Annotated in this window: 56 protein-coding genes (2 of these 56 only partly in view); 28 read left to right on the forward strand and 28 right to left on the reverse strand. The window is 69.7% G+C overall.

The features are described 5' to 3' along the window. Positions 1-360: the 5' portion of an NUDIX hydrolase gene (locus tag BLQ50_RS02035; protein WP_093181625.1), read on the reverse strand. The gene continues 249 nt to the left of window position 1, outside the view; 360 of the gene's 609 nt are visible here — the first part of the coding sequence; it begins with the start codon at positions 358-360; its stop codon lies beyond the left edge, outside the window. Positions 361-464: 104 nt separating this feature from the next. On the opposite strand from BLQ50_RS02035, the gene BLQ50_RS02040 reads away from it, so the two are divergent. Continuing rightward, entirely contained in the window at positions 465-1,925 is a 1,461-nt protein-coding gene (locus BLQ50_RS02040; RefSeq protein WP_093181627.1) for a CCA tRNA nucleotidyltransferase, read from the forward strand. A 95-nt stretch (positions 1,926-2,020) separates the two neighbouring features. Continuing rightward, a complete protein-coding gene (locus tag BLQ50_RS02045) occupies positions 2,021-2,326 on the forward strand; it encodes a rhodanese-like domain-containing protein (protein ID WP_093180817.1) in 306 nt (101 codons plus the stop codon). Between the two features lie 9 nt (positions 2,327-2,335). On the opposite strand, the gene BLQ50_RS02050 is transcribed toward BLQ50_RS02045, so the two are convergent. The 3 genes from BLQ50_RS02050 to BLQ50_RS02060 form a co-directional block, all read right to left on the reverse strand. Then, on the reverse strand, positions 2,336-3,637 hold the full coding sequence (locus BLQ50_RS02050) for an MFS transporter (protein WP_093180819.1): 1,302 nt from the start codon (positions 3,635-3,637) through the stop codon (positions 2,336-2,338). Between the two features lie 199 nt (positions 3,638-3,836). After that, positions 3,837-4,928, reverse strand: coding sequence for an inositol-3-phosphate synthase (locus BLQ50_RS02055; protein WP_093180821.1), 1,092 nt, complete (start codon positions 4,926-4,928; stop codon positions 3,837-3,839). After that, complete coding sequence (locus BLQ50_RS02060) at positions 4,925-5,608, reverse strand: PadR family transcriptional regulator (RefSeq protein ID WP_093180823.1); 684 nt, start codon at positions 5,606-5,608, stop codon at positions 4,925-4,927. Before BLQ50_RS02060 ends, BLQ50_RS02055 begins: the two co-directional genes overlap by 4 nt. A 336-nt stretch (positions 5,609-5,944) precedes the next feature. Between BLQ50_RS02060 and BLQ50_RS02065 the strand changes: the two genes are divergently transcribed. The 5 genes from BLQ50_RS02065 (at position 5,945) to rplI (ending at position 10,193) form a co-directional block, all read left to right on the forward strand. After that, complete coding sequence (locus BLQ50_RS02065) at positions 5,945-8,329, forward strand: penicillin-binding protein (protein WP_093180825.1); 2,385 nt, start codon at positions 5,945-5,947, stop codon at positions 8,327-8,329. A 171-nt stretch (positions 8,330-8,500) separates the two neighbouring features. Then, the gene (gene rpsF / locus BLQ50_RS02070; protein ID WP_093180826.1) at positions 8,501-8,851 is read left to right on the forward strand and encodes a 30S ribosomal protein S6; all 351 of its coding nucleotides are present in this window, start codon (positions 8,501-8,503) and stop codon (positions 8,849-8,851) included. Between the two features lie 65 nt (positions 8,852-8,916). Next, on the forward strand, positions 8,917-9,411 hold the full coding sequence (locus BLQ50_RS02075) for a single-stranded DNA-binding protein (RefSeq protein ID WP_093180828.1): 495 nt from the start codon (positions 8,917-8,919) through the stop codon (positions 9,409-9,411). Positions 9,412-9,490: 79 nt separating this feature from the next. Continuing rightward, positions 9,491-9,727: a 30S ribosomal protein S18 gene (gene rpsR, locus BLQ50_RS02080; RefSeq protein WP_093180829.1), complete on the forward strand. Its 237-nt coding sequence runs from the start codon at positions 9,491-9,493 to the stop codon at positions 9,725-9,727. A gap of 16 nt (positions 9,728-9,743) precedes the next feature. Beyond that, the gene (gene rplI, locus BLQ50_RS02085; RefSeq protein WP_093180831.1) at positions 9,744-10,193 is read left to right on the forward strand and encodes a 50S ribosomal protein L9; all 450 of its coding nucleotides are present in this window, start codon (positions 9,744-9,746) and stop codon (positions 10,191-10,193) included. Between the two features lie 238 nt (positions 10,194-10,431). Here the strand turns inward: rplI and BLQ50_RS02090 are convergent, their stop codons facing one another. After that, on the reverse strand, positions 10,432-11,793 hold the full coding sequence (locus BLQ50_RS02090; protein WP_245700834.1) for an MATE family efflux transporter: 1,362 nt from the start codon (positions 11,791-11,793) through the stop codon (positions 10,432-10,434). Positions 11,794-12,134: 341 nt separating this feature from the next. Between BLQ50_RS02090 and dnaB the strand changes: the two genes are divergently transcribed. Next, positions 12,135-14,732 (forward strand): replicative DNA helicase, encoded by a 2,598-nt coding sequence (gene dnaB, locus BLQ50_RS02095; protein ID WP_093180832.1) that lies wholly within the window; start codon positions 12,135-12,137, stop codon positions 14,730-14,732. A gap of 76 nt (positions 14,733-14,808) precedes the next feature. Here dnaB and BLQ50_RS02100 read toward each other — a convergent pair whose 3' ends face one another. Both BLQ50_RS02100 and BLQ50_RS02105 read right to left on the reverse strand, forming a co-directional pair. Continuing rightward, the gene (locus BLQ50_RS02100; RefSeq protein ID WP_093180834.1) at positions 14,809-16,587 is read right to left on the reverse strand and encodes an oleate hydratase; all 1,779 of its coding nucleotides are present in this window, start codon (positions 16,585-16,587) and stop codon (positions 14,809-14,811) included. A 62-nt stretch (positions 16,588-16,649) separates the two neighbouring features. Continuing rightward, positions 16,650-17,354 (reverse strand): TetR/AcrR family transcriptional regulator, encoded by a 705-nt coding sequence (locus tag BLQ50_RS02105; RefSeq protein ID WP_175558984.1) that lies wholly within the window; start codon positions 17,352-17,354, stop codon positions 16,650-16,652. Between the two features lie 370 nt (positions 17,355-17,724). Between BLQ50_RS02105 and BLQ50_RS02110 the strand changes: the two genes are divergently transcribed. Further along, positions 17,725-18,306 carry a hypothetical protein gene (locus BLQ50_RS02110; protein WP_093180837.1) on the forward strand — a complete coding sequence of 194 codons (582 nt, stop codon included), beginning with the start codon at positions 17,725-17,727 and terminating at the stop codon, positions 18,304-18,306. 74 nt (positions 18,307-18,380) lie between these two features. Here BLQ50_RS02110 and BLQ50_RS02115 read toward each other — a convergent pair whose 3' ends face one another. Beyond that, complete coding sequence (locus tag BLQ50_RS02115) at positions 18,381-18,761, reverse strand: DUF2255 family protein (RefSeq protein ID WP_093180838.1); 381 nt, start codon at positions 18,759-18,761, stop codon at positions 18,381-18,383. Between the two features lie 218 nt (positions 18,762-18,979). Then, complete coding sequence (gene phoA / locus BLQ50_RS02120; RefSeq protein ID WP_093180840.1) at positions 18,980-20,902, reverse strand: alkaline phosphatase; 1,923 nt, start codon at positions 20,900-20,902, stop codon at positions 18,980-18,982. Positions 20,903-21,117: 215 nt separating this feature from the next. Between phoA and BLQ50_RS02125 the strand changes: the two genes are divergently transcribed. Next, positions 21,118-21,513 carry a type II toxin-antitoxin system VapC family toxin gene (locus BLQ50_RS02125; protein ID WP_093180841.1) on the forward strand — a complete coding sequence of 132 codons (396 nt, stop codon included), beginning with the start codon at positions 21,118-21,120 and terminating at the stop codon, positions 21,511-21,513. A gap of 38 nt (positions 21,514-21,551) precedes the next feature. On the opposite strand, the gene BLQ50_RS02130 is transcribed toward BLQ50_RS02125, so the two are convergent. Both BLQ50_RS02130 and BLQ50_RS02135 read right to left on the reverse strand, forming a co-directional pair. Next, entirely contained in the window at positions 21,552-22,721 is a 1,170-nt protein-coding gene (locus BLQ50_RS02130) for an SGNH/GDSL hydrolase family protein (protein ID WP_093180843.1), read from the reverse strand. Beyond that, positions 22,718-23,347: a TetR/AcrR family transcriptional regulator gene (locus tag BLQ50_RS02135; RefSeq protein WP_093180844.1), complete on the reverse strand. Its 630-nt coding sequence runs from the start codon at positions 23,345-23,347 to the stop codon at positions 22,718-22,720. Before BLQ50_RS02135 ends, BLQ50_RS02130 begins: the two co-directional genes overlap by 4 nt. Before the next feature lie 30 nt (positions 23,348-23,377). Between BLQ50_RS02135 and BLQ50_RS02140 the strand changes: the two genes are divergently transcribed. Both BLQ50_RS02140 and BLQ50_RS02145 read left to right on the forward strand, forming a co-directional pair. Continuing rightward, on the forward strand, positions 23,378-23,563 hold the full coding sequence (locus BLQ50_RS02140) for a prevent-host-death family protein (RefSeq protein WP_093180846.1): 186 nt from the start codon (positions 23,378-23,380) through the stop codon (positions 23,561-23,563). Next, positions 23,560-23,817, forward strand: coding sequence for a type II toxin-antitoxin system RelE family toxin (locus tag BLQ50_RS02145; RefSeq protein WP_093180847.1), 258 nt, complete (start codon positions 23,560-23,562; stop codon positions 23,815-23,817). The genes BLQ50_RS02140 and BLQ50_RS02145 overlap by 4 nt, the downstream gene beginning before the upstream one ends. 81 nt (positions 23,818-23,898) lie before the next feature. Here BLQ50_RS02145 and BLQ50_RS02150 read toward each other — a convergent pair whose 3' ends face one another. The 3 genes from BLQ50_RS02150 to BLQ50_RS02160 form a co-directional block, all read right to left on the reverse strand. Continuing rightward, complete coding sequence (locus BLQ50_RS02150) at positions 23,899-25,146, reverse strand: MFS transporter (RefSeq protein ID WP_093180849.1); 1,248 nt, start codon at positions 25,144-25,146, stop codon at positions 23,899-23,901. A gap of 162 nt (positions 25,147-25,308) precedes the next feature. After that, positions 25,309-26,229: a phosphotransferase enzyme family protein gene (locus tag BLQ50_RS02155; protein ID WP_093180850.1), complete on the reverse strand. Its 921-nt coding sequence runs from the start codon at positions 26,227-26,229 to the stop codon at positions 25,309-25,311. An 81-nt stretch (positions 26,230-26,310) separates the two neighbouring features. Then, positions 26,311-26,718, reverse strand: a complete 408-nt coding sequence (locus BLQ50_RS02160) for a DUF1622 domain-containing protein (protein ID WP_093180852.1) — start codon at positions 26,716-26,718, stop codon at positions 26,311-26,313. Between the two features lie 166 nt (positions 26,719-26,884). On the opposite strand from BLQ50_RS02160, the gene BLQ50_RS02165 reads away from it, so the two are divergent. Then, a complete protein-coding gene (locus BLQ50_RS02165) occupies positions 26,885-28,228 on the forward strand; it encodes a M18 family aminopeptidase (protein WP_093180854.1) in 1,344 nt (447 codons plus the stop codon). Continuing rightward, on the forward strand, positions 28,225-29,052 hold the full coding sequence (gene pdxY, locus BLQ50_RS02170) for a pyridoxal kinase (protein WP_217629073.1): 828 nt from the start codon (positions 28,225-28,227) through the stop codon (positions 29,050-29,052). The genes BLQ50_RS02165 and pdxY overlap by 4 nt, the downstream gene beginning before the upstream one ends. Here pdxY and BLQ50_RS02175 read toward each other — a convergent pair. After that, complete coding sequence (locus tag BLQ50_RS02175; protein WP_093180857.1) at positions 28,992-29,867, reverse strand: putative protein N(5)-glutamine methyltransferase; 876 nt, start codon at positions 29,865-29,867, stop codon at positions 28,992-28,994. The genes pdxY and BLQ50_RS02175 overlap by 61 nt on opposite strands. A gap of 159 nt (positions 29,868-30,026) precedes the next feature. On the opposite strand from BLQ50_RS02175, the gene BLQ50_RS02180 reads away from it, so the two are divergent. Together BLQ50_RS02180 and BLQ50_RS02185 are read left to right on the forward strand one after the other, a co-directional pair. Then, positions 30,027-31,025: a tetratricopeptide repeat protein gene (locus tag BLQ50_RS02180; RefSeq protein WP_093180859.1), complete on the forward strand. Its 999-nt coding sequence runs from the start codon at positions 30,027-30,029 to the stop codon at positions 31,023-31,025. Positions 31,026-31,068: 43 nt separating this feature from the next. Then, positions 31,069-31,647: a 1-acyl-sn-glycerol-3-phosphate acyltransferase gene (locus BLQ50_RS02185; RefSeq protein WP_093180861.1), complete on the forward strand. Its 579-nt coding sequence runs from the start codon at positions 31,069-31,071 to the stop codon at positions 31,645-31,647. A 17-nt stretch (positions 31,648-31,664) separates the two neighbouring features. On the opposite strand, the gene BLQ50_RS02190 is transcribed toward BLQ50_RS02185, so the two are convergent. Beyond that, positions 31,665-32,723: an ABC transporter ATP-binding protein gene (locus tag BLQ50_RS02190; RefSeq protein ID WP_175558985.1), complete on the reverse strand. Its 1,059-nt coding sequence runs from the start codon at positions 32,721-32,723 to the stop codon at positions 31,665-31,667. Between the two features lie 53 nt (positions 32,724-32,776). On the opposite strand from BLQ50_RS02190, the gene BLQ50_RS02195 reads away from it, so the two are divergent. The 3 genes from BLQ50_RS02195 to BLQ50_RS02205 all read left to right on the forward strand — a co-directional run bounded on the left by BLQ50_RS02195 (position 32,777) and on the right by BLQ50_RS02205 (position 35,275). Continuing rightward, complete coding sequence (locus BLQ50_RS02195; RefSeq protein ID WP_093180862.1) at positions 32,777-33,448, forward strand: ABC transporter permease; 672 nt, start codon at positions 32,777-32,779, stop codon at positions 33,446-33,448. After that, entirely contained in the window at positions 33,445-34,131 is a 687-nt protein-coding gene (locus BLQ50_RS02200) for an ABC transporter permease (protein ID WP_093180864.1), read from the forward strand. Before BLQ50_RS02195 ends, BLQ50_RS02200 begins: the two co-directional genes overlap by 4 nt. A 127-nt stretch (positions 34,132-34,258) precedes the next feature. Next, entirely contained in the window at positions 34,259-35,275 is a 1,017-nt protein-coding gene (locus BLQ50_RS02205; RefSeq protein ID WP_093180865.1) for a glycine betaine ABC transporter substrate-binding protein, read from the forward strand. 7 nt (positions 35,276-35,282) lie between these two features. Here the strand turns inward: BLQ50_RS02205 and BLQ50_RS02210 are convergent, their stop codons facing one another. From BLQ50_RS02210 to BLQ50_RS02240, 7 genes are all read right to left on the reverse strand, one after another. Next, positions 35,283-35,906 carry a hypothetical protein gene (locus tag BLQ50_RS02210; RefSeq protein WP_139185687.1) on the reverse strand — a complete coding sequence of 208 codons (624 nt, stop codon included), beginning with the start codon at positions 35,904-35,906 and terminating at the stop codon, positions 35,283-35,285. Beyond that, entirely contained in the window at positions 35,903-36,475 is a 573-nt protein-coding gene (locus tag BLQ50_RS02215) for a TerD family protein (protein ID WP_093180868.1), read from the reverse strand. The genes BLQ50_RS02210 and BLQ50_RS02215 overlap by 4 nt, the downstream gene beginning before the upstream one ends. Positions 36,476-36,486: 11 nt before the next feature. Next, positions 36,487-36,939 (reverse strand): hypothetical protein, encoded by a 453-nt coding sequence (locus BLQ50_RS02220; protein ID WP_093180870.1) that lies wholly within the window; start codon positions 36,937-36,939, stop codon positions 36,487-36,489. A gap of 67 nt (positions 36,940-37,006) precedes the next feature. After that, entirely contained in the window at positions 37,007-38,206 is a 1,200-nt protein-coding gene (locus BLQ50_RS02225; protein WP_093180871.1) for a toxic anion resistance protein, read from the reverse strand. 157 nt (positions 38,207-38,363) lie between these two features. After that, on the reverse strand, positions 38,364-39,893 hold the full coding sequence (locus tag BLQ50_RS02230; RefSeq protein WP_093180872.1) for a dihydrolipoyl dehydrogenase family protein: 1,530 nt from the start codon (positions 39,891-39,893) through the stop codon (positions 38,364-38,366). Between the two features lie 99 nt (positions 39,894-39,992). Beyond that, a complete protein-coding gene (locus BLQ50_RS02235; protein ID WP_245700835.1) occupies positions 39,993-40,760 on the reverse strand; it encodes a VOC family protein in 768 nt (255 codons plus the stop codon). A 276-nt stretch (positions 40,761-41,036) separates the two neighbouring features. Next, complete coding sequence (locus BLQ50_RS02240; protein WP_093180874.1) at positions 41,037-42,602, reverse strand: MFS transporter; 1,566 nt, start codon at positions 42,600-42,602, stop codon at positions 41,037-41,039. A 76-nt stretch (positions 42,603-42,678) separates the two neighbouring features. Between BLQ50_RS02240 and BLQ50_RS02245 the strand changes: the two genes are divergently transcribed. From BLQ50_RS02245 to BLQ50_RS02255, 3 genes are all read left to right on the forward strand, one after another. After that, positions 42,679-43,233, forward strand: a complete 555-nt coding sequence (locus BLQ50_RS02245; protein ID WP_245700836.1) for a TetR/AcrR family transcriptional regulator — start codon at positions 42,679-42,681, stop codon at positions 43,231-43,233. Continuing rightward, positions 43,230-43,961 carry a pyroglutamyl-peptidase I gene (locus tag BLQ50_RS02250; RefSeq protein ID WP_245700837.1) on the forward strand — a complete coding sequence of 244 codons (732 nt, stop codon included), beginning with the start codon at positions 43,230-43,232 and terminating at the stop codon, positions 43,959-43,961. Before BLQ50_RS02245 ends, BLQ50_RS02250 begins: the two co-directional genes overlap by 4 nt. Before the next feature lie 119 nt (positions 43,962-44,080). Continuing rightward, on the forward strand, positions 44,081-44,254 hold the full coding sequence (locus BLQ50_RS02255; RefSeq protein WP_093180875.1) for a CsbD family protein: 174 nt from the start codon (positions 44,081-44,083) through the stop codon (positions 44,252-44,254). Between the two features lie 88 nt (positions 44,255-44,342). Here BLQ50_RS02255 and BLQ50_RS02260 read toward each other — a convergent pair whose 3' ends face one another. The 4 genes from BLQ50_RS02260 to BLQ50_RS02275 all read right to left on the reverse strand — a co-directional run bounded on the left by BLQ50_RS02260 (position 44,343) and on the right by BLQ50_RS02275 (position 48,674). Beyond that, positions 44,343-44,858 carry a MarR family winged helix-turn-helix transcriptional regulator gene (locus BLQ50_RS02260; RefSeq protein WP_093180877.1) on the reverse strand — a complete coding sequence of 172 codons (516 nt, stop codon included), beginning with the start codon at positions 44,856-44,858 and terminating at the stop codon, positions 44,343-44,345. Positions 44,859-44,970: 112 nt separating this feature from the next. Next, positions 44,971-46,578, reverse strand: coding sequence for a methyl-accepting chemotaxis protein (locus tag BLQ50_RS02265; protein WP_093180878.1), 1,608 nt, complete (start codon positions 46,576-46,578; stop codon positions 44,971-44,973). Positions 46,579-46,824: 246 nt separating this feature from the next. Next, positions 46,825-47,658: an ABC transporter permease gene (locus tag BLQ50_RS02270; RefSeq protein WP_093180880.1), complete on the reverse strand. Its 834-nt coding sequence runs from the start codon at positions 47,656-47,658 to the stop codon at positions 46,825-46,827. Then, complete coding sequence (locus BLQ50_RS02275) at positions 47,655-48,674, reverse strand: ATP-binding cassette domain-containing protein (RefSeq protein ID WP_093180881.1); 1,020 nt, start codon at positions 48,672-48,674, stop codon at positions 47,655-47,657. The genes BLQ50_RS02270 and BLQ50_RS02275 overlap by 4 nt, the downstream gene beginning before the upstream one ends. A 148-nt stretch (positions 48,675-48,822) precedes the next feature. Between BLQ50_RS02275 and BLQ50_RS02280 the strand changes: the two genes are divergently transcribed. From BLQ50_RS02280 to BLQ50_RS02305, 6 genes are all read left to right on the forward strand, one after another. After that, positions 48,823-49,173, forward strand: a complete 351-nt coding sequence (locus BLQ50_RS02280) for a metallopeptidase family protein (RefSeq protein ID WP_093180883.1) — start codon at positions 48,823-48,825, stop codon at positions 49,171-49,173. A gap of 60 nt (positions 49,174-49,233) precedes the next feature. Then, positions 49,234-50,217 carry an asparaginase domain-containing protein gene (locus tag BLQ50_RS02285; RefSeq protein ID WP_093180885.1) on the forward strand — a complete coding sequence of 328 codons (984 nt, stop codon included), beginning with the start codon at positions 49,234-49,236 and terminating at the stop codon, positions 50,215-50,217. 154 nt (positions 50,218-50,371) lie between these two features. Then, entirely contained in the window at positions 50,372-51,157 is a 786-nt protein-coding gene (locus BLQ50_RS02290; RefSeq protein ID WP_093180886.1) for an acetoin reductase, read from the forward strand. Positions 51,158-51,265: 108 nt separating this feature from the next. Then, entirely contained in the window at positions 51,266-52,315 is a 1,050-nt protein-coding gene (locus BLQ50_RS02295; RefSeq protein ID WP_093180888.1) for a helix-turn-helix transcriptional regulator, read from the forward strand. A 42-nt stretch (positions 52,316-52,357) separates the two neighbouring features. After that, a complete protein-coding gene (locus tag BLQ50_RS02300; protein WP_245700838.1) occupies positions 52,358-53,191 on the forward strand; it encodes an oxidoreductase in 834 nt (277 codons plus the stop codon). A gap of 57 nt (positions 53,192-53,248) precedes the next feature. After that, a complete protein-coding gene (locus tag BLQ50_RS02305; RefSeq protein WP_217629075.1) occupies positions 53,249-54,361 on the forward strand; it encodes an alkene reductase in 1,113 nt (370 codons plus the stop codon). A 4-nt stretch (positions 54,362-54,365) separates the two neighbouring features. Here the strand turns inward: BLQ50_RS02305 and BLQ50_RS19270 are convergent, their stop codons facing one another. Further along, a protein-coding gene (locus BLQ50_RS19270; protein ID WP_217629076.1) for an LLM class flavin-dependent oxidoreductase crosses the window boundary here: on the reverse strand, positions 54,366-54,827 show its final stretch. 975 nt of this gene lie beyond the right edge of the window; the window shows 462 of its 1,437 coding nt (coding positions 976-1,437); its start codon lies off the right edge, out of view; its stop codon occupies positions 54,366-54,368.

Below are 54,827 nucleotides of genomic sequence, written 5' to 3' on the forward strand. Positions count from 1 at the left end.
GATCACGCCGAGACGGCGCTGGATGGACCCGGTGATGCCGGTCTCTTCGGCGATCTCACGGACGGCCGCCTCTTCGGCGGTCTCCACTCCCTCGAGGTGCCCCTTGGGCAGGCACCACTCGAGTCGCCCGGCGCGGTTGCGTCGAGCGATGACAGCGGCGTGGAACACCCCGTCGATGATCTCCACGACGAGGCCACCGGCGGAGGTCTCTTCGACGATGGGAAGGTCGGAGGATCCGTGGGCTGTGGGCGCCGCCGACCCTGCCACCGGGTGAGGCGCCTGCGGGTCGATCCGCAACGGGTGGCCTCCCGGCGGCGCTGGGACCGGGGAGCGGCCCTGTGAGTGCGCGGCGCTGGACATGTCGGCCACTTTATCTTTATCTGGCAGGCTTTGATGTTGTGCCTACGTCGACGAGTGCTGTAAACCCTGAGAATCCGGCCCTGGGCCACGATCTTGCCGGTGAGCTGTCCGCGCAAGTCGCGCTGCTGCGCCGTCGGGCAACCACGGTTTTGACCCATATGGCGCCAGAGGCAGTCGAGCTCGGCGAGATCTTCGCGGCCGCCGGACACGAGCTGGCGCTCGTGGGCGGACCGGTCCGCGATGCCTTTCTGGGGCGCTCTAGCGCCGATCTGGACTTCGCGACGTCGGCCAGTCCCGACCAGACCCAGGCCCTTCTTGCGGGCTGGGGCGACGCACACTGGGACATCGGCAAAGAGTTCGGCACGATCGGGGCGAAGCGGTTCGCCAAGGGGAAGGTGCCCGAGGTTGTGGTGGAAGTCACGACCTACCGCACGGACGAGTACGACCCGGCCTCACGCAAGCCGGTCGTCGCCTTCGGCGACACCCTCGAGGGCGACCTGTCCCGGCGGGACTTCACGGTCAACGCGATGGCGGTGCGGCTGCCCGAGCTGACCTTCGTCGATCCCCACGACGGCCTCGTCGACCTGGCCGCGCAGCTGCTCCGCACACCGATCGAGGCCGCGCGGTCCTTCGACGACGACCCGTTGCGGATGATGCGCGCTGCGCGCTTCGCCGCCCAGATCGGATTCACCGTCGAGGCGTCGGCCCACCAGGCGATCGTCGACATGGCCGAGCGCATCACGATCGTCTCGGCCGAGCGGGTACGGGACGAGCTCAGCAAGCTGCTGCTCGCGAGCAGGCCGCGGCTGGGACTGAGCGTCCTGGTCGAGACCGGGCTGGCCGACCACGTGCTGCCCGAGCTGCCCGCGATGGCACTCGCCGTCGACGAGCATCGCCGGCACAAGGACGTCTACGAGCACTCCCTGACTGTGCTGAACCAGGCGATCGATCTGGAGACCGAGCCGGATGGCGCGGTGCCCGGCCCCGACCTCGTGCTGCGCCTTGCCGCCCTGCTGCACGACGCCGGCAAGCCCGCGACCCGCAAGTTCGAGGATGGCGGCACGGTGAGCTTCCACCACCACGAGCTGGTCGGCGCGAAGCTGGCCTCCAAGCGGCTCAAGGCGCTGCGCTATGACAAGGAGACGGTTGCGGCCGTGACCCGGCTCGTCGAGCTGCACCTGCGCTTCCACGGATACGGCGAGGGGGCCTGGACGGACTCGGCCGTGCGCCGGTACGTGACCGACGCGGGCCCGCTGCTCGAGCGGCTGCACCGACTGACCCGGGCGGACTGCACCACCCGGAACAAGCGCAAGGCCCAACGCCTCTCGGCGGCCTACGACGACCTCGAGGCCCGGATCGAGAAGCTGCAGGGGGAGGAGGAGCTCGCCTCGATCCGTCCGGACCTGGACGGCGCGCAGATCATGGCCATCCTCGGGATCGGACCGGGTCCCGAGGTAGGGGTGGCGTACCGCTTCCTCATGGAACTGCGACTGGACCGTGGGCCGCTGGACCATGACACGGCCCGTGATGAACTGCTGACCTGGTGGAACGCTCGGGAGGACTAGAAAACCACCAACGTTTCACGTGGAACAGACCCGGGCAGCCTCTGGCGCCGACCGTTCCGTACCACCGCCAATTCGTACTACCGCTAGGAGCGACCATGCGTGAAGTTGACCTCACCACGACCGACGAGGCCCTCGCGGCCGGCGGCTATGTGCTCGATGTTCGAGAGGCCGACGAGTTTGCCGCCGTGCACGTCCCGGGGGTGACGCACATCCCGCTGAGCGAGCTGGTCGCCCGGGTGGCTGAGGTTCCGGCCGAGGGAACGGTCCACGTCATCTGCGCGATGGGCGGGCGGTCGTTGCAGGGCGCGGAGTACCTGGAGTCGACCGGTCGGACCGCGGTGTCGGTCGAAGGCGGCACCCAAGCCTGGATCCAGTCCGGGCGCCCCGTCGTGCGCGGCTGAGCGGGGACTTCAGGCGTCAGTCACAGTGCGTGCGACCCGGGCGCCCCACCGGCCGAAGGCCAGCGCGGTCAGGGCGTAGGCAGCCGCGAGGACGACAAACATGGGGCGTGAATACCCCTTGTCGGGCAACGTCACGGCGGCCAGCGCCGCCGCGCCGATGAAGGCGCTGTTGTACAGGACGTCGTAGAAGGCGAAGGCGCGGCCCCGGAACTCGTCGGGGGTGTCGCGCTGCACGATCGTGTCGACGGCGATCTTGGCGCCCTGGGCCGCGAGCCCCAACGCGACGGCGCACACGAGCATCGACGCGTGCGTCATCGTCGCGACGAGCACCAGCTGGCTGCCGCATGCCAGGAGCAGGCAGACGACGATCCAGGCGCGGGGGCCGATCCGGGCGGCGACGGTCGGGGTGAGCACGATCGCCGCCCCGAAGCCCACCGCCGTGGCGGCCAGGACCGTCGCGAACACTCCCAGACCGGTGTCCGCGGCGGAGCCGGTCGACAGCAGGTTCCGCGAGATGAGGATGCTCGCCACGAACGTCACCCCATAGAGGAACCGGTGCACGCCCATGACGACCAGGGCCTGCGCCGGGGTCCGGCGCCGCACCAGGAACCGGGCGCCCTCGGCGAGCCCGCGGCCCAGGTGCGCCAGGTCGCTGCGGAGCGGGCCGGCGTCGGGCACGGTGGCGGGGGAGGGGCCGAGGCGGGCCGCTGGGAAGCCGGCCGCGATGACGCTCGCGCCGACGAAGAAGACCGACGCGACCCCGAGCGACGTCGCGTCCCGCGCGATTCCCTCCGGGACGGCCAGTCCCACCAGTATCCCGGCGAGCCCGCCGACCCCGGCCGCGGCCGCGCCCAGCGTCGGCACCAGGGCATTCGCGGTGAGGAGCTGGGGGCCGTCGACGACCTGCGGCAACGACGCGGAGAGAGCGGCCAACAGGAAGCGGTTGAGCGAGAGGATCGTCAGCGCGAGGACGTAGATCGCGGGGCCGATGCCCGAGACGAGGATGGTCCCGGCGACCGCGAGGGTGAGCACCACCCGCATCAGGTTGACAACCACCAGCACCTGGCGCCGGCGCCACCGGTCGAGGAGCACCCCGGCCCAGGGGCCCACGATCGTGAACGGTGCGAGCAGGATCGTGAAGGCGACCGCGATCGAGGCAGCGGTTCCCTGGCTCTGCGGCGAGAAGAAGAACAATGTGGCGAGGCCGACCTGGAACATCCCGTCACCGGCCTGGCTCACCATCCGCACGGCGAACAGCCGCCTGAAGTCACGAAGGCGCAGCAGGACGCGCAGGTCAGCCAGGGCAGTCACTGGACCAGGGTACGGGGGAGCCGGCGGTACGGCTCAGGGCCCCGCCGCGAATGCGACGGGGCCCTGAGTGTGATGCGGCGCTACGGATCAGCGCACTACCCTTCGGTCGCGCTGGTCCTCCGCTTGCTTCGCGGCGCTCTGGATCAGCGCACTACCCTTCGGTCGCGCTGGTCCTCCGCTTGCTTCGCGGCGCTACGGATCAGCGCTCGTTGGTGCCGGCGATGAAGGCCTCGAGCTCGATGCGGCCCTGGGTGTCTTCCATCTGGACCGGCGGGGACTTCATGAAGTACGTCGACGCGGACAGGATCGGTCCGCCGATGCCACGGTCCTTGGCGATCTTCACGGCGCGCACGGCGTCGATGATGATGCCGGCGGAGTTGGGGGAGTCCCAGACCTCGAGCTTGTACTCGAGGTTGAGGGGAACCTCACCGAAGGCACGACCCTCGAGGCGGACGTAGGCCCACTTGCGGTCGTCGAGCCAGGCGACGTAGTCCGACGGGCCGATGTGCACGTTGCGGTCGGACTTCTTGCCGCCGAGGGGGCCGGACAGGTTGGACGTGACGGCCTGCGTCTTGGAGATCTTCTTGGACTCCAGGCGCTCGCGCTCGAGCATGTTCTTGAAGTCCATGTTGCCGCCGACGTTCAGCTGGTACGTGCGGTCCAGCACGACGCCGCGGTCCTCGAAGAGGCGAGCGAGCACGCGGTGCGTGATGGTCGCGCCGACCTGGGACTTGATGTCGTCGCCGACGATCGGGACGCCGGCGTCCTGGAACTTCTTGGCCCAGACAGGGTCAGAGGCGATGAAGACGGGGAGCGCGTTGACGAACGCGACGTTCGCGTCGATCGCGGCCTGCGCGTAGAACTTCGCGGCCTTCTCCGAGCCGACAGGGAGGTAGCAGACGAGAACGTCGACTGCGTTGTCCTTGAGGGTCTGGACGACGTCCACGGCCTCGGCGTCGGACTCTTCGATCGTCTCGCGGTAGTACTTGCCCAGACCGTCGAGGGTCGGGCCGCGCAGGACGGTCACGCCGGTCGGCGGGACATCGGCGATCTTGATCGTGTTGTTCTCGGACGCCTGCGTGGCGTCGGCGAGGTCGAAGCCAACCTTCTTCGCGTCGACGTCGAAGGCGACGACGAACTGGAGGTCGGAGATGTGGTATTCGCCGAACTGGACGTGCATGAGCCCAGGCACAGTCTCGTTCTTGTCGGCGTTCCGGTAGTACTCGACGCCCTGGATAAGGGACGTTGCGCAGTTGCCGACGCCAACGATGGCGACGCGGATGGCAGTCATCCGAGCTCCTTGCTTTGTGTGCCGTGACCTTCGTCGCCAGCAGAGTTGGGGTTGCTTCGTTCAGGTGATGCAGGTTGTGCGTCCGCCGTCAGGCTGGCGCCCGGGGTGTCCCCCGGTGTCCGGGCACGACGACGGTCGCGCTCGGTGTTGATGAGGCCGTCGAGCCAGCGAACTTCACGTTCGACCTGCTCGAGGCCATGTCGTTGCAGCTCCAGGGTGTACTCGTCGAGACGGTCCCTGGTTCGTGCGGAGGAGTCGCGCACGGTCTCAAGGCGCTCGTTGAGCCGGCTGCGGCGTCCTTCGAGGATCCGGATCCGTGTCTCGGCGTCGGTCTGACCGAAGAACGCGAACCGTACGTCGAAGCTGTCGTCCTCCCAGGCGGACGGCCCAGATGACGCGAGAACCGACTGGAGGTGTTCCTTGCCCTCGGCCGTGAGCATGTACACGATCCGGGCGCGCTTGCCCGAGAGGGCGTGCGGCGGGGCCTCATTCGACTCGGTTCCGACGATGAGGCCCTGGAGGGCGAGCGACTTCAGGCACGGGTAGAGCGATCCGTAGGACAGTGCGCGGAAGGCACCCAGCCCGAGGTTGAGTCGCTTGCGCAGCTCATAGCCGTGCAATGGCGAGTCGTTGAGGAGACCGAGCACCGCCGTCTCCAAGACTGTCGACTTGCTGCGCATGGCACCTCCTCCGGGTTCTCGACGCTGTTTCGGACCCGCGAGTGCGTGTTCGATGTATCGAACCGATACATCGATAGGTTATGCACATCTCGAGCCAGGTGCAAGCAAGCAGCCCACGAGCAGATGTGAAGGTCCGGCGTGACTCGTGGGCAGGCGTGGCACAGAGTTGGCCCAGGTGCGCCGAGTGGTATGAGGCTGCGGGGCCTGAACCCCTAGAGTTTCAGGGTGGGGAGCCGTCCGACGTCGCTTCGACGCGAGCGGAGGTTGCCCACCAGGATCGGCTGAGCACGATCAGCGGGTCCGCATGTCCTGTCTCCGGTCGGAAGGTCCAACGTGGTGAGCACGAACAGTCGATCGACGCGCCCTGCTGCCAAGAGCGGCGCCGCAGCGCCGCGCGGCAAGGCGAAGAGCGGTCGTCGTCGCGGCTTCAACTACCCGCGGGCCGGCAAGGGCCCGGTGCGTCGCTGGATCCCGTCCTGGCGCTTTGTCATCGGCTCCACGCTCACGATGGTCGCGCTCGTCTGCGGCGTGGTGATCGCCGCCTACGTGGGCATCCACGTGCCCAACCCGAACGACATCACCCTGCCCCAGCGCTCGACCGCCTACTACTCCGACGGTACGACCGAGCTCGCGAGCTTCGCTTCCCAGGACCGCACCATCATCGGCAAAGACGAGATCCCCGACGTCGTGAAGGATGCCGTCGTCTCCGCGGAGGACCGGACCTTCTACGAGAACTCCGGGATCGACGTCAAGGGCCTGGGCCGGGCGGCGATCGGGAACGTCAAGGCGATCTTCACCGGCGGGAAGAAGACCGGCGGGTCCTCGATCACCCAGCAGTACGCCGAGCGCTACTACACCGAGGGCACCACGACCGACTACGTCGGCAAGTTTAAAGAGGTGCTCACGGCGGTCAAGATCGACCGCGAGCAGAGCAAGGACGAGATCCTCTCCAACTACCTCAACACGATCTACTTCGGCCGGGGCGCCTACGGGATCGAGAGCGCGGCGCAGAAGTACTTCGGCATCTCCGCCGCCGACCTCACGGTCTCCCAAGCGGCGCTCATCGCCGGGATCATCCCCTCCCCGAACAACTGGGACCCGCGCAACAACCCCGCGAAGGCCGAGCAGCGCTGGAACTACGTGCTGGACGGCATGGTCGCCGGCATCTATATCACCCAGGCCGAACGGGACGCTCTGGTCTTCCCCGACACGATCGACTACTCCGTGACGAACACTCTCGAAGGGCAGACCGGCTACCTCGTCGAGATGGTCAAGTCCGAGCTGGAGAGCAAGGCGAGCATCACGGCCGCCGAGCTCAACAGCGGTGGGCTCAAGATCGTCACGACGATCGACAAGAGCATGCAGGACAAGGCGGTCGCTGCCGTCGCAGCGATGCCCGACGACGCCCCGGCCAACCTCTCGACGTCGATCGTCACGATCGACGCCGACACCGGTGGGTTCCTGGCCGTCTACGGCGGCGCGGACTACATCACAAAACAGTTCAACTCGGCCACGCAGGGCGAGGCCCAGGCGGGCTCGACCTTCAAACCCTTCACGCTCATGGCCGCCCTCGAGGCCGGCAAGACGCTCAAGGACACCTTCGACGGCAACAGCCCCAAGACCTTCGGTGACTACAAGGTCAGCAACTTCGGCAATGTCGACTACGGCCGGGTGACCCTCGAGAAGGCGACTGAGCAGTCCATCAACACCGCCTACGTCGCGCTCAACGAGGAGATCGGTCCGGACAAGACCGTCGAAGCCGCCACCCGGGCAGGCATCCCGGCCGACACCCCCGATCTCCTACCAGTGCCGTCGAATGTGCTCGGCACTGCCGCGGTGCACCCTGTCGACATGGCGGCCGCCTACACGACCTTCGCCACGAACGGCGTCGCCCTCACGCCGCACATCGTCGCCTCGGTCTCCGAGAACGACACGCCGCGCTACACCCCGGCCGCGAACGGCGAGCAGGTCTTCACCCCCGAGAACACCGCCGAGGTGACGTACGCGCTGACCAAGGTCGTCCAGGACGGCTCAGGCAAGACCGTCAAGTCGCTCGGCGTCCCGATCGCCGGAAAGACCGGAACGTCGAACGACAACAAGTCCGCGTGGTTCGTGGGATACACCCCGAAGTATGTGACCGCCGTGGCCCTGTACCAGTCCGGTCCCAACAACGAGCAGGAGACCATCACGCCGTTCGGCAAATACGCCGGGAAGAAGAACGTCGGGATCACCGGTGCGACGATCCCGGCCGACGTGTGGACCGACTACATGGGCAAGGTCCTCGACGGCCAGCCGGTGCTCCAGTTCCCCGAGCGGGCCAAGGCAACCCCGCCGCCGACCCAGGCCCCGACCGTGACGCCCACCGAGGAGCCGACGGAGGAACCCACCGAGGAACCGACCGAGGAGCCGGCGCCGACCACGGTCGTCGTGCCTGCCGGGCTGGTGGGGCGCAACGAGGCCGACGCGCGAGCCGCGATCGCGGGGCTCGGGCTCAACCCCTCGGTGTCGTCGCGCTTCGACAAGTCGGCCGTCGGCACGGTGCTGAGCGTGACACCCGGCGACGGTGCGACGGTCGAGTCGGGGTCGACGGTCGCGGTCGTCGTGTCCAAGGGGCCGGATCCGGCGGTTCCACCGCCGACCACCGCGCCGCCGACCACCGTGCCGCCGACACCTAGCCCGACCCCGTCGCCGACTCCGACGGTGCCGGTGCCTGTCCCCTGATCTGCTCGTCGCCAGAGGTTCCCAGGGACCCGCCTCGGCGGGTACTCTTGGACACTGTTGTGTGCTCACATCCGGCCGCCTATCGGTCGGAGACCGCACACGACTGAACACGCACAACCCTCCTGTCACGGAAAGACCGTGACCGCTGAGTCCGTAGGAGGTGGGTTATACATGCGTCAGTACGAATTGATGATCATCCTCGACCCTGAGGTTGAAGAGCGCACCGTCGCCCCGTCGCTCGACAAGTACCTCACGGTCATCTCGACCGATGGTGGCACTGTCGACAAGATCGACATCTGGGGCCGTCGTCGTCTCGCGTTCGAGATCCAGAAGAAGTCTGAGGGCATCTACGCGGTGGTGAACTTCACTGCCGAGTCTGCGACCGCCAAGGAGCTGGACCGTCAGCTCGGCCTCAACGAGGTCGTCCTGCGGACCAAGGTCATGCGCGTAGACGTCAAGATCGAGCGCGCAGCGGCCAAGGCCAAGCGCGCAGACGTCAAGGCCAAGGCTGCAGACGCCTGAGATCACGCTCTCGCTGAACGTCACCTCACGAACTAGTACGAACCGCTCGAGCAAGGAGAGATGCAATGGCTGGTGACACTGTCATCACGGTGATCGGGAACCTCACGGGGGACCCGGAGCTCCGCTTCACCCCGTCAGGGGCCGCCGTCGCGAACTTCACCGTGGCTAACACGCCGCGGATGTTCGACCGCCAGAGCAACGAGTGGAAGGACGGCGACACGCTGTTCATGCGCTGCTCGATCTGGCGGGAAGCGGCCGAGAACGTGGCCGAGTCCCTCACCAAGGGAATGCGCGTCATCGCCTCCGGCCGTCTTGTCCAGCGGTCGTACGACACCCGTGAAGGCGAGAAGCGCACTGTTGTCGAGCTGCAGGTGGAGGAGATCGGTCCTTCCCTGAAGTACGCATCCGCCAAGGTCACCCGGGCCCAGCGCTCGGGCGGTACCGGAGGCGGCGGCGGTTTCGGCGCAAGCTCTGGGGCCAAGGCCGACGACCCGTGGGCAACCGCGGGCCCGGCGTCCGCAGGCGGCGGAAGTTCCTTCGCGGACGAACCGCCGTTCTAAGCCCCACCCCGTAGATATTCGCTTCCCGGTCGGCCGTTCGCGGCGCGCCCGGGAGAGCACCCTGTGAAGGAGTCTCGCAATGGCAAAGCCCGTTGTGCGCAAGCCCAAGAAGAAGTCCAATCCGCTGAAGTCAGCAAAGATCGCGACGGTGGACTACAAGGACACCGCTCTGCTGCGCAAGTTCATCTCCGACCGTGGGAAGATCCGCGCTCGCCGGGTGACCGGTGTTTCCGTCCAGGAGCAGCGTCAGATCGCGAAGGCCGTGAAGAACGCCCGCGAGATGGCTCTCCTTCCCTACTCGTCATCTGCACGCTGAGAAGGGGCTGACACTCATGGCAAAGCTGATTCTTACCCACGAGGTCACCGGACTCGGTGAGCCTGGCGACGTCGTCGACGTCAAAGACGGGTACGCCCGTAACTACCTGATTCCCCGTAGCCTGGCCACCCTGTGGACCAAGGGCGCGGAGTCTCAGGTCACCGCGATCCGCAAGGCTCGCAAGGCACGTGAGATTGCAACGCTCGACGAGGCCAAGGCCACGCGCGACTCGCTGCAGTCCAAGGCCGTCACCGTGAAGGCGAAGTCCGGCAACGGCGGACGCCTCTTCGGTGCCGTCACCACGGCGGAGATCGCTGCTGCGGTTTCCGAGCTCGGTGGCGTCAAGGTCGACAAGCGCAAGATCGAGATCGCCCAGCCGATCAAGTCGACCGGAGAGTTCTCCGTCTCGATCCGCCTGCACCCTGAGGTGTCGGCGAAGATCGCTGTGAACGTCGTCGCAGCCTGATCAGATTCTGATCAGCTCGGCCGCAGGGCCCGGTCCTCCTCCTCGGAGAGGACCGGGCCCTGCGTCGTCCGGTGCATGCGCCCCGACCCCGAATCTGTCGCCGAACTCGTGAGCGGTTCGTCGAACTCGTGCGCGAGGGGTCGATATGGACCAGAATCGGCCCTGACTCACGAGTTCGACGGCTCGTTCACGAGTTCGCCGGGGACGGGGGAGCTTGGGATGGTCCGTGGCGCGGGAGTCAGTCGCCGACGACCATCCAGGTGTCGGTGCGGGCGCGCAGGCCCGTCGTCAGGGCTCTGGCCAGCATGAAGACTCCGGCGAAGGCGATCCACAGCCAGATCAGACCGGCCGGACCGTCGGGCGCCCAGGACCGGACCGCGAGGGCGACCGGGGCGTAGACGACGAGCGTCGCCATGCCAGCCCAGGCGAGGTAGCGACCGTCGCCGGCGCCGATGAGCACGCCGTCGAGCACGAAGGTCCAGCCGGCGAGCGGCATGAGGACGCCGGCCACGACCATGGCGCCGGTGATGGCCACGCGGACGTCGGCATCCGAGGTGAACAGGGTCGCGAATGACCAGCCGCCGACGGCGATGATCGCCCCGATGAGGGCGCCGGCTCCGACGCCCCACTGCAGGGTGCGTCGCAGGATCGCGCGGGTCTCGGTGACCAGTCCGGCACCGAGGCGGTGTCCGATGAGTGCCTGTGCGGCGATGGCCAGGGCATCGAGCGCGAAGGCCGCGAGCCCCCAGACACTGTTGACCACCTGGTAGCCGGCGAGGTTCACCGCGCCGAGCCCGGTCGCCACGAAGACCGTGAGCAGGATCGCCAGCCGCAGCGAGAGGTTGCGCACCAGCAGCGGCCCGCCGGCGCGGGCGTTCGCCCAGATCCCGCCGGCCGCCGGACGCAGCCGCGCCCCTGCCTTCCGCGCTCCCTGCACGACGACGACGGCCAGGACCGCGGCCATCCCCAGCTGGGTGAGAGCCGTGCCCAACCCGGACCCGGCGATCCCCATCCCGGCACCGTAGACGAGGGCGATGTTGAGGACTGTGTTGGCGATGGCACCGCCGGCGGCGACCCACAGCGGGGTGCGGGTGTCTTGCAGACCACGGAGCACACCGGTCGAGGCGAGGACGACGAGCATGCCAGGGAGCCCCGGCGTCGACCAACGCAGGTAGCTGATGGCATGGACGGCGACCGCGCCGTCGGCACCCATCGCCCCGATCGCCCACGGGGCCGCGATCCACAGCGCCGCGGCGAGGGTGATGCCCAGGCCGGCGGCGAGCCACATGCCGTCGACGCCGGCCTGCAGCGCCTGGGTACGTTGGCCGGCGCCCAGGCGCCGGGCGACCGAGGCGGTCGTGGCGTAGGCCAGGAAGACGCACAGTCCGACGACGGTCAGCAGCAGCGTGGAGGCTACCGACAGGCCTGCGAGCTGGGTTGTCCCCAGGTGCCCGACGACCGCGGAGTCGACCAGGACGAAGATGGGCTCGGCGACCAGTGCGCCGAGGGCCGGGACGGCGAGGGCGAGGATCTGGCGGTCTGTCGCGCGCCGGGCGGAGCGGTCGTCCAAGGAGTGATGCCGGGCGGAGCGGTCGTCCAAGGAGTGATCCTGTTCGGTTCCGAGGCGTGGATGGGCTGAAAGAAATGTAGCCGTCCACAGGAAGTTTGGCGGAATCTGGCCGCTCTGGTGGCGAAGTTGCTCGACGCCCCACCGTTATCTTCAGTTATCCACAAAGTTATCCACACTGTGGATGACCGTCGGGAGGCGTGTCGCGGAGTTGTCCCCAGGGTTGTGGACAAGGCTGTGGATGGCGGGTGTTGCGCAGGTTGAACACCTGTGGTTAGCAGGCTAGCGTGCAGGAGGCGACGATCAGGTACCGGTCGATTGTCGGTGGCGAGGTGTAGATCTGAGCCCACGAGCACAACGTAGGGACGGAACACATGTCGATCGCAGAAATCGAGCCTGACTTCAGGTCGGGCGGGTCCGGCTCCTCAGGACCGAGCTTCGACCGGACCCCCCCGCAGGACATCGCCGCTGAGCAGAGCGTCCTGGGCGGCATGCTCATCTCGAAGGACGCCATCGCCGACGTCATCGAGCAGATCAAGGGCACCGACTTCTACCGCCCCTCCCACGAGGCCGTCTACGACGTCATCATCGACCTCTACGGCCGCGGCGAGCCCGCCGACGCGATCACCGTCGTCGCCGAGCTCACCAAGCGCGGGGAGATGAGCCGCATCGGCGGCGCCCCCTACATCCACGAGCTCATCTCGATGGTGCCTACTGCCGCCAACGCCGGGTACTACGCGCGCATCGTGCGCGAGCGGGCGGTGCTGCGCCGGCTCGTCCAGGCGGGCACGCGCATCGTCCAGCTCGGGTACGCGACCGACGGCGGCGACGTCGACGACCTCGTCAACAACGCCCAGGCCGAGGTTTACGCGGTCACCGAGACCCGCACGAGCGAGGACTACCACGTCCTTGGCGACGTGATCGGGGGAGCGGTCGACGAGATCGAGGCGGCCGGCCACCGCGGCGAGGGCATGGTCGGCGTGCCGACGGGGTTTGCGGACCTGGACCGGTTGACCAACGGGCTGCACCCGGGACAGATGATCGTATTGGCGGCACGGCCTGCCATCGGTAAGGCCCTCGCCCTCGACACCAAGCTGGCAACTCCGACCGGCTGGACCACCATGGCGGAGGTCGCAGTCGGCGATGAGCTGATGGCCGCAGACGGTACGCCGACACGAGTTGTCGCGGCGACAGACGTCATGACGGAGCGGCCGTGCTATCAGGTGACGTTCGATGACGGATCCGTGATCGTCGCCGATGCTCAGCACGAATGGGCCACGAGCGACCGGGCCGCGCGCCGTAAGTCGGGTACTTCACCTACGGTCCGGACGACCGAGGAGATCGCCGTGACGGCACGGTGCGCGACTGCTGACCAGAGGGCTAACCACTCCGTGGCGATCGCGGCAGCGTTGGACCTACGGGAAGCTGATCTGCCGCTGCACCCCTATGCCCTCGGTGTCTGGCTGGGGGATGGACACTCGGCTTCCGCACGCTTCACTTCGGCCGACCCGGAGATCCCGATGCGTATCGAGGGGCTCGGGCTGGTTGCACAGGAGCGACAGAGCGTGGAGGGAGCCGCGAAGCTGTACTCGTTGCAGCTCCTGCCGAGCGAACCGATCGCCGAGCGGTCCTGCGTCGTGTGTGGCGTGGCTTTCGTCCCCCACACCACCCAGGTCAAGACTTGTGGGCGTTCATGTGGTGGCAAGTCCTCCAAGGTCTCCGCGCCTATGCCCGCTCCGACCTGTCCGGACTGCGGCCGGCCCAGCACGGGCCTGCGGCGTTGCCAGGACTGCCACGATGCGCGAGGAAGTGTCGCCGGGATCCTGCGGACGCTCGGCGTCATGGATAACAAGCACATCCCAGCCTCGTACCTTCGGGCCAGCGAGGCCCAGCGTCGCGAGCTCCTCGCCGGCCTGCTGGACACGGATGGCACCGTCAACCCCACAGGCAGCCCGCAGTTCGCCGTCACGAGCCGCCAGCTGGCCCTCGATGCCCGCGAACTCGTGCACAGCCTCGGATACCGGACCGGGTGGTCCGAGAGGCGGGTGACCGGCCGCAGCGAGGCTTCCTCGACGTGCTTCACGATCACCTTCACGACCGATGACGAGGTATTCGCCCTCGACCGGAAGAAGCTGGTCCACAAGGAGCGTCGCCACCGCTCGACCCCGCGCCTCAAGAATCGCTTCATCACCGATGTCCGGCGGGTCGACTCGGTGCCAGTCCGCTGCGTGGAGATCGCCCATCCCACGCACCTGTACCTGGCGGGGGAGGCGATGATTCCGACGCACAACTCGACGCTCGGAATCGATATCGCGAGGAACGCGTCGATCAAGCACGGTATGGCGTCGGTGGTCTTCTCCCTCGAGATGAGCCGCAACGAGATCACCATGCGCCTGCTCTCGGCCGAGGCGCGCATCCACCTGCAGAAGATGCGCAACGGGTCGATGGGCGAGGAGGACTGGCAGAAGCTCGCCGGGACCATGGGACGGATCTCGGAGGCGCCGCTGTTCATCGACGACTCCCCGAACATGTCGCTCATGGAGATCCGCGCCAAGTGCCGCCGGCTCAAGCAGAAGCACGACCTCAAGCTTGTGGTCATCGACTACCTCCAGCTCATGACATCCGGGAAGCGCGTGGAGTCGCGTCAGCAGGAGGTCTCGGAGTTCTCCCGTGCGCTCAAGCTGCTCGCCAAGGAGCTCGAGGTCCCGCTGATCGCCATCTCCCAGCTCAACCGTGGCGCCGAGCAGCGCACCGACAAGCGCCCCGCGATGAGCGACCTGCGTGAGTCCGGCTCGATCGAGCAGGACGCGGACATCGTCATCCTGCTGCACCGCGAGGACGCCTACGAGAAGGAGTCCCCGCGCGCCGGAGAGGCCGACCTGATCGTGGCCAAACACCGTAACGGTCCGACGGACACGATCACGGTGGCGTTCCAGGGGCACTACTCGCGGTTCGTGGACATGCAGGCGTAGCGCCTGCGCGAGACGCTCTGACCGGTCCAGGTCGAGGGTCCGGCGCGACGTCCACCCTCGTCGCGCTGGATTTGTCTCACTCGAGAAGACCGAACTGATGCAGCAGCTCGCCGATCTGGTTGTCGTCGATCTTCTTGTTTACCAGCCTGCGGATCAGCGGGCCGCCGGGAAGCTTGATCTCCTCGCCGTCGCGGAGCCGGGATGTGGCGGAGAGCAGCGCCCGCACGTCGTAGGTCGAGCCGAACACCTCGGGTACGCCGCGCTCGATGTCGAGCAGGGTGTAGACGGCCTCCATCGGGGTGCGGACCGAGTACTCGGTCGTGAAGATGCAGTCTCGGCTGGCCGACTCGGCGAACTGACCGATGAACGCGAAGTTGACCGACCCTGCCGGCACCACGTCGGGACGGTCGCCGGCCTGGCGGGGCATGAAGAACGCGGTGACGTACGGCATCATGACCGGGACGGTTTTGGCTCCCGTGGCGGCAAGGTCGTCGATCTCGTCGACCGGGACGCCCATGTGATAGAGCCACTCGCGGGCGATCTCTTCGCCGGTGGACTCCTGGATGGTCTTTCCGGTGTAGTTCCCAGGGACGTCGGAGAACAAGGCGTAGACCCACACGACGCACTCGTCGGGCTTCTGCTGCTTGAAGTGCGGCTGGCGGTTCACGGTCCAGGACAGCAGCCAGGACGAGTCCTTGGCGGTGACGATGCCGCCGGTGACGACCTTGCCGGACAGCGGGTCTCGCTTGGCGATCTTCTCGATGTAGGCCGGGATGCGCGCGTCTACGGTGGTGACGGTCGCCGATTCCCACTTGGTCTCTGGGATGTGGTCGGCGAACACTCCGGGGCGGCCGAAGGCCGGGTCTTTGGCGGCGATGCGACGCCAGAGGTCCCACGCCGGAGCCGGGCCTTCGTTGAGTTTGGCCGGGGTGTGCTGATCTCCCTCGTCCGAGTTCTCGGTCAGGGAGCCGATCGTCATGAACAGCAGGTCATTCTCGGTGAGGTCGACCCCGTCGCCGGGTGCGCCGTCCGAGCCGGCGGTCCAGTGCAGACGGGTGGCCTGCTTGCGGCCGCTGGTCGCGTCGATGTCGAACTCGACGTCAGTGACCTCGGTCGAGAAATGGAATTTGACCCCCTGGTCGAGCAGCCAGGTGTACAGCGGCAGCACGAGCGACTCGTACTGGTTGTACTTGGTGAACTTCAGCGCGGAGAAGTCAGGCAGCCCACCGATGTGGTGGATGAAGCGGTGCAGGTACAGCTTCATCTCCAGGGCGCTGTGCCACTCCTCGAAGGCGAACATCGTGCGCCAGTACAGCCAGAAGTGGCTGCCCAGGAACTCGCGGCTGAACACCTCGTCGATCCGCTTGTTCTCCATCTCCTCGCGGGTGGCGAGGAAGACCTTGACGATCTCCTTCTGCGCCTTGTCCGACAGGCTGAACTTCCCGTCGGTGCGCGCGTCCTGACCGCGATCGACGGTGGCTCGCTGCAGGGAGAAGTTCGGGTCGTCCTTGTTCAGCCAGTAGAACTCGTCCAGGACGCTGGCGCCCTCGACCTCGAGAGATGGGATGGACCGGAAGAGGTCCCACAGCGTCTCGAAGTGGTCCTCCATCTCGCGGCCCCCGCGGACCACGAATCCCTTCTTCGGTGCCTTGATCCCGTCGAGCGCACCGCCGGGCAGCTTGAGCTCCTCCAGGATGGTGATCTTGTCGCCGGGCATCTGCCCGTCTCGGATGAGGAACGCCGCCCCGGACAGGGACGCGAGCCCGGCGCCGACAAACCAGGCCGTCTTGTCGTCGACCCCTGCAGGCTTGCGCGGTCGGGCGAACGCCTCGTAGTTGCCGCTGGTGTAGTGCATCGTTGTTCCTTCCTGCCGTGTGCTGGTTGGTCGTGCGGGACTCGTGCCCCGTGGATCAGGTCTCACCGGGAGCCGGTGTCTGGGGTGTCGGTGGTCGCGACGTATCCGCGGACCACCTGTGCGATCTGTGCGTGCAGCTCGGCGCTGGCGTCGCTCTCGGGGTGCAGGTCGTTCAAGGGCTGCACGAGGAGCAGGTTGAGGATGGCGAACACGCTGCGTGCCGCGCGGTGGGCCTCACGGGTCGTGACCTGTGTCGGGTCGGGCTGGTCTGTCAGCAACAGCGTCGTGATTCGGTTCTGCAGGTCCGCCACGATCGCGAGACCCTCGTCGCGGTAGCGCTCACCGGCCGGGCCGAACAGCAGCTCGCGCTGGTAGTCGGCGGAGTCGCCCAGACTGCGTGCCCACGTGAGTACCGGATCGACCAGGGCGTGCACTGCGTCGGTGCGGTCGGTGCGGTCGGTGTGCCGTCGTGAGGCGAGCGCACCGGCCTCGACGGCGTCCGCGAACCGCTCGTTGTAGACCATGAGGAACAGCTCGCCCTTGGTCGCCGCGTAGCGGAAGAGAGTTCCGGTCCCGACGTCCGCGCGATCGGCGATCTGCTGGGTCGTGACCCGATCGAAGCCGTGTTCGGCGAACGCAGCCGACGCCGCGGAGAAGATCCGCGCTCGCTTGTCCTCCTTGGCGCGCTCTCTGCGCCCGACCTGGGCCACGGGAGGGACGCTCGCGGCCGGCGGGGATACGGGGAGGTACCCATCGATCGCTGTCATCGCCCACCTCTTCCTGTGGATCAAACTCAATATCGAGCGTACTCCGCATTGACGAGGGACGCGCGGCTTGTGGCGGATCCCTTCATGCTCGGCGAACTGTTGTGCCATATGCGCGGCCGCGTCTCGGCTGAGCTAGCGATGACGTCGGCCAGGCCGAGCGCGGTGGAGCCGAATATGTCACTCATGGAGATCCGCGCCGAGTGCCACCGCGGTCTTCGGGGATCGGTGATTGTCCGGTGGCATGTGGCTGATCAGGCGCGGTCGTGGAGAGCGACCTGGTAGCCGTCACGACGACGAGGGTGTCTCCGCGCTGAGGAACTACGTCAACCATTGATTGACGGTTCGAGTTGCGTCAACGTAGAGTTGACGCATGACCGACGAGGACTCTTCCCGCACCCTTCGTGACCACCTCGCTGCCGCCCTCGACGCGGCGGCGCCCGGACTGACCGCGCGCCTCGACACCGACCCACAGGCGCACCTCGACCTGGTGGCAGTCGTGCGCGACGCGCAGAGCGAGACGGACGCGTTGTTGCGGGCCACTGTGGACTCCGCCCGCGGTGCAGGCTGCACCTGGGACCAGATCGGCGGCGTCCTGGGCATGACCCGCCAGGCGGCGCAGCAGCGGTACGGTCGCCGCAACGAAGGCCTCGACACCACGGGTCCCCACACCATGACGCTCGCTCCGCTGACGGCCTTCAACGAGATGCGCGTCCTGGAGCGGGCTGGTCGCCACGGGTGGCACTCGATCGGATACGGCCCTCTGTTCCACGTCGTGGCGCACTCCGAGCAGCAATGGCAGCACCTGCGCACCACCATCCTGTCCAAGGCCCCACTGGGCGAGGGCTGGAAGCAGATCGGTGCCGGGTGGGGTTGGTGGTCCTACTACGCCCGCCCGCTCGAGGCCGTCGCCCTGCCAGGCCCCGACGACGTCCGGGAACTGCTGGCGCCCTGATCACTGCCGCCGAGCTGGTCCGTGGTGAGATCTGTAGGCGAGACTCTGCAGTGTTCAGACGGTGACGCCGGCGCTCAGGCGTCGCGCGGGTCGAGCCGGAAAGTCGCAGTCGCGCTGGTGGCATCGGTCACGGGGGCGACGTAGGCCGGAGGTTGGTTGTCGTACTTGGTGCGGTACGCCGTGTCGAGCGCTGGGTGGATGTCGTCGTCGGGCTCGACGAACGCCACGTCCTTCTCGACGCCACCCGCCTGGATGCGGCCGCGCGGGTCGGCAAGGGCGTATCGGAACCAGCCGTTGCCTCGGCCGTGGGCCGACCGGATGTAGAGGTCGTCACCGGCCCGCACGACCCAGATCGTCACTGGCGGGTGAAAGGTGCCATCCGGGCGCAGCGTGGATACCTGCAGTTCTTCGGCCAGTCCGATCTTGGACAGCTCTTCCTTCGTCCAGCTGGGCATCGCGGCGCTCCTTCGCTCGTGGTGAGTGGCGCTCGACCTGCATCCGGCGACGCCTCACACGGTCTGAACCTACTGCGGTTGGTCTGGTTGTGGGAGGCCCTGGTAACGCCTTGCGCCGTAGGTGACCGGGATGCCTCGCCGGCGCACCCATCCAGGAATGCAGGACGCCCCCAGAGCCGTGAGGCTCCGGAGGCGTCCCTGGAGTTGTGATTCAGGTGTCAGGCGGGCAGCAGCGAACGGCGCGACCGTCGGACGATGACGGTCCCGGCACCGGCGAGCGTGAGGGCGAGCATCGCGACGAGGGTGATCTCGGTGCCCGTCGTGGCGAGCCCGCCGCCGGAGCTGGCCGATCCGCCGCCCGTGCTGTTCCCGCCGCCCGTCGGGCCAGTTCCACCGACGCCCACACCGGCGCCGTCAGGTGTGCTGGCATCGGGGGCCGGAGTCACCGGGGGAGAGGTCGGTGCGTCCGCGCTGACCGTGAGGGTGGCCGTGAGCTCGACGCCGGTCTGCGCGCCGCGCAGCGTGATCGTCTGTGCGCCCTCGGTCGTGGGCGCGGTCCCGGTGAACGTCGCCGCGCCGTCGATCACGTCGGCCCGGCCGAGCGCGGTCGAGCCGAGCATGGCCGAGGTGGTCCAGTCGGCGGCGAGCCCGCTCGCGGTCACCGTGAGCGCGGCCCCGGGTGCGACGACGGGTTGGCTCAGAGTGAGCGTCGCTCCGGAGCTCAGCGAGGGCAGGTCGCGCGTGAGTCCGAGGCTGTTGGCGGCGGTGAAGAACAGGTCGGTCTGGTCGGTCAGGCCGACGACGTTGGCCGCTCCGGGTCCGTAGCCGGCGATGCGCAGCTGGGTGCCGGTGTGCTGCTGCGAGCCGCCCGCGGCCGAGGTGCCGTAGCTGACGATCATCCGGCCGCCCTCGGTCGTGGTGAGCGCGACCGACAGGCCCGGAGGCGTCGAGTCGACGATCTGGCTCGTGTGGGCGTGGTCGGCCGTCACGACGACGAGGGTGTTGCCGTCCTTCTTGGCGAAGTCCAGTGCGACCTGGACGGCCTCGTCAAGGTCGACGGTCTCACCGATCTGACCGCAGGCGTTGGCGGAGTGGTCCTGCTTGTCGATCGAGGCGCCCTCGACCTGGAGGAAGAACCCGTCCTCGTTGTCGAGCAGCGAGATCGCCTTGTCCGTGAGTGAGGCGAGGGACAGCCCGGATGCCAGTCGGCCGGGGTTGTCGGTGCACTGGGCCGGGGCGAGGTCGCCGCCGCCCGTGGTGGCCGTCGGTCCGTTCCAGCGGACCGGGAAGTTCCCGTCAGTGAAGAGGCCGAGGACGGGCGCGCTCTGGTCCGCCACGGTCAGCGCGTCCAGGCCTGCGGCGTCGCGCACGACGGTGTAGCCGCGGTCGGCGGCCTGGTCGAACAGGCTCTGCCCGGCCCACGGGCCAGCCTTCGCGGTCTCGTTGAAGGTTGCGGCGCCGCCGCCGAGGGTGACGTCCGGGCGGACGTCGAGCAGCTGCTCGCTGATCGAGCCGGCGCCGCCGTTCTCGAGCGCGTTCGTCGGGCAGGTGGTGGACGTCTTGACCGGCCCGTAGCAGGAGCGTGCGGTGACGTGGGAGACCTCGACAGCCGGCGTGGCGTCCTGGATCTCCGCGGTCGACACGTCCCCGGTCTTGAGCCCGTTCGCCTTCGCGATCTCCAAGAGCGTGGCCTGCGGTGCGCCTGCGATGTCGACGCTGATCGCGTTGTCGTAGGTCTTGGTGCCCGTCGACCACGCGGAGCCGGTCGCAGCGGAGTCGGGCACGTAGTCCGGCACCCCGGCCTTGGTGAGCGAGTACGTCGTGTACTGGCCGGTCAGCGGCAGCGCATCAAGACCGGCGAAACGCCCGCCCGCACCCTCGGCGTAGTTGCGAGCCACGGTGATCTCCGAGTCGCCCATCCCGTCGCCGATGAGCAGGATGACGTTCTTGGCAGGGGTGTCCACGATCGAGGCGCGCAGCGCATCGGTCATGTCGCCGGCGTTGCGCGCGGCGCCGCCGTTCTGCGTCGGGTCGGGCTCGGCGGCTGACGCAGGGGCGAGGGTCGATCCGAGGAGAAGCGCGGCTGTCGTCAACGTCAGGGCTGCACGTACGACGGTCCGGGGCTGCTGTGTGGTTCTCATGTCACCTTCACGTGTGGGCTCAGCGGGCGGCGGTCATCGCCCGCACGCCAGTCCACGCTGCATGGGTGAACTGCTGGCCAACGCCGCGCAAACTCCGACGGTCGGTGCCCGGAATTCTGGAGGCTTGAGGCATTTCAGTACGCTCGGGTGCATGCCGACGCTTGTCGCTGACTGATGGACTCGGCAGACAGAAACATTCGATGACGGAGGCTCCCATGACTCGGTTTGTTGTCGGTCCGGACGTTGCCCTGCATCTCGCGAGGGAGGAGCTGGTCATCTCTTCGGCGCACCAGCTCCTCGCCCCGACGCTCATCCGGTCCCAGGTGCTGACCCGGCTCTACTCGGCGGTCCGGCGCGGTGAGCTGGACCGCAAAGACGCAGAGCATCAGCTCGACAATGTGCGCGGGATGCGGATGCGCCTGCTCGGCGACCGGGTGCTGCAGCGGGTCGCGTGGGACATCGCCGTGGAGCTCGATTGGCCCGACACGCTCACCGCGGAGTACCTCGCGCTGACCTGCCTGCAGGCCGACGCGTTCATCACGCTCGATGCTGAGCTCGCTGCGACCGCGCGGCGGGTGGTTGCGGTCGCGTCAGTGGCGGACCTGTTCTGACCGCGTCCGACGTCGATGCGGAGGTCCGGGCGCTGGCGTCACGCCAGCGCGCCACCCGGTCCGAAGGCAAGGCGGGCGAAGCGCTCGCCGATGATCTGGTGGGTGGCTGCGTCCGGGTGCAGGGCGTCGGGCAAGGGGTGAGCGGCGGTGTCGGACGTGCCGTAGAGCTCGCGGCCGTCCAGGTACTGGAGGAGGGGATCCTCAACCTGGCGCTGCGCGACGATGTCGCTCAGGGCATGGCGGATCACGGCGAGCGTGAGCTTTCCGTAGGCGACCTCGGCCGGGTCCCCGGTGGCCATGAAGCGGACCGTGTCGGTGCCGAGGGTGGCGGGGTCGGGCATGCCCGGCCCGGGGGTGTCCTCGTGGATCGGGCACAGGATCGGGGAGACGAGCAGCAGGGGAGCGTCTGGGTGGCCGTCGCGGATCGTGTCGAGGAAGCCGTGCATGGCTGGGACGAAGGTGCGCAGCCGCATGCCGTCGAGGTTGACGATGTTGATGCCCATCTTCACGCTGATCACGTCCGCCGGGGTGTCCCGGAGCGTGCGCGCGGTGAGCGGGTCGAGCAGAGCGCTACCGCCGAATCCGAGGTTGATCAGGTCCACGTCGGCGGCGCGAGAGGCGACGGCCGGCCATGTGCCGGTCGGCGTCAGAGCGTTGGATCCGTGGCTGATCGAGCTGCCATGGTGCAGCCATGTCGGCCGACCGCAGGCGGGAACAGACTCGACGGGGGCGTCGGCGCGCAGGGCGACGAGCTCGGTCAGCTCGTTGTGCGGCAGCCACAGCTCGATGGTCTTGTCCCTGGCGGGCAGGCCGCGGAAGGTCACGGTTCCGGCCTCGCCGGTGCGCATCTCCCGCGCTCCGGTGGTCATGTCGATCGACAGGACGTCGCCGCCGGCGACGGCTCCCTGGGCGGTGGGCACGCCGTCGACCAGCAGCTCGTAGACGCCCTCCGGGCGGGCGGGCGCTCCGACGTAGGAGATGCGGGTCGGTCGGGTCTCGAGTTCGATCGTGGTCGCCGTGGTGCGGAAGACGAGGCGGACGCCGGACGGCTGGGCCTCGGCCATGAGGAGCTGCGGATCGGGGAACTGGCGTCGCGCCCAGGCCGGGAGGCGGTGCGGCTGCGTGCCCCGAGCGGTGCGCTCGAGCTCGATCGCTCCGCGGACCAGGTCTTCGGTGAGGGGGATGTTCCAGGTCAGGGTGTTGTTCATCGTGATGTTCTCTCTGAATTGTCAGTTTCGCGGTTGTCAACTGAGCTGCCGTCGGGTGCGCCGGCGGGCCAGTGGCTGAGCGCGGTGTCGAGCGCCTGGATCATCCGGGTCCACGACGCCTCGGCATTCGGTTCGGAGCGGTCGAAGCTCCCGTTCGCCTGCAGCCGGATGAAGCCGTCGACGGCGGCGCTCACGAGGCGGACCGCGTGGGTCTGCTCCTGTGGCGGTATGTCATAGCCGCGCATGATGCCCAGCATCAGTGCCCCCACCTTCGCGCCGACCGGCCCAGCCTCGGAGGCGGTGATGCGGACCTGGGTGGATTCCCAGCGCCCTGGATGCTCGTGCGCGTAGCTGCGCATGACCGTGACGACGGCGTCGAGCGCATGTCGGCCTGATCGCCCGGCCAGGGCGATCGAGAGGCGATCGCCCAGCTCGCTGAGGGCGAGCACGCTGATCCGGCCGCGCAGGTCGTCGGAACCACGCAGGTGGGAGTACAGGCTGGCGGGTTTCACCCCGACGCGTCGGGCGAGCTCGGATACCGTGACCCGCTCGAAGCCGACCTCGTCGGCCAGCTCGGCGGCTGAGGCGGTGAGCGAATCGATCGTGAGTCCTGCGCGTGCGGCCATGCGCCCTATGTTACTACGACCTATAGGTTAATGGCTACGGCATATAGGGAGCGCAGAGGCCAGCGAGCCGCCGTCGTGGTGAGCCCCGCGCAGTACGAGCGGATGCTGGAGGCGCTTGAAGACGCGGACGATGCGGCAGCCTTCGACGAGGCGATCGCTGAGGAGGGATCCAACATCCCCTGGACGCAGGTGAAGTTGGATGTGGGCTGGGAGTGAGGTATCGGACCGAGCTGCGCCCGGCGGCAGTGCGCACGCTGAAGCAGATCGACCGCCACGACCGCGACCGGATCCGTGGAGCGATCGCGTTGCTCGGCCAGGATCCACGCCCACCCGGCGCCAAGGCGTTGCACGGTCGTCCGGGCTTCCGAGTACGAGTGGGCGGCCACCGCATCATCTATGCGATCCATGACGACGTCCTGCTCGTCGTCGTGGTGACATTCGGCCACCGGCGAGATGTCTACGAGCAGTAGTTCCTGCCCGTCGATCGCGTCCGACACGTCGACAGTCCTCGGTGCAGGATGCTGGGACGGCGACCGTACCGGCCTGATCGTTCAGGCCGAAAGGGAGTGTGTCGTCCTGAGCTTGGTGGGGAGCACCCCGGCGCAGGCGATGACGACCAGGCCCACCGCAGGGACGATGAGCAGTCCTGCCCGCAGGCTCGTCGCATCCGCGATCGCGCCGACCAGCGGCGGCGCGACGAGGAACCCGATGCGCAGCAGCCAGCTGACGATGGTCAGCCCAGACCCCGGGGCGAATCCCGGGATCTGGTCGGCGCTGTGCATCGCGGCCGGGATGAGAGTGGCGACGCCGAGGCCTGCCAGGCCGAAGCCCGTGATGGTCCCGACGACCGTGGGGACAAGAAGGGCGAATCCCATCCCGAGGAACACGATCGTGCCGCCAGCCCGCGCGACAGCCCGCTGACCAAAACGGTCGACCAGGGTGTCCCCGAAGATCCTGCCGACGAACTGCAGACCCTGCAGAGCGATGAAACCGAAGCTCGCGAGGAAGGCCGTGCTCTCGAAGGAGCCGGTGAGGTAGATGGCTGCCCACGAGGCGCCGGAATCCTCGACGACTGCGCCCGAGGCGGCGATGGCAACCAGCGCGAGCAGCACGCCATACCGAGCAACCAGCGACGGTGCGCCCTTGCTGCGGGGCTCCGCGGATACGTCGGCGGATGCATCGGCGGCGTCGCGCTGTTCGCCGAGGGGTTCAGGTCCCTGGAGCAGCCAGCGGTAGGACGCGAGCGCCGCGAGCCCGAAGACGCTCGCGGAGACGACCATGTGCTGGGTCGTCGACAGGCCGACGGTCGCGAGAATGGCGCCCATGATGCCGCCCAGGACGGCCCCCATGCTCCAGACCGCGTGGAAGGAGTTGAGGATCGACCGTCCGTAGAGGCGCTGGACACGCAGGCCGTGGGAGTTCTGGGCGACGTCGGTGATGGCGTCCATCGCGCCGGCGATGAACAGGCCCGCCGCGAGCATGGCCCATGAGGAGGATGCCCCGGCGGTGACGAAGCCGATCGTGGCGAGGAGGGTCGCGCCGATCGCGACCCGAGCGGATCCGAAGCGGCGGATGAGCAGGCCCGCGCTGAGCCCGGCGACCAGGGCGCCCAGCGGGAAGGCAGCCACCGCCGCGCCGAAGGCAGCGTTGGACAGCCCCAGGCCTTCCTTGATCTCCGGGTATCGCGGCAGGAGGTTCGCGAACAGGGCACCGTTCGTGAAGAACAGGACGGCGACGGCTACCCGGGCTCGGCGAGCCCTCTGGTCTGGTCGGGACGTCCCGCGATCGACGGTGCTCATGGGGCTCCTTTTCGAGGTGCGGCCCACGCAGAGGCGTCGCTGCGGGGCTGTGAACGTTCACGACCGAGCCACGCTAGCAGGACCTCGACGCCGAACTGCTGCCGGACCCACGCCGTGCCCCTGCCGTCGACGTGCTGCCCGCCCTCACTGCCCTCAATGCCGTTACCGCCGACGGAGCCGTGCCCGCACCGCCGCGATGGTCGCCTCCAGCCGGTCCGGTCGGCGGTCCCTGGCCCACCGGACCAGATCCACCGCCGCGAGCAGCCGCAGCGACTCGAGCTGGGGTCGGATCGCGGTCAGGTTGACCCCGTAGCCGTCGGCGAAGGCCTCGAGCTCGGCGTCGTCGGGAGCCCCGTCCGTCTCGCGGGCGCGCAGCAGATGCAGCAGGTCGGTGTAGGGCACGGGTCCGGTCGTCGCCGAGCCCCAGTCGATGAGCACGGGAGGGCCGTCGTCGGGCACGACGACGTTGCGCAGCGCCAGGTCGCCGTGGAGCAAGCCGTGCCGGAGCGGGGAGCCCTGCGGCTCCCTGACCAGCTCCTCGACCGCGCTGCGGATGCGGGACTGCTCGGACCGGGTGTAGACCCCGAGAGCGACCAGCGGGTCGGAGTCGTCGAGCGCGTCGAGGTTGTACGCCAGGTGCGCCTGCCAGGCGGCGCGCAGGTCGCGGCCGAAGCGCGAGAAGAGGGAGTCGGGTGCGGCGGCGTCGAGCGGGACCGTGGCGATCGCGGCAGCGTACCCGCCGACGGTGCGCCACAGGTCCGGGCTCCGCACAGATCCGCCGTCGCGCCCCTCGACGTAGCGGTGCACCGAGTACGAAACCTTGTCCAAGATCCCGGCCGCGACGACCTCGGGCGTGGGGACACCGCAGGCCCGCGCCCGGTCCGCAGCCCAGATCTCGGCCGTGAAGTCCCCGCCTGCCAGGTCACGGGGCCACCGGACGACGTAGCGGTCCCGCGACGGTCCGACCATCGTGACCTCGTTCTCGACCCCCGGGATCGGCGACGCGGCCGTCGGCGACGCCGGGAGCCCGTGCAGCGCCATGATCCGGCGGACGCGGTCGGCGGAGTCGGCAGGGTTGCTCATGCGACGACTGTAACGATCCGAGCTCCGCCCGGACGTGCTTCGGGCAGCGCGTGCCACGCGGGCAGGCCCCAGCAGGCGGCCTCAGCGCGCGGACGCCTCCGGCTCGCCCGGCCGGCGCACCGCCGCCGCGAGCACCTCCGGCCCGGTGACCAGGGCCCGCCGCCAGGGCGCGACGCCGTCCATCTCCACCTGGAGCGAGAAGCTCAGCACGGTGCGGATGAGCACGATGAGCGCGAGGATGAGCGCCTCGGTCAGGGACGGCGTCGACGTGATCGTGCGGACCAGATCCGCCGCGACGAGCACCTCCAGGCCGAGCAGAATCACGCCGCCGAACATCTTGCGCAGCGTGCTGAAGGCGAGCGCGCCGTCCCCGGTGCGGGCCCATCGCCGGGCCGTGACGACGAGGCTCACGACGAAGCCGATCACCATGACGCTCACGCCGATGACCTCGAAGGCATCGGTGACGACCTCGAAGAATCTCGTGCTCATCGCGCTCCTCCAGGGGACGGGCCGCGGCTAGCGGCTGCCGGGCGCGGCCGGTGGTCACTGCTGCACCTGTCCCGACCCTAGCGGGGTCGAGGGTGCGTCGCCCGGGCCGCGCAACCGGCTTCGCTCGTGCGACGAGCCCCCACCCCACCCGTGATTGGATTGTCGTATGGCTCCTGCACCCGACTACATCGACGACCTCTCCCGCTACATCACCGCGAGCCCGTCCTCCTACCACGCGGCCGCGGAGGCCGCACGGATCCTCGACGCGGCGGGCTTCACCCGCCTGGACGAGGCGCAGGAGTGGACGTCCACAGTCGGCAGCCGCTACATCGTGCGCGACGGCGCGATCATCGCCTGGGTGCAGCCGGCCGCGGCAGGCCCGACGACGCCCTTCCGCATCCTGGGTGCGCACACCGACTCACCTGGCTTCAAGCTCAAGCCGCGCCCGACGATCGGCTCGCACGGCTGGCTGCAGGCCGGCGTCGAGGTCTACGGCGGGCCGCTGCTCAACTCCTGGCTGGACCGCGAGCTCGAGCTGGCCGGGCGCCTGGTCACCCGCGATGGGCGCGAGCACCTCGTGCGGACGGGCCCGTTCCTGCGGATCCCGCAGCTGGCCATCCACCTCGACCGGGACGCCAACGCCGGCCTCACCCTCGACCGCCAGCGCCACACCGCACCCGTCTTCGGTGTCGGCGACCGGTCCCAGGCCGACCTCGTGGGGCACCTCGCCGGGCTCGCGGGCCTGCGCGGGGAGGACGTCGCCGGCTACGACGTGCTCACCGCGGACACCGCCGCCCCCACCCGCTTCGGGATCGACGGAGACCTGTTCGCCGCGGGCCGGATGGACAACCTCACCTCGGTCTTCGCCGGGCTCACCGCGCTCGTCGCGACCGCTGCGTCCGTTGCGAACACGGCCGACGACGCGGCCCCTACCCCGGGCGGAGCGCCCGGAGCCGCCGCTCACATCAGCGTCCTGGCGGCCTTCGACCACGAGGAGCTGGGCTCGGAAAGCCGCTCCGGGGCGAGCGGCCCGCTGCTCGACGACGTGCTCACCCGCATCGGCGCGACCCTCGGGGCGTCCGCGGCGCACCGCCTGCAGGCCTACGCGAGCTCGTGGTGCCTGTCCGCCGACGCCGGCCACAGCGTGCACCCCAACTACTCCGAGAAGCACGACGGCGCGAACCAGCCGATCGCCGGCGGCGGCCCGCTGCTCAAGATCAACGCGAACCAGCGGTACGCGACCGACGCGCACGGCGCGGCCCTGTGGGCGGCCACCTGCGAGGCGGCCGGCGTCGCGTACCAGGAGTTCGTCTCCAACAACACGGTGCCGTGCGGATCGACCATCGGGCCGCTGACCGCCACCCGGCTGGGGATCCGCACGGTCGACGTCGGCGTGCCGCTGCTGTCCATGCACTCCGCCCGCGAGCTCGCGCACACCGGTGACCTCGTGGCGCTCGCCAGCGCGGTGACGGCATTCTTCGCGGGCGCGACCGCGGCGACCAGCCGGTGACCGCCACGATCGTCTCGATCCAGAGCCAGGTGATCTCCGGGTACGTGGGCAATGCGGCGGCCGTCCCGCAGATGCGCGCAGCCGGGTTTACCGTGGCTGCCGTGCCGACCGTCCTGTTCTCCAACCACCCCGGCTACGGGCGCTTCCGCGGCCGCGCGACCGACCCCGAGCTCGTCGCCGAGCTGCTGCTGGGCATCGAGGAGCACGGCGTCCTGGCGGACACCGCCTGCATCGTGAGCGGCTACCTCGGGTCCGAGCAGACGGGACAGGCGGTCGCGGCCTTCGTCGACCGGGCGCTCGCGGCCAACCCCGACATCACCTACGTGTGCGACCCGGTCATGGGCGACACCGGCTCCGGGGTGTTCGTCGCCCCGGGCGTGGTCGAGGTGCTGCGCAGCGAGCTCGTCTCCCGGGCCCACGTGCTCACCCCCAACCAGTTCGAGGCTGGGTTGCTCGGCCAGGAGGCCGCGCCCGACGCCACCACCCTCGCCGGGCTGCGGGCGATCGCCGACTCCCTGCTCGGTGAGCGTCAGCGCGGCGTCGTAGTCACCGGCTGCGTCCTGGCGGACACCGCGGTTGGCGTGATCGAGACCATCGTCTTCGAGAAGGACGCGACGACGCGGTTGGCCTCGGTCAAGGAGGACGGCGCCCCGAACGGCACGGGGGACACGTTCAACGGCGCGCTCACCGCGGGGCTCGCCTCCGGGCAGTCTCTCGTCGAGGCCGCCCGGGCCGCGGCCGACGTCGTCACGCGGGCGCTGCGCTACAGCGCGGCTCGCGGCTCGCGGGACCTGCTGCTGCCGCCGGAGACCACGACCGCCTGACCCACGACGACTGTGGCGTCGAGGTCCTCCGACCGCACGACTCGGGCCACCAGGCCCGCGCCCGCGACCAGCTGGCGGGTCGTCTCGGCCTGGGCGGCGCTCGTCTCGATGAGCAGGTGACCGCCGGGGGCCAGCCACCGCCGGGCGGACGCCGCCACCCGCCGCTGGATGTCGAGCCCGTCGAGTCCGCCGTCCAGGGCGACATGTGGTTCGTGGGTGCGGGCCTCCGGTGGCATGAGACCGATCGCGTCGGTGGGCACGTAGGGCGCGTTGACCGCCAGGACATCGACCCGCCCGCGCAACCCGGCGGGCAGTGCGTCGTAGAGGTCGCCCTGGTGGACGTGTCCGCCGGGTTCGACGTTCCGACGGGCGCAGCGCACCGCGTCCGGGTCGATGTCCGCGGCGTGCAGGTCGACATCCGCGACGGTGCCCGCGAAGATGGCTGCGATCGCCGCGGCGACGGCCCCGGACCCGCAGCACAGGTCCACCACGACGCTGCCCGCACGGGACAACCGGCCGGCCTCGGCTGCGAGCAGCTCGGTCCGCCGGCGCGGGACGAAGACCCCCGGCGTGACGGCGATCCGCAGGCCGCAGAACTCCGCCCAACCGAGGATGTGCTCGAGGGGGATGCCGGCCACGCGCCGAGAGACCGCTTGGAGCAGGTCGGACGGAGACTGCGCCGCATCGATGAGCAGCAGCGCCTCGTCCTCGGCGAAGACGCATCCCGCGCCGCGCAGAGTCGCGATGACCGCGGTCCTGGTCGCGACGTCGGGCGGGGTGAGGGGGGAGTGCGGGGGAGGGAGGTTCACGACCATGCGAGCACCTCTCTGTCCGCCGTGGGGGCTGGGAGCGATACCCCCATGAGCCAGTGAAACGATGAAGTCGTGGGGCCGGAAGCGACGATCTGACTCGCCGCCGGGAAATCACCCAGAAGGTGCGAAGAACGGCCCCACCGTTACCGTACAGTCGTCGCCATGGACCGGACACCTGCACCTGTTGCGCGACGACGCGCCGCCGATGAATTGTTCCAGCGCGCGATTGTGGCCTTCGCCGACGGGGACCACCTCAGCGCCGAGCGGGACTGGTCGTCGGCCCGTCAGGCATTCGCCGCACTCGAGCTCGAGGACCGTGCGGTCGACTGCACGGTCAAGCTCGGCGTGGTCTACCGCGCGGCCGAACGGTTCGACGAGGCGGAGGCCGCCTACACGCAGGCGCTCGCCTACTACTCCGCGCACGGGTTGGACAGGCTCGTCGCGAACTGCACCGCGAACCTCGGCAACGTCTTCCAGTCCACCCGGCGCTTCACCGAGGCCGAGGCGGCCTTCTCCCAGGCCCGGACGTACTTCGCCGCGCACGACCTGCACCACGAGGCCGCAACCTGCGCGGTCAACCTCGGTGACCTGTTCTGGGACGCCGAGCGAGGGGTCGACGCGCAGGTCGCCTACACCGCGGCGCTGGACTACTACCGCGCCAACAACCTGCACCGCCAGGTCGCCGACTGCCAGATGAACCTCGGCCTCGTGCTGTGGGGGACCGACCAGCTCGACGAGGCGGAAGCGGCCTACTCCCGCGCCCGCGACTTCTACCGGGCGCAGAACCTGCAGCGCGAGGTCGCCAGCGCGACCGTCAGCCTCGGCGGGATCTACGCGATGTCGCGGCGCTACGAGCGCGCCGAGGAGGCCTACGTCTCGGCGATCGGGTACTACGAGGCGCACGACGTGCGGCAGCGCGTGGCGGACTGCGCGATCGGGCTCGCCCTCGTCTTCCGGCAGACGGCGCGCCTGAGTGAGGCGGAGAACGCCTACGGCGCCGCCCGCGACCTGTACACCGAGCTTGGGCTGCGCCGTCAGGTCGCCGACTGCCTCGTCGCGCTCGCGGACATCTTCGCCGAGCTCGGCCGGGCCGAGGCGGCTGACTCCGCCTTCGCCGAGGCGCGTTCCGTCTACGCCTCGGCCGCTCGCGGTGGTTACTGATGACAGAGCGGGCGAGTCGTAGATGGATGAGGACTGATCAGGGGTGAGGCTCCGCCAACGGATCGCCCGGGGGTACTGGCGACTGAGCCGCTGGACGGTGGTCTCCGAGCCGATCGCGCGCGACGGGGCCGGCATCCTGATCGCGGCCCCGCACACGGCCTACTGGGACTTCGTGCACATGCTCGCGATCTCCGCGGAGGCCGGGATCTCGGTGAAATACCTCGCCAAGAAGGCGTTCTTCCGCCCACCCCTCGGCTGGTTCATGCGGGCCCTGGGCGGGATACCGGTGGACCGTTCTTCCCCGCAGGGGCTCGTCGAGGATCTCGTCGCCCGGGTGCGGTCGGGGGAGCGCTTCTACCTGGTGATCAGCCCGGAGGGCACCCGCAGCGCGGGCACGTACTGGAAGTCGGGCTTCTACCGGATCGCCCTGGAGACCGGCCTGCCGATCACCCTCGGGTATGTCGACCGCACGACCATGACCGCCGGTCTCGGCCCGACGTTCACACCGTCCGGGGACGTCGGCGCGGACATGGACGTCATCAGGGCGTTCTACGCCGACAAGGCCGGGCACGTCCCGGCGCGACGGACGCAGCCGCGGCTGCGCGAGGAAGACAACAGCTGACCGGGACCTCGTGCCGGTCAGCCGTCCCGGGCCGGCGTGACTACGGCTGCCTGCGCCAGAGCCGGTTCGGTCGGCGCCGTGGAGTCGGCCAACCTGCGCAGCCCGGACAGCAGACCTGATGCGTCGAGGCGGCCCACCGGACGCCCGTCGTCGGTCACGGTGATGTGGTCGGTCCGGCCCGCCGCCAGAGCCGCGAACGCCTCGTCGTAGGAGGACCCCAGCTCGACCGACGTCCTGCCCCCGGGTTCACCCGCGCGCTCGCCGACGGCGAGAACCGAGACTGGCTCGAGATCGGCTGTCGTGACTCGCCCCAGACCGAGCAGGCTGACGCTGCGACCGGCGCCGATGAACTGCTCGACCGTGGCGTTGGCCGGTCGGGTGAGCAGGCGCACCGGGTCGTCGAGCTGTTCGACGACGCCGCCGCGGCTGAACACCGCGACCCGGTCGCCCAGCCGGACGGCCTCGTCGATGTCATGGGTGACGAGCATGACCGTGGTGCCCAGGTCCTGCTGGATGCGTCGAAACTCCACCTGCAGGCGCCGCCGGCCCTCAGGGTCCACCGCGCCGAAGGGTTCGTCCATGAGCAGAACCGGCGGATCCGCGACCAAGGCACGCGCGACGCCCACGCGTTGGCGTTCACCGCCGGAGAGCTCACGCGGGTAGCGGCGACCGTAGACCGCGGGGTCCAGGCCGACGACCTCGAGGAGCTCGCCCACCCGCCGACGGGTGCGCGCGCGGTCCCAGCCGAGCAGCCCGGGGACCGTCGCGACGTTCTGGGAGACGGTGCGGTGGGGGAACAGGCCGACGTCCTGGATGACGTAGCCGATGCGTCTGCGCAGGGCGACCGGGTCGCCGTCGGCCACGTCCTCGCCCTCGAGCAGCACCCGGCCCGACGTCGGCTCGACGAGACGGTTGACCATCCGCAGCGTCGTGGACTTGCCGCATCCAGAGGGTCCCACGAGGGCCAGCAGCTCGTGGGGGAGCACGTCGAGATCCAGACGCTCCACCGCAGTCGAGCCGCCCGGGAACGTCTTGCTCACGCCCTCGAAGCGGATGAGCGGGTCGGGAGACATCATGGGTCGACACTACTGTCGGGCGGCGGGTGGTGCGCGAGGGTAGTCTCGCGCAGATGAGTCCCGAGGCCGCTGCCAACCCCTGGCTCTCGTGGTCCTACGTCCAGGACAACGCCCCGGAGATCCTGGGCTACCTGGGCCAGCACGCGGGCCTCACACTCCAGGCGATCGTCATCGCCGTCGTCGTCGCCGTCCCGCTCGCGGCCCTCGCGCACACCTGGCCGCGACTCGCCGGGCCGATCGTGGGAACCACGGGCGTGCTCTACACGATCCCCTCGCTCGCGCTGTTCGCGGTCGTGTACCCCTTCTTGCGTGACCGCCGGGCGACCGTCCTGCTCGGCCTGGTCCTCTACGCGCTCCTGCTGCTCGTACGCAACACCCTGGTGGGCCTGGCGACGGTCGACCCGGCCGTGCGTGATGCCGCCCGCGGGCTCGGGTACGGGCGCTGGCGGCTGCTGTTCCTGGTCGAGCTGCCCAACGCCCTGCCGAGCGTCATGACCGGGCTGCGGCTGGCGGCAGTGAGCACGGTCGCGCTCGTCACGGTCGGGGTGGTCATCGGCTACGGGGGCCTCGGGCAGCTGATGTTCCGCGGGTTCTCGAGCGGGTACCGGGCTCAGATCATGACCGCGACGCTGTTGTGCCTGGCCTTGGCGCTGGTCATCGACCTGCTGCTCTATCTCCTGGGGAGGGCGCTCACGCCCTGGGCGCGCTCGGCCGGTTCCCGATGAACCAGATCCAGGCCGCGTTCGTCTGGCTCAACGACCCGATCAACTGGTCGGGCCCGAACGGCATCCTCGCGCTGACCGGTGAGCACCTGCTCATGACGGCCCTCGCGGTGCTCCTGGCAGCGGTCGTGGCGCTCCCGGTGGGCATCGTGCTCGGCCACGTCCCGGGTGCCGAGCGGGCAGCGAGCATCACGGTCGTGCTGACCAACGTGAGCCGCGCCCTGCCGACCCTCGCGCTGCTGACGATCTTCGCCTCGACGGCGATCGGCTTCGGCAACCGTCCCACGATCCTGGCCGCGGCGATCTTCGCGCTGCCGGTCATCCTCGCCAACACCTACGCGGGCCTGCGCGGGGTCGACGCCGACGTGCGTGATGCGGCCCGGGGAATGGGGCTCTCCGGCTGGCGGGTGCTCGGCCAGGTGGAGCTCCCGCTCGCGCTCCCGCTCATCACGGCCGGCCTGCGCACCGCGACCGTCCAGGTCATCGCGACCATCCCCCTCGCGGCTCTCGTGGGCGGCGGTGGCCTGGGGACGATCATCGTCGCGGGCTTCGGCACCCAGCGATACGGTCAGGTGCTCGCGGGAGGTGTTCTCGTCGCGGCGCTCTGCCTCGCCGTCGAGGGGGTCCTCGCGCTCGCCCAGCGGCTGCTGACCCCCGCTCCCGTGCTGGCGCTGCAACGCTCCTGACGGCCGTCAGCGCAGGTGGCATCCGCGCTGCGGATGACACAGGCTCGACGTAGTCTTCTTGTTTGTCGCCGGTCGGGTGGGGCCCACCGGACGAGCCTGATGACCCCATCGATCCTGAGGAGCTCAAATGCAGCTACGGACCACCACCCGCGCCCGGGTCGCCCTCGCAGCGGGCTTCCTCGTCCTGGTGGCAGCCTGCGGGTCCCCGGGCTCGTCGGGGGGCTCAACCACCGCGGCAACCACCACGTCGGACGCCGCGGCGCCCGCCACCTGCGAGGCAGTCCCCGGAGACACCTTCGTCGCGCTCGCGGACGACCAGCACCTGCAGAACCCGGACAACGTCGTGCCTGCCCTCAACGCAGCAGCGGCCGCGGGCGACACCGACCTCGTCCCCGTGCTCGACTCGGTCTCTGCCGTGCTCGACACCCCAGCACTGGTCAACCTCAACAAGGCCGTCAGCGTGGACCGCCAGCCGCCGGCGCAGGCTGCCGCCGACTTCGCCGCAGCCCAGGGCATCAACTCCCAGGACCCGGTCGGCAAGGGCCGCAAGGTGGTCGTCGGTGCGCCGAACTTCGACGAGGGGAGGGTTCTGGCCAACCTCTACGCGACGGTCCTGACCGCCGCCGGCTACGACGTGAGCATCCAGGACATCGGCAACCGGGAGCTCTACCTCACGGACCTGGAGTCCGGAGCCCTCACCGTCGTCCCGGAGTACGTCAGCACGCTCACCGAGTTCCTCAACACCGCCGTCAACGGCGAGGGCGCCACACCGCTCGCCTCGAGCGATCTCGACGCCACCGTCGCCCAGCTCACGACCCTGGGAAAGGCGGTCGGGCTGGCCTTCGCCGCACCGGCAAAGGCCCAGGACCAGAACGCCTACGCCGTCACCTCCGGCTTCGCGCAGGAGCACAAGGTAGCGACGCTGTCCGAGCTCGCCGCGGCCTGCGGCGGGATCGTGCTCGGCGGTCCGCCCGAGTGCCCTGAGCGGCCGTTCTGCCAGATCGGCCTGGAGCAGACCTACGGGATCGACATCGCGAGCTTCGTCTCCCTCGACGCCGGAGGGAACCTCACCAAGCAGGCGCTCGCTCAGGGCACGATCACGCTCGGGATGATCCTCTCGAGCGACCCCTCGCTCGCTGGATGATCCTGGCTCAGAATCCGTAGGCTGCGCGGACCTCGCTGACGTCGGCGTAGTCGTCGGCGTCGTAGCGCAGGAACAGCTCGCCCTCGAGCTGGTAGACGGCGAGGACGCTCATGGGGTGGTCGCAGCGGACCACGGTGCCGTCGAGGAGGACGACCGAGACGGTCGTCGCCCCGGGGAACCAGAAGACCACCCGACGCAGCGCCTGGGCGTGACGCAGGCCCAGCACGAACCCGGGCGTCTTGTCGGGGGAGACCAGCGGGCGGCGCCCGGCGTCGAGCGGCACCCGGTCCAGTGATCCCTGCCGGTTGTCGTCCAGCTCCCACAGCACGTCGCACCCGGCTGCGTCACCGTCGACGACGACCTGGAGGGACCCGACGGCGGACTGCAGCCGGGTGAGGGCCAGCATCGGGTGCGCGGCGTCGAGGTGCCCGGCGGCCTGGACCCGAGGTACACCGTAGGACGCCGCCGCGTCCCGCGGCGCAGGCTCGTGGGCGGCCGCCGCCGGGTTGAGCGACAGCTTCGTCGCCGCCGGCACATTCGCGGCCACGGGCCGCCGCGGCGGGCGGCGGCGCAAGAACCCGTCCACGACCGTGCTGCGCCCGCCCGGGGCGGGGGACAGAGGGTGGCTCACAAGGTGAACCCATAGTTCTTCGCGACGTCGCGCACCCCACCCGCGTAGCCCTGCCCGACGGCGCGGAACTTCCACTCGTTGCCGCGCCGGTACAGCTCGGCTGCGACGACGGCGCTCGTGGAGCCTACGTCCTTCGTCTCGATCTCGTAGCGCAGCGCCTCGGCGCCGCTGCGGTCCAGGACCCGCACGACGGCGTCGCGCACACCGTCGAAGGTGCCGGGGGTGCGCAGGTCGGGGTTGACGTAGAGGACAAGCGCGATGCTCATGACGTTTGACGGGATCTTCGCGAGCGACACGTCGATCTGTTCTAGGTCGCCGCCCGGCAGCGAGCCGTCGGGGTCGTAGGCGACCTCCTCGTCGGGGCTGAGCATCTGGTTGAAGAACACCACATGCTCGCCCGAGACGGCCTTGCCGTCTTGGCCGCAGACGATCGCGCAGGCGACCACCTCGGTGGCCGGGCCGTTGCTCTGGACGACGGTCCAGGAGAAGCCCACAGTGACGTTGGAGACTGCCGGGAGGAGGTTGGTGACCGAGGCGTTGGCGCCCCTGATGAGTGTGACTGGAGACATGTGTGCTTCGCTCACCCAAACTTCTCGCGTAGGAAACGACCGTTGATCTCAAGCTGTGCGCTGTCGTGAGCGTAGACCGCCCGGGCCATCGAGTGCGCTCGGTCGAGGAGCAGCTGGAGCTGGCTGACCAGCTGCGCGTCCTTGACCTCCGGCGCGGCCCGGGAGGCGAGGTAGGCGTTGACCGTGGACGGGATGTAGTCCTTGAGCATGAACTCGATCGCGATCTGCTCGTCGACCGTGGGGGGTGCGACGGTCGTGTGCTCGAGCAGGTCGGCCAGGAGGTCGAGCATGGCGAAGAGCTGGATCGACGCCTTGACCGGCAGGTGCCCCCCGCTCTGGCGGGTCGAGCCCAGCAGTGCCCGGGCCCGGGCACCCATGTCCTCGTGAAACGACCGCTCCGGCACGGGCGGCGCAGGGGAGACCGGGGCTGCGGGCGCCTTGGAGCGTCCGAAGAGCCAGCTCATGGTCTCCCCTTCTTGTCAGTGGTGTGCGCCGTGGTGTACTCGCTCGTGTGCTCTGCGTGGAGCAGGGTCAGGACGTGATCTCGTTGCGGGACTGGGCCCGCTCGAGGTACGGCTGGGCCCGCTCGATCTGGCCCTGCAGCGAGGTGATCGTCGTGGCCATGGACGTGGCGGCCTCGGCGCGGAACGTGTCGATCGCGTCCATCGTGGTGAAGACGTCCTGGAAGGCCTTCTCGAGCTTTTCGATGTCGATGGTCGAGGCGGCCGCCTGGCGGTGGATGTCGGCGGACTGCGTCTTGAGCATCTCGGCGTTGGAGGCGATGAGGTCGCTCGTGGTCTTGTTCAGCGCGGTGATCTGGTCGAGCACCAGGCGTTGGTTGGTGAGCGCCTGCGCGACGATCACGGCGGTGCGCAGCGCGGACAGCGTCGTGGTGCGGGCGCGGTCGACGCCCTTGATGAGCTCGACGTTGTTGGCCCGGACCATGTCCATTGCGAGGTAGCCCTGGGCCGAGACGGCCAGCTGGGTGAGGATGTCCTCGTGGCGCTGGCGGACGGCGAAGAGCACGTCCGCGCGCATGGCCTTGGCCTTCTCCGGGGAGGTGGCCTCGATCTCGGTGACCTTGGCCTCGACCGCGCGGTCGAGGTTGGAGAGCAGGATCGCGTACTCCGACAGGGTTCCCATGGTGGTCCACAGGTTGACCTTCTCCTGCTCGATGCTTGCGTTGTCCTTGCGCAGCTCGTCCTGGCCGGCCTCGAGGGCGCGGGTGATCGAGTCGAGCTGGGACTGGGCGGACTTGTACTTCTCGAAGTACCGGGCGATCTTGGACCCGCCCGGGATGAAGCCGAGGATCTTGCGGGCACCGGTGAGGTCCGCGCGGTTGGGGGTGAGGTCCTCGACCTGGAAGCGCAGGTCAGTGAGGGTCTTGGCGACCCGCGCTTGGGCGTCCCCGCCGTCACCGTTGCCCTTGGCTGCGGCCAGCGCGGAGGCAGGGCGCTCGAGCATGCGGTTGGAGGCGTTCGCGGCTGAGGAGATCTCCTCGCGGCCGAGGTTGGTGATCTCGGTGACCTTGGCCTGCAGCTCGGGGCTGTTGGGGGTCAGCGTCGCGAGCTCGGCCGCGAAGGCTGCAGCGGTCGCGGTGAGCTCCTGCTTGCGGGAGTCCTCGACCGGGAGCATCCCTTCGACCTGGGTCGGCTGCACGACGGCGACCGGGGCGGGGGCCTGGAGGACGAGGGAGGCGCCAGGAGGCGTCAGGGACACGCTGTCGGTCATCGGGCTCTCACTTCTTCACGTGGTGAGTGGCGCCAGCCGGCAACGGGTGCGGACGTGCAGCCGGGTGGCATCGGATTCCGTTTCAATCCGCGATTGTACCGTTCTTGCTCGACGCCTGGTGGGACGTGGCGGCGGCTGCCGCCGGTGCGCGCAAGGTCTAGAGTCCGGCCTCCTCGAGGAGACGCAGCCACACCTCCGAGACGGTCGGGTATGCGGGGACCGCGTGCCAGAGCCGGTCGAGGGGCACCTCGCCGACGACGGCGATCGTCGCCGCATGCAGCAGCTCCGCAGCGTCGGGGCCTACGAAGGTCGCTCCGACGATGACCCGGGTGTCGGTCGTGACGATGAGCTGGGCGGTCCCGGCGTAGTCGTCCGAGACGAGCGAGGCGCCAGCGACCGAGGCGAGGTCGTACCGGATCGTGCGGATGGCGAGACCGGCGTCGCGGGCCTGCTGCTCGGTGAGACCGACGCTGGACACCTCGGGCCGGGTGAAGACGACCTGGGGGACGGCGCGGTGGTCGGCGCTCGCTCGGAACTGGCTCCACCGCGCGGCGGATCGTTCACGGGTGCGCGCGTCGGGCGCGTCTGGACCACCGGGACCGGGCCCCCGGGCCCCCTCGGGGCCGAAACGCGCGGCGACGACGTCTCCGGCGACGCGGCCCTCGTACTTGCCCTGGTGGGTCGTCGCCGCCCGGCCGGTCACGTCGCCGGCGGCGAAGAGCCAGCCGGTCCCGGCGCCGTCCGGCTCGACGAGGACCTCCATGGCGTCGTCGACCGCGAGCGGTTTCTCGGGGTCCAGGCCGACGGCGTCGAGGCCGATGTCGGTCGTCGCCGGGCGGCGCCCGGTTGCGACCAGGACCTTCTCGACCACGACGGTGGAGCCGTCGGAGAGGTGCAGGCGGGTAGCGGTTCTCGTGCCGGTCTCGCCGGTCGCGGTGGCCCGGGTGACCTCGGTGCCCAGGCGGATGTCGACGCCGAGGTCGGTGAGCGCGGCTGCGACCGCCTCACCGGCGAAGGGTTCAGAGCTCGTCAGCAGCCGGTCTCCTCGCGCCACGACGGTGACGCGAGTCCCGAGGTCGGTCAGTGCGGTGGCCATCTCGACCGCGACGACCCCGCCGCCGACGATGGCGAGGGAGGCCGGGACGTCGGTGACGGAGGTCGCCTCTCGGCTGGTCCACACCTCGCTGGGGTCCAGGCCGTCGATGGCAGGGACCACCGGAGTGCTGCCGGTTGCGAGGATGACCGCGTGCCGGGCGGTCACCGTCGTGGTGAGGGGGGATCCGTCCCCGTCGGCGGGGGCCGTGACGGTCATCGTCCGCGGTCCGGTGAAGCGGGCGCGTCCGCGGATCAGCGTGATGCCGGCGCCCTCGAGCCAGGACACCTGGCTGTCGTCGTGCCAGTGCGAGGTGAACGTGTCGCGCCGGGCGAGGACCGGGGCCGGGTCGAGCTCGCCGGTGAGCATCTCGGCCACGCCGGGCACCCCGCGGGCCGCCGCCAGCGCGGCCCCCGGGCGCAGCAGCGCCTTCGAGGGCATGCAGGCCCAGTACGAGCACTCCCCGCCGACCAGCGCGTCCTCGACGACGGCGACGCTCAACCCGGTGCGTCCGGCGCGTTCGGCGGTGTTTTCACCCACCGCGCCTGCCCCGATGACGACGACGTCGAAGGTCTGGTCGGTCGATGCGCTCATGGTGTTCCTCGTGTTCTTTCGAGTGTCTTGCGGTCCGACCTCCATCGTCGTTCCCCGGACGCGACGGCGCAGCCCGAGATCCTGTGCGGGAGCGGCGCGTCAGGACGGCACGGCCTTGAGCTTGAACTGGGCTCCGGTGGGGTCTGCTGCGGTGGCCAGCTGCCCGTAGGGGGTGTCGGCGACGTCCTGGACGACGCTCCCGCCGAGCGCGGTGACCTGGGCGAGGGTGGCGGCGACGTCACGCGAGCCGAAGTAGACCTCCCAGGTGGAGGAGGCGCCGTCGGGCAGCCAGGAGGAGGCATCCACGATGCCCGCGCGCTGCACGCCGTCGGCAATCTGGACGGTGTAGCGAAGCTCGTCGGAGTCGACCGTGACCTCGGTGTCCCAGCCGAAGGCCGAGCGGTAGAAGTCGACCGCCGCGGTGTAGCCGGTCGTGTACAGCTCGTGCCAGATCGCGGTGCCGTGCTCCTCGAGCGCGGAGTATCCCGTGTGCTCGGCCGGCTGCCAGGCGCCGATCACGGCTCCGGTCGGGTCGGCGTAGACGGCCATCGTGCCCTGGGCGCCGACCTGCATCGGCTCGACGAGAACGCGGCCGCCCGCGACCTGGACGGCGGAGGTGGTCGCGCCGGCGTCGGCCACGGCTAGGTAGGTTGACCAGCCGTCGGGGTAGCCAGAACCTGGTTCGTTCGCCATCATCCCGGCGACCCGCCGGTCGCCCTTGGAGCAGTTGACATAGCCGCCGTACTCGGGACCGGCGGCAACCGCCGTCCAGCCGAAGAGCTGACCGTAGAAGTCGGTCGCGCGGGCCAGGTCGGAGGTGGCCAGGTCGATCCAGCAGGGTGCACCGAAGGGCACGGAGTCGGTCACGGGTATCTCCTCTGACATTCTCTGGGTGCGCTCGCCGACGTTGGGTCCGACGACCGCCCGCGACGCAGACGGCGTCGCTCCAACGAGCCTAGGTCCGCGCCGAGCGTGCGTCTCGGGGAGCCGGTACAGGGCGCCGAGGTGAGGTCATCACGCGAATCACGGACTCCGATGCAATCGGTCAGATACGACCTCTTAAAAGACTTAAGAAGTCATAGATGACTGCTCACGAGCTCGCGGACAGTTCCACCCCGGCGAACAGGCTCAGTGGCTGGTCTCTCAGGCGCTCGGCCCCGCGACCGTCGTCCCGCGCGTGCGTGAGCGCAGCGCGAGCCCGACGCCGAGCGAGGCGGCGACCATGAGCACCAGGCCGATGGCCGACGTCGCGACCATGCCCTGGGAGAAGGCGTCGCGCGCGGCGTCGACCAGCGGGGCGGCGACGTTGCTCGGGAGCGATTCTGCCGCGTGCACTGCGCCGCCGAGGGTTTGCTGGGCCGCCTCGGTCGTGGCGGCGTCGAGCCCGGCCGGGAGCTCGAGCCGGGTGCGGTAGAAGACCGCGAGCACGCTGCCGAGGATCGCCACCCCGAGGGAGGCGCCGAGCTCGTAGGCCGTCTCAGAGATGCCCGACGCTGCCCCGGCGCGCTCGGGTGGCACAGAGGCGAGGATCGCGTCGTTGGTGAGCGTCTCGGCCAGGCCTGCGCCGCCGCCCACGAGCACAAAGAGCGCCACGATCACCCCGACCGAGGAGGACCCGGTGATGGTCATACCGAGCGCATAGCCACCGGCCGCCATGGCCAGTCCGGTCGGCACGAGCACCCACATGGGAGCGACCTTGGCCAGGGCAACGGCGGCGAGGCCCATGACGACTGCGGCCAGGGCGCCGGGCAGCAGGTACCAGCCGGCGGTCATCGGGGACAGGCCGAGGACCAGCTGGAGGAACTGGGAGACGAAGAACACGAGGCCGGAGAAGGCGAAGACGGCCATAAAGTTGGCGGTGACCGACGCCGAGAACACCCGGTTGCGGAACAGCCGGACGTCGAGCAGGGGGTCGGTCCGCCCGAACTGGCGCCGGACGAAGACGATCCCGAGGATCACGCCGGTGCCCAGCGCGGTGATCGCGAGCGGCGTGGCCCCGTGCGTGGCGAAGGTCTTGATCCCGAAGACGAAGGGCAGCATCGTGGCGATAGACAGGCCGACGCTGGGCAGGTCGAGGCGTGCCGCGAGCGGGTTGCGCGACTCGGGGATGAGGAACGGGGCGGCCACGAGCAACGTGATCAGCACCGGGACGTTGAGCAGGAACACAGAGCCCCACCAGAAGTGCTCGAGCAGCCAGCCGCCGACGATCGGGCCAAGGGCCGCACCGGCGGAGAAGCCGGAGGCCCAGACAGCGATCGCGAGTCGGCGCTGGTTGTCGTCGATGAAGAGGTTGCGCAGCAGCGACAGCGTCGAAGGCATGAGCATCGCGCCGAAGATGCCGAGCAGGGCGCGCGCCGCGATGAGGTGGGACGCGTCCGAGGCGAAGGCCGCGTAGATGCTCACCACGCCGAAGCCGGCGGCGCCGAGCAGCAGCAGACGGCGGCGCCCGACCCGGTCGCCGAGGGTGCCCATCGTCACGAGCAGGCCCGCGAGCATGAGCGGGTAGATGTCCACGATCCACAGCAGCTGGGTCGCGCTCGGTGAGAGCGCGAGGCTGAGCTGAGGGACGGCGAAGGACAAGACCGTGTTGTCGATGCTGACCAGCAGCACCGGAAGCATGAGCGCGGCGAGCGCGAGCCAGGCGCGCTTGCCCGCGCGGGCTGGGGCGGGCGTCGCAACGGCGGTGGTGATGGACTGGGGGTCGGACATGGCTTCGCCTCCTTCGTGGTTGATCGACAGCCACTACTGTACCGGCTGGACGGTACAGGTGTCATAGGATGACACCGTGTCCTCCATCACCAGGCCCTCGCCCGCCCGCCCTTCGGCCACCCGCGACCTGATCCTCGACGCCCTCGAGACGCTCCTCCTGGAAGGCGGCTCCTCAGCAGCCACCCTTGAGGCGGTCGCCACCCGCGCGGGTGTGTCCAAGGGCGGTCTGCTCTACCACTTCGGCTCGAAGGAGGCCCTCTACGAGGGCTTCCTCGCGCGCCTGCGCACGAGCGCCGCCCAGGAAGCCGCGCGCACCAGGAACGCCTCGCAGGGTCTGATCGCCGCGTACCTCGATGTGTCCACGGTGCCCGACGACCCGGGCACCCGGTCGGTCCTGGCTGCGCTGCGCCTCGTCGGCGTGCAGGAGGTCGACGTCGAGGCCGCCCTAGCCGACACCTTCGAGTCCTGGTACGCCGTCATCGCCCAGGAGATCGCCGACCCGACCCTGGCCCGCCTCGTCCAGCTCGTCGGTGACGGCCTCTACCTGCACGCACTCATCGGCTCCGCCCGTCCCGAGGCCGACCAGCTGGTCATCGCCCGGATCATCGAGCTCGTGGCGGAGTCTCGATGAGCACCGTTCCAATGAGGACCGTCTCGATGAGCACCGTCCTGCTGACCGGCTTCGAGCCCTTCGCCGGGGAGACCACGAACCCGTCCTGGCTGGCCGTGCAGCGCGCGCAGGAGCTGTGGGAGGGGCCGGAGGCTCTTGACGTCCTCGAGCTGCCCGTCGAGTTCGGCCGCGCCGCCGAGGTGCTGAACGAGGCGATCGAGCGGCTGCGCCCCGAGCTCGTGATCGCCGTCGGGCAGGCGGGAGGGAGGGCGACGCTCGCGCTCGAGCGGGTCGCGATCAACGTCGACGACGCGCGGATCCCCGACAACGCCGGTGCCTCGCCGGTGGACGCGGCCATCGTGGTCGGCGGGCCCGCCGCGTATTTCGCGACGCTGCCCATCAAGGCCGCGCTCGCGGCATTGACGCGGGAGGGAATCCCGGCCGTCGTGTCGCAGACCGCCGGGACGTTCGTGTGCAACCACGTGTTCTACGCGCTCATGCACGCGCTCGCGGGCGCCGCTGGGGACGAGATGGCGGCGGGAGAGCCCGCGGAGGGTGTGCCGGGCCGCGATCATCGCCGCGGCCCGCGGGGAGGATTTGTGCATGTCCCCTACGCCCCGGAGCAGGCGGCCGGGACGTCCCATCCGTCGATGACGGTCGAGACCATGGCGACGGGGCTCGTGTCGATCGTGCGCACGAGCCTGACGACGACGACGGACATGGCGCTCGCGGCGGGCGCGACCCACTAGTCGAATGCCACCGCGCCGTCTGCGTCGCCCCAGATGCGCCCTCGTGCCTGCCGACGTACGGTCGAAAAGACCCGCGCGATGACGCGCGCGGCACCCCGAACCGAGCACAAGGAGGATCCATGGGCATCGGAGACAAGATCAAGCATGTGGCCGAGGACGTCAAGGGCAAGGCCGAAGAGGTGACCGGCAAGGTCACCGGCAACGACAAGCTGGAGGCCGAAGGCAAGGTCGACCAGAGCAAGGCCTCCATCAAGCAGGCCGGCGAGAACGTCAAAGACGCCGTCAAGGAGTAAGGCTGTCGGCGCCCGTAGCGTCGACAACAACGACACGAGCCCGCCCCGATTCTCGGGCGGGCTCGTGGTGCGTGCGGGTGCCGGGTACTCAGCCCCGCGGCGCGTTGATCGAGATGTCGCACTCCCCGCTCGGGTCGATCTGGGTGCGGATGGTCGACGACGCGTCCCGTAGGCCCCGCGACTGGTCCGGGCTGAGGGCGTCGAAGACGAGGCGGCGGACCTGGGCGACGTGGCCCGGGGCGGCGTCGACGATCTTGGCCATCCCGGCATCCGTGAGGATCGCGTTCGTGTGGCGGCGGTCGTGCGGGCTCGGCTCGCGGGTGACGAAGCCCTGCTTCTCGAGGCGCTTGACGACGTGGGACAGGCGGGAGAGGGAACCGCTCGTGAGTCGGGCGAGGTGACCCATGCCCAGGGTCCGGTCCGGCTGCTCGGAGAGCATCGCCAGGACCATGTACTCGTAGAAGCTGATCCCTGCGTCGCGCTGGAGCTGGGCGTCGAGGGCCGAGGGCATCCGGATCATGATCTCGGAGAACTGCAGCCAGGTCTCGTTCTCCTCAGCGCTGAGCCACTGAGGGGTGTCCGGGAGGGAGGGTTCGGCGCTCATGCCCCCATTCTAGAGCAAATGTTTGATGATTCAAATGTTTAGCCTCGGGCGGGCACGCTGAGCAACCGCACTCGCTCGTCTTCCCGCTCGGCCGCCACGGCGAGGCGACCCGTCAGTAGGTGAAGGCCGCCACGGACGCTCGTAGCTCGGTTGCCATCTGCGAGAGCTCGCTGACAGCGGACGAGCTCTGGGTCAATGCCTCCGTCGTGGAGCTGGCCGCAGCCGAGACGCCCGTGATGGTGGAAGCGATCTGATCGGCGCCGACTGCCGCCTCGGCGACGTTGCGGCTCATCTCGTTGGTCGTGGTGGTCTGTTCCTCGACCGCGGAGGCGATGGTGAGCTGGTAGTCGTTGATCGAGGTGACGACGCTCGAGATGTGCCCGATCGCCCCGATCGCGCCGGCGGTGTCCGACTGGATGGTCTCGACGAGGCGAGCGATGCTCTCGGTCGCGCGGGCGGTCTCCTGGGCGAGCTCCTTCACCTCCGATGCGACGACCGCGAAACCCTTGCCCGCCTCTCCGGCGCGGGCCGCCTCGATCGTCGCGTTGAGGGCGAGCAGGTTGGTCTGCCCGGCGATCGTGGTGATGACCTTGACGACGTTCCCGATCTCCTGGCTGGAGGTGCCGAGCTTGGCGACGGACCTGGTCGCCTCTCCGGCCACGGTGACGGCCTCGGACGCGACCCGGGCGGCCTCGTTCGCGGAGCGCGAGATCTCACGGATCGAGGCCCCCATCTCTTCGGCGCCCGCGGCGACCGTCTGCACGTTGCCCGAGACCTGCATCGCTGCGGCGGACACCACCCCCGCCTGGGCGGCGGTCTCCTCCGCACCCGCGGCGATCTGACTCGAGCTGGCGGACAGCTCCTCCGATGCCGCGGCGACGGCGTCGGAGGACTGCGCGACCGAGCCCATGACCGAGCGGAACTGCACCAGCGCGTGGTCCAGCGCGGCTCCCATGCGTCCGATCTCGTCGCGGGAGGTCAGCCCGGTCGTATGGGTGAGGTCGCCCTCCGCCATGTGCTCGACGACGGTCTGCACCTTGGCGGTGCTGCCCGCCACGCCCTGGGCGACGAACCAGCCCAGGGTCACGGCGAGCAGCGCGCCGGCCACGAGGATCGCCAGCGCCTGAGTCCGCTGGTCGCCGTAGGCCGCGAGGGAGGCCTCGGCGGCCACCTTGCCCTGGGCGGCCTCCGTGTCCTTGATGAGGGCGATGAGCTCGGTCATCTTCGTCGTCAGGGGGTTGCCCCGCTCGGCGTTCGCGATCAACCACGCCGTGCTGTCGTTCGCCAGGGCAAGGGCGGCCATGTCCGTGCGCTGGAGTGTGAGGTACTGGTCGATCGCGGCGTGCAGCCCGGCGAGGGCCTGCTCACGGGCGTCGTCGAGCGGTGTGGTGGCGTAGCTGGCCGCGGCCTCGTCGAAGGACGCCTCCGCATCGTCCAGCGCGTCGATCTTCGCCTGGGTGGCAGCTTTGTCCTCCGCGAGGACCGCGTCGCGGACGTCGATCCGCATCGTGTCGATCGCGATCTCCATGTCGGCCGCGTGCAGCACGCCCAGGACGTTGTTGGTATAGATCGTCGTCGACGTGTCCGCCGACGACGCGAGGGCCTGGAGGCCGAGGACGCCGACCAGGACCGCGACGAGCGTCGCGACGGTGACCGCGGCAAGGACCTTGATGCGGACGCTGAGGTCCTGGAACCGGGACAGACGGGCGCGTGCGCGCATGGGAACTCCGATATGAGGGCCGAGCGGAGGGGCCTGATGGCCGTGTCGACATTGGTCAAGATCGACCCCGACCTGCGGCAGATGAGGGGACCTTCGTCCCGCGCGTCAGAACGGGGCGTGCTCTTGACGACGGTGCGTGCGGTTGAACGCACGTTCCGTCGTCAGGAGCACGCCTCGTATGGGATCGGGCGCGCGGATCGGCCGACAGTGCCAGTATCAGCGCCCCGTCTGGCGGCCAGGTTCCGCTCAGTCCGCGCTGCGGCGCATCATCCGGATGCCGACCGCGAGGCCGAGGACGGCCGTCCCGAGGGCCGCGAGGATTCCCCACAGGACATCCGGGTTGGTGAGGTCACCGCCGAACAGCGCCCGCTCGGCGTCGACCATGTAGGTCAGCGGGTTGAACTTCGAGGCGACCTGCATCCAGTGCGGGCCGGTCTCGAGCGGGAGCAGCATCCCGGACAGGATCATGACCGGGAAGATGAAGGTCTGTTGCACCACCCAGAACATCCAGTCCTGCTTGCGGACGGCGATGGCGAGCGCGTAGCTGAGCGAGCCGAGTCCGACACCGAAGATCGCGAGGATCACGAGCCCGCCGGCGGCGCCGACGGGGTAGAGCGTGAAGCCGAAGGGCAGCATGACGACGACGATGAGCACCGCCTGCCAGCTGAGCGGCACCATCTCCTTCAGCGCCCGTCCCACGAGCAGCGACGGGCGGGACAGCGGAGTGACCATCATCCGTTCGTGCGCGCCGGTCTGGAAGTCGAAGAGCAGGTTCGAGCCGGTCATCGACGTGCCGAAGAGCGCGGTCATTACGAGGATCGACGGCACGAACCACTGCCAGACGCTCTCCCCGAGCGCGCCCTCGGCCGCGCCGCCCAGGGAGCCCACGAGGAGCGGACCGAAGAGCGCGAGGAAGATGATCGGCTGGATGAGTCCAAACATGATCGAGAACGGGTCGCGCAGCAGCGGGCGCAGCTCGCGGTGCAGGACGATGAGGATGTCGCGGGCCAGGTTGCGGGGGCCGGTCGAGGCGACCTCGCCCTGACGGGACGGGGCGAGGGTGCTGGTCGTGGTGGTCATGCTGCGTCCTTGTCTGTGGCGGCGTCTGGCGACGCGGGATCGGTCTCGGCGGCGGCGCTCGACTCGCGCAGGCTGCGCCCGGTGAGCCCGAGGAAAACATCGTCCAGGGTGGGGCGGTGGAGCTCGGCCGCGGTCACGGTGAAGCCGGCCGCGTCGACGGCACGGAGCAGCCTGGGCAGGGTGTGGGGTCCCTGGTCGACGCGCACGGTGAGGTGACCGGGGGAGTCGGTGGTCACCTCCCGGACGTGCTCCACCCGGGAGACGACCTGCTCGAGGTGGGCACCGGCGTCGGGCATCGGCGCGACGGACAGGACGACGCGGTCGCCGGCGAGGTTGTTCTTGAGGTTCTCGGCGGTGTCGTCGGCGATGATCTCGCCGTGGTCGACGACGACCACCCGCTCGGCCATCGAGTCGGCCTCGTCCAGGTAGTGCGTGGTGAGCATGATCGTCATCTCGTGCTCGACCCGCATGCGCAGGATGTGCTCCCAGAGGTTGGCCCGGTTCTGCGGGTCGAGGCCGGTCGACGGCTCGTCGAGGAAGAGCAGCGAGGGCGCGTGGACCAGGCCCATCGCGACGTCGAGGCGACGGCGCTGGCCGCCGGAGAGGTCGGAGACCTTGCGCTTGGCGAGCGGCACGAGGTCGAGGGCCGCGAGCAGCTCGTCGGCCCGGCGCGCGGCGGACCGGCGGTCGAGCCCGTAGATGACGCCCTGGGTGTACATCTCGTCGCGCACGAGCTGGGTGTGCCCCGCGCCATTGCCCTGGCCGACGTAGCCGATGCGGCGACGAACCTGGCTCGGGTCGGTCGCGACGTCGTACCCGGCGACCCGCGCGGTGCCGGAGGTGGGGTGGATGAGGGAGGTGAGCATGCGCATCGTGGTGGTCTTGCCCGCGCCGTTGGGGCCGAGCACCGCGACGAGCTCTCCGGGCTCGACGGTGAGGTTGATGCCTTTGACCGCGTGCACCGTCTCTGTGCGGCTCACCACGAAATCTTTGGTGAGGGCAGTGGTGTGGATCATGAGGGTCTCCGGGGGGTCGTTCCGTCAGGGACTTGCGTGAACAGTTCCCACACTTCCAGGGGTAGAGGACAGTTCCTGTCCGCTTCCGTGGCCACTTGTGTCCCGACCTGCTGAGGCCGCCTCTGCGGGCAGGTGACACCATGGCGAGATGGTCGAGATCAGCGATGCGGCATTCGAGGAGATCGTCGCGCAGGAGTACCGGGCGATCCCCGAGGAGATGTTCGGTGACCTCGACAACGTCGCCGTGATGATCGAGAATCAGCCGCCGGGCCAGCGCCCGCGGCTCTACGGGCTCTACACCGGGCACCCGCTGACCAAGCGCGGTGTGTACGGTTACGGCGAGCTGCCGGACCGGATCACGCTGTTCCAGAACACCATCGCCGAGCACAGCGCGGATCTCGACGACCTGAGGGCACGGGTCCGCACGACCCTCGTCCACGAGATCGGGCACTACTTCGGCATGGACGACAAGCGCCTGCGGGAGCTCGGCTGGGCGTGATCCCCCGAGGCGCCATCCAGGACCGCACGCACCACCCGCACCGACCGACGAGGACCGCCCATGACCACGATCGCCCTGATCACCCTCGGCGGCACCATCAGCTCGGAGTCGACCGGCGCAGGCCTCGGTGTGGTCCCGGTGACCGGCGCGGACCTGATGTGCCACGAGATCCAGGCCTGGGTTCCGGAGACGAACCTGATCGCGCACGAGTTCCGGCTCCTGCCCTCTGCCTCGATCACCCTCGCCGACCTGCTCGAGCTGCACGCTTTCGTGGCGGCCCTACCGGGTGACGTCGACGCGGTAGTCGTCTCCCAGGGGACCGACACGATCGAGGAGACGGCCTTCGTGCTCGACGTGCTGGGCACAGCCGCGCGGATCCCGGTCGTGGTCACCGGCGCGATGCGCAACCGGGCGAGCGCGGGCGCCGACGGTCCGGCCAACCTCGTCGCGGCCGTCCTCGTGGCTGCCAGTCCCGACGCCCGAGGTATGGGCGTGCTCGTGCAGTTCGCCGACGTCGTGCACGCGGCTCGTTGGGTGCGCAAGGCGAGCACCTTCCACGTCGATGCCTTCAGCTCCGACCCGCTCGGCCCGGTCGGCCTGGTCAGCGAGGGCCGCGCGCATGTCGAGCTCGTCCCGCGGACGCGGCCCGTGCTCGCCGCGCCCGCCCACGCCGGCGCGCGCATCGCCCACGTGAGCGCGGGCGTCTCCGACGACCTCGCCCTGCTACCGGCCCTCGCCGCCGCAGGGTACGACGGCGTGGTCCTCGCCGGGGTGGGTGGAGGGCATGTGGCGGCCGACGCCGTCAGGCAGGTCGCGCTCGCGGCGGCCGTTCTCCCGATCGTGCTGTGCAGCCGGATCGGGTCCGGGCCGTCGCCGACCGCCACATACGGGTACCCGGGCGGGGAGATCGACCTCCTCGCGCGCGGGCTCATCCCCGGCCGGATGCTCTCCCCGGTCAAGGCGCGCCTGCTGTTGGCGCTGCTGCTGGGGTCGGGCCTGCGCGGAGACGCGCTGCGCGCGGCCTTCGACGTCCACGCCCGGTAGTCGCGGCGTCGGGCATCTCCGCTGGCGTCCCAGGGCAACGGTGACATGATCGAAGACGGTGCCGTGTGCGCCTCACGACGACCCGCGCGCTGTGCAGCGCACGGCATCTTGCGCCCTAGATCAGGGCGCCGATCGCCGATGCAAGGAGTCGAAGATGTCTGTTGAAGGAAAAGTTGCTCTGGTCACCGGTGCCAGCCAGGGTATCGGGCGGGGCATCGCGCTGCGCCTGGCCCAGGACGGGTTTGACGTCGCGCTCGCAGACCTGGACTTCCAGGAGGACAAGGGCCTGGCCGTGGCCCAGGAGATCCACGATCTCGGGCGCAAGGCCATCTTCGTCGTCGCAGACGTGTCGAGCCGGGCGGACGTCTTCGCGGCGGTCGACCAGGCCGCCGACTCCCTCGGCGGCTTCGACGTGCTCGTCAACAACGCCGGCATCGCACAGGTGAAGCCCTTCCTCGAGATCACCGAGGAGGAGCTGGACAAGATCTTCAAGATCAACGTCAACTCGGTCGTGTGGGGAGTCCAGGCCGCCGCCGCGAAGTTCGCCGAGTTAGGCCACGGCGGGAAGATCGTCTCCGCCGCCTCGATCGCCGCGATCAAGGGCTTCCCGATCCTCGGCGCCTACTCCGCGACCAAGTTCGCGGTCCGCGGCCTCATCCAGGCCGCCGCCCAGGAGCTCGCCCCCCTCGGGATCACGGTCAACGGCTACGCCCCCGGGATCGTGGGCACGGGCATGTGGGACCTCATCGACGCCGAGCTGAGCAAGATCAACGGCAAGCCGATCGGGCAGAACCTCAAGGAGAACGTCGACTCGATCGCCCTCGGTCGGATCGAGACACCGGAGGACGTAGCCAAGGTGGCGTCCTTCCTCGCCGGGCCGGACTCCGACTACGTCACCGGCCAGGTCCTCCTCGTCGACGGTGGGATGCTCTACAACTGAGACACGCACCGGGCCCGGGCGGGTGCGCTCGGCGGGACCCGGTTCAGTTCGTCACACGCGACGAAGATCCGGACAGGATCTGACCGCTTCTCGTGACACGCTGGGCTCATGGCTGACACCGCCGGCAGGCTCCTCACCTTGCTCTCGCTGCTCCAGGCGCGGCGCGACTGGCCTGGCGACGCCCTCGCCGGCCGTCTGGGCGTCAGCCCCCGCACCGTGCGCCGCGACGTCGACCGCCTCCGCGAGCTCGGCTACCCCGTCCGTGCGACCAAGGGTCCCGACGGCGGCTACCGCCTCGACGCCGGTTCCGAGCTGCCGCCGCTGCTCTTCGACGACGAGCAGGCGATCGCGGTGGCCGTCGCTCTCCAGACGACCTCCTCGACGGTGGCCGGAATCGACGAGGCAGCCGCCCGGGCGCTGGCCACCGTGCGCCAGGTGATGCCCGCCCGGCTGCGCGGGCGGATCGACGCGTTGCAGGTCACGAGCGTGGAGCCGGTGCGCTCGGTCGCGCCTCGGGTGGATACCAGTCGGCTCGTCGAGATCGGGTCCGCGATCCAGGCGCGCCAGGTGCTGCGCTTCGACTACGACGGCGGCTCGGACGCGGAGGGCGCCCCGCGCTCACCGAGCGCCGCCGGCGCCTCGCCGGCCACGCAGCTCCGGGCGCCGCGACGTACCGAGCCGCACCACCTCGTGACCTGGGGTGGGCGCTGGTACGTGCTCGGCTGGGACCTCGACCGCGAGGACTGGCGCACCTACCGGGTCGACCGGCTCACCCCGCGGGTCCCGTCGGGGCCGCGGTTCACCCGACGCGCGCTCCCCGCCCCCGACGTCGCGACGTACATCGCGGAGCGGTTCGCCATGCCCCGGTGGCCCTGCCAGGGCGAGGCGATCCTCGCCGCCCCGGCCTCCGTCGTCGGGCAGTGGGTGGGTGCTCACGGGGTGGTCGAGGCCCTCGGGCCGGACCGCTGCCGGGTGCACGGGACGTCGTGGTCCTGGGGCGGGCTCGCGGCCTGGTTCGGGATCTTCGACGTGGACCTGGAGATCGTCGGCCCGTCCGAGCTCGTCGAGGCTGCGGTCGTGCTCGCCCGGCGGTATGCCCGCGCGGCGCTTCCCAGCAACCTGACCGCCCGGACCGACGTTGCGCCGGAGGGCGCCTGAGGTTGGCGGGTCCGCGCGATCGACCAGGCGCAGACTGTCCCCATGACATCCCACGCTGGCATGGTTGCCCTGGTCACCGGTGCGTCGTCGGGCATCGGTGAGGAGACGGCACTGCTGCTCCACGACGCCGGGTACACCGTCTACGCAGTTGCCCGGCGCACCGAGCGGATGGTGGGCCTCGCCGCCCGCGGCATCCGCACCTTCGCGATGGACCTGACCGACGACGCGACGATCACCGCGGGCATCGAGCGCGTCCTGGCCGAGGCCGGGCGAATCGACCTGCTCGTCAACAACGCCGGCTACGGGTCCTTCGGATCGGTCGAGGACGTCCCGCTGGGCGAGGCCCGGCGCCAGTTCGAGGTGAACGTCTTCGGCCTGGCCCGGCTCATCCAGCTCGTCACTCCCGGCATGCGCGAACGCCGCCGGGGGCGGATCGTCAACATCTCCTCGATCGGCGGCAAGATCTACGAGCCGCTTGGCGGCTGGTACCACGCGACGAAGTTCGCCGTCGAGGGCCTGAGCGACTGCTTGCGGATCGAGCTCAAGGGTTTCGGGATCGGTGTGGTGATCGTTGAACCCGGCCCGATCCTCACGGAGTGGAACGCGATCGCCCGCGAGAGCATGCTCGCCTCCTCCAAAGGCACGCCGTACGAAGGCCAGGCCCGGTCGGTCGCGCGTACGCTCACGGCGGCGGACGACCCGCGCACCGGGACCCGGCCGGACGCCGTCGCGCAGGTGATCCTGCGAGCGGCGACGGTGCGGCGCCCCCGCGCCCGGTACGCCGCGGGCAAGGGGGCGGCCGCGATCCTGACGGCCCGCAGGGTGCTCCCGGACTGGGCCTTCGACCTCGTCATCGGGCGGATCTTCCTCCGCTGAGAGCGGAGTCCCGACGGGCGCGGAATATCGCCACGGCACCGGCAGGTTGGAGCGAGCATGCCCACTCTCGATCGGAAGGCCTCACCCGTGGACCTGTTCTCTCCGCTCTCCCTCGGCGACCTGCACCTCGCCAACCGCATCACGATGGCCCCGCTCACGCGGACCCGCTCGAGCGACGACGGCGTCCCCGGCGACCTCGTCGTGGAGTACTACACCCAGCGCGCCAGCCTGGGCATGATCGTCACCGAGGGCACCTTCCCGGTCCAGGAGGCCAAGGCGTACCCCGGGCAGCCAGGGATCGAGACCGAGGAGCAGATCGCCGGCTGGCGAAAGGTCACCGACTCCGTGCACGCCGCGGGCGGGGTCATCGTCCTGCAGCTCATGCACTCCGGACGGGTCAGCCACCCGCTCATCACCGGGACCGACCGGATCGTCGCACCGAGCGCCGTCGCGATCATCGGCGAGGTTCACACGCCCGAGGGCAAGACGGACTACCCGGTTCCGCACGCCCTCACCCTCGACGAGCTCGAGTCGACGAAGGTGGCCCTGGTCGCCGCGGCCCGCAACGCGATCCGCGCCGGCTTCGACGGCGTCGAGATCCACGGCGCGAACGGGTACCTCCTGCACGAGTTCCTCTCGCCTGTCTCGAACGTGCGCGAGGACAGGTACGGCGGCAGCCCCGAGAACCGCACGCGCTACGTCGTCGAGGTGACCCGGGCGGTCAGCGAGGCCATCGGAGCCGGCCGCACCGGCATCCGGATCTCGCCTGCGCACAACATCCAGGACGTGTGGGAGAAGGACTCGGGCGACGTCCGCGCCACCTACACCGCTCTTCTCGACGGGATCGGCGGGCTGGGACTGGCCTACCTGAGCATCCTGCACGCCGACCTCGGCGGGGAGCTGGTCCAGGACCTGCGTGCGTCCTTCGACGGCAAGGTCATCGCGAACTCCGGCTTCAGCGCGGTGACCACCCGCGCGGAGGCGATCGCCCTCCTCGAGGATGCTCACGCCGACGCCGTAGCAGTCGGCCGCCTCGTTATCGCGAACCCCGACCTGGCGGAGCGCTGGGCCCAGGAGGCTCCCGAGAACGAACCCGACGCGGCGACGTTCTACGGGCCGGGCGCGCCGGGCTACACCGACTACCCGACGCTGGTCGCGGCCGGGGCCTGACTGCTCAGTCCTGCGCGCGGCCGATCAGCGGGAACACGTCCTCGGCGAAGCGCCGGTAGCTCTCCACGGGCTCGTCGGCCCCGGCCACCAGGACGATCGTGTCGGCGCCCGCGGCGGTCCAGTCGAGGATCGCTCGGGCGCCCTCGGCGGGGGTCCCGCCGACGGTGAGCGACTGCAGGATGGCATCGGTCAGCTCGCCGCTGCCGTCGGCGCCCAGGCCGGCGATCTCGGTCAGGCGGTCGAAGACCCGGAAGTCGATGAGGCGCTGCATCCGCGCGCGCAGCTGGGCGAGCGCCTTCTCGCGGTCATCGCCCAGGCTCGTCATGGCGAACAGGACGGTTGTGGCGGCCGGGCCGCTCGCGCCCATCTCTTCGCGGGCCCAGCGAACGGCGCCAGGTGAGGCGATCTCGGGGAGCACCACGCCGTCGGAGCTACGGCCGGTGATCGCCAGCCCGGTGGGGCCGGT

The organism is Sanguibacter gelidistatuariae, from assembly GCF_900096585.1.
GTDB classification, from domain to species: domain Bacteria; phylum Actinomycetota; class Actinomycetes; order Actinomycetales; family Cellulomonadaceae; genus Sanguibacter; species Sanguibacter gelidistatuariae.

Excerpts from the sequence above, each read along its gene's own strand:
- BLQ50_RS02305 (WP_217629075.1), top strand. The coding sequence starts at position 53,249 with ATGCCCACTCTCGATCGGAAGGCCTCACCCGTGGACCTGTTCTCTCCG.
- BLQ50_RS02280 (WP_093180883.1), top strand. The coding sequence starts at position 48,823 with ATGGTCGAGATCAGCGATGCGGCATTCGAGGAGATCGTCGCGCAGGAG.
- BLQ50_RS02220 (WP_093180870.1), bottom strand. The coding sequence starts at position 36,939 with ATGAGCTGGCTCTTCGGACGCTCCAAGGCGCCCGCAGCCCCGGTCTCC.
- BLQ50_RS02230 (WP_093180872.1), bottom strand. The coding sequence starts at position 39,893 with ATGAGCGCATCGACCGACCAGACCTTCGACGTCGTCGTCATCGGGGCA.
- BLQ50_RS02250 (WP_245700837.1), top strand. The coding sequence starts at position 43,230 with ATGAGCACCGTTCCAATGAGGACCGTCTCGATGAGCACCGTCCTGCTG.
- phoA (WP_093180840.1), bottom strand. The coding sequence starts at position 20,902 with ATGAGAACCACACAGCAGCCCCGGACCGTCGTACGTGCAGCCCTGACG.
- BLQ50_RS02190 (WP_175558985.1), bottom strand. The coding sequence starts at position 32,723 with ATGATGTCTCCCGACCCGCTCATCCGCTTCGAGGGCGTGAGCAAGACG.
- BLQ50_RS02240 (WP_093180874.1), bottom strand. The coding sequence starts at position 42,602 with ATGTCCGACCCCCAGTCCATCACCACCGCCGTTGCGACGCCCGCCCCA.
- BLQ50_RS02110 (WP_093180837.1), top strand. The coding sequence starts at position 17,725 with ATGACCGACGAGGACTCTTCCCGCACCCTTCGTGACCACCTCGCTGCC.
- BLQ50_RS02285 (WP_093180885.1), top strand. The coding sequence starts at position 49,234 with ATGACCACGATCGCCCTGATCACCCTCGGCGGCACCATCAGCTCGGAG.
- BLQ50_RS02055 (WP_093180821.1), bottom strand. The coding sequence starts at position 4,928 with ATGACTGCCATCCGCGTCGCCATCGTTGGCGTCGGCAACTGCGCAACG.
- BLQ50_RS02275 (WP_093180881.1), bottom strand. The coding sequence starts at position 48,674 with ATGATCCACACCACTGCCCTCACCAAAGATTTCGTGGTGAGCCGCACA.
- BLQ50_RS02160 (WP_093180852.1), bottom strand. The coding sequence starts at position 26,718 with ATGAGCACGAGATTCTTCGAGGTCGTCACCGATGCCTTCGAGGTCATC.
- BLQ50_RS02125 (WP_093180841.1), top strand. The coding sequence starts at position 21,118 with ATGACTCGGTTTGTTGTCGGTCCGGACGTTGCCCTGCATCTCGCGAGG.
- rplI (WP_093180831.1), top strand. The coding sequence starts at position 9,744 with ATGGCAAAGCTGATTCTTACCCACGAGGTCACCGGACTCGGTGAGCCT.
- BLQ50_RS02130 (WP_093180843.1), bottom strand. The coding sequence starts at position 22,721 with ATGAACAACACCCTGACCTGGAACATCCCCCTCACCGAAGACCTGGTC.
- BLQ50_RS02105 (WP_175558984.1), bottom strand. The coding sequence starts at position 17,354 with ATGACAGCGATCGATGGGTACCTCCCCGTATCCCCGCCGGCCGCGAGC.
- BLQ50_RS02200 (WP_093180864.1), top strand. The coding sequence starts at position 33,445 with ATGAACCAGATCCAGGCCGCGTTCGTCTGGCTCAACGACCCGATCAAC.
- BLQ50_RS02060 (WP_093180823.1), bottom strand. The coding sequence starts at position 5,608 with ATGCGCAGCAAGTCGACAGTCTTGGAGACGGCGGTGCTCGGTCTCCTC.
- BLQ50_RS02300 (WP_245700838.1), top strand. The coding sequence starts at position 52,358 with ATGACATCCCACGCTGGCATGGTTGCCCTGGTCACCGGTGCGTCGTCG.
- BLQ50_RS02295 (WP_093180888.1), top strand. The coding sequence starts at position 51,266 with ATGGCTGACACCGCCGGCAGGCTCCTCACCTTGCTCTCGCTGCTCCAG.
- BLQ50_RS02195 (WP_093180862.1), top strand. The coding sequence starts at position 32,777 with ATGAGTCCCGAGGCCGCTGCCAACCCCTGGCTCTCGTGGTCCTACGTC.
- BLQ50_RS02260 (WP_093180877.1), bottom strand. The coding sequence starts at position 44,858 with ATGAGCGCCGAACCCTCCCTCCCGGACACCCCTCAGTGGCTCAGCGCT.
- BLQ50_RS02155 (WP_093180850.1), bottom strand. The coding sequence starts at position 26,229 with ATGAGCAACCCTGCCGACTCCGCCGACCGCGTCCGCCGGATCATGGCG.
- BLQ50_RS02175 (WP_093180857.1), bottom strand. The coding sequence starts at position 29,867 with ATGGTCGTGAACCTCCCTCCCCCGCACTCCCCCCTCACCCCGCCCGAC.
- BLQ50_RS02045 (WP_093180817.1), top strand. The coding sequence starts at position 2,021 with ATGCGTGAAGTTGACCTCACCACGACCGACGAGGCCCTCGCGGCCGGC.
- BLQ50_RS02100 (WP_093180834.1), bottom strand. The coding sequence starts at position 16,587 with ATGCACTACACCAGCGGCAACTACGAGGCGTTCGCCCGACCGCGCAAG.
- rpsR (WP_093180829.1), top strand. The coding sequence starts at position 9,491 with ATGGCAAAGCCCGTTGTGCGCAAGCCCAAGAAGAAGTCCAATCCGCTG.
- BLQ50_RS02140 (WP_093180846.1), top strand. The coding sequence starts at position 23,378 with ATGGCTACGGCATATAGGGAGCGCAGAGGCCAGCGAGCCGCCGTCGTG.
- BLQ50_RS02290 (WP_093180886.1), top strand. The coding sequence starts at position 50,372 with ATGTCTGTTGAAGGAAAAGTTGCTCTGGTCACCGGTGCCAGCCAGGGT.
- BLQ50_RS02135 (WP_093180844.1), bottom strand. The coding sequence starts at position 23,347 with ATGGCCGCACGCGCAGGACTCACGATCGATTCGCTCACCGCCTCAGCC.
- BLQ50_RS02215 (WP_093180868.1), bottom strand. The coding sequence starts at position 36,475 with ATGTCTCCAGTCACACTCATCAGGGGCGCCAACGCCTCGGTCACCAAC.
- BLQ50_RS02270 (WP_093180880.1), bottom strand. The coding sequence starts at position 47,658 with ATGACCACCACGACCAGCACCCTCGCCCCGTCCCGTCAGGGCGAGGTC.
- BLQ50_RS02265 (WP_093180878.1), bottom strand. The coding sequence starts at position 46,578 with ATGCGCGCACGCGCCCGTCTGTCCCGGTTCCAGGACCTCAGCGTCCGC.
- BLQ50_RS02225 (WP_093180871.1), bottom strand. The coding sequence starts at position 38,206 with ATGACCGACAGCGTGTCCCTGACGCCTCCTGGCGCCTCCCTCGTCCTC.
- BLQ50_RS02150 (WP_093180849.1), bottom strand. The coding sequence starts at position 25,146 with ATGAGCACCGTCGATCGCGGGACGTCCCGACCAGACCAGAGGGCTCGC.
- BLQ50_RS02165 (WP_093180854.1), top strand. The coding sequence starts at position 26,885 with ATGGCTCCTGCACCCGACTACATCGACGACCTCTCCCGCTACATCACC.
- BLQ50_RS02115 (WP_093180838.1), bottom strand. The coding sequence starts at position 18,761 with ATGCCCAGCTGGACGAAGGAAGAGCTGTCCAAGATCGGACTGGCCGAA.
- BLQ50_RS02180 (WP_093180859.1), top strand. The coding sequence starts at position 30,027 with ATGGACCGGACACCTGCACCTGTTGCGCGACGACGCGCCGCCGATGAA.
- BLQ50_RS02255 (WP_093180875.1), top strand. The coding sequence starts at position 44,081 with ATGGGCATCGGAGACAAGATCAAGCATGTGGCCGAGGACGTCAAGGGC.
- dnaB (WP_093180832.1), top strand. The coding sequence starts at position 12,135 with ATGTCGATCGCAGAAATCGAGCCTGACTTCAGGTCGGGCGGGTCCGGC.
- BLQ50_RS02075 (WP_093180828.1), top strand. The coding sequence starts at position 8,917 with ATGGCTGGTGACACTGTCATCACGGTGATCGGGAACCTCACGGGGGAC.
- BLQ50_RS02205 (WP_093180865.1), top strand. The coding sequence starts at position 34,259 with ATGCAGCTACGGACCACCACCCGCGCCCGGGTCGCCCTCGCAGCGGGC.
- rpsF (WP_093180826.1), top strand. The coding sequence starts at position 8,501 with ATGCGTCAGTACGAATTGATGATCATCCTCGACCCTGAGGTTGAAGAG.